Origin of the sequence: Actinophytocola sp., assembly GCF_036555685.1 — a bacterium.
GTDB lineage: Bacteria > Actinomycetota > Actinomycetes > Mycobacteriales > Pseudonocardiaceae > Actinophytocola.
Map to the genome: position 1 here is coordinate 1 of NZ_DATBKY010000230.1, position 57671 is coordinate 57671.

Consider the following 57671-nt stretch of genomic DNA (forward strand, 5'->3'; position numbering starts at 1 on the left):
GCCACCTCGGGCAGCAACGGCAGGTACAGGAAGTAGTCCGTCCGGTTGACGAGCACGATCTCGGCGCCGAGGTCGTGCGGGAGGGCCTTGCGCAGCGAGCGCGCGGCGTGGAAACCCGCGAAGCCGCCGCCGACGATCACGATCCGGGTCATGTCAGTACGGTGCCACGCCATCGGCCAGACCGCGAAGCGTCTTCTCCACATAGGACTGCGTGTACCGCCACAGGCCCGCACCCAGCGAGATCCGGGCCACGCCCATACCGGCGAGTGCCTCGAGGCCCGGGCCGGCCGGCAGGTACAGGGCGTTGACCGCGGCCGGCCGCAACGCGTCGACGAACGCGGCCAGCACGCCAGCGTCACGGACGAGGATCGGGTAGACACAGTCCGCGCCCGCCGCGAGGTACGCCTCGGCCCGCTCGACCCCCTCCTTGAGGACGGCGTGCTGGTCCTCGGCACGCAGGAACACGTCGACCCGCGCGTTGATCACCAGGTCGGGGTCCGCGGCCCGCAGCGCCGCGATCCGGTCCGCGTGCCGAGCCGGGTCGGCGAGCCCGCCGGTGGCGTGGTCGGTGTCCTCGAGGTTGCAGCCGACCGCGCCCGCGCCGGCCAGCCGCGCGGCCAGCTCGGCCGGGGCGAGCCCGTAGCCTGCCTCGGCGTCGACCGTCACCGGCACGTCGACCGCACGGGCGATGCGTGCCGCGGCCGCGAACATCTCGTCGGGCGGGGCGCCCTCGTGGTCGGGGTAGCCGAGCGACTCGGCGACCGCGGCCGACCCCGTCGCCACCACGGGAAAGCCGGCCGCGACGACCTGCCGCGCACCGGCCGCGTCCCAGATGTTGGGTAGCAGCAGCGGCGTGCCCGGCACGTGCAGCGCCCGCAGCGCGGCGGCGCTCACCGGTCGCGCCGTGGCAGGGGCGTGTGGCTGGGCACCGTCAGCCGGTGCCAGCCATTGATCGCCATGATCAGCCACAGGATCGCGCTGTACTGGTCCTCGGTGAACAGGGCGGTGGCGCGCTCGTAGAGCTCGTCGGGCACGTCGCGGGTCTCCGAGAGCCGGGTGATCGCCTCGGTCAGCTCGAGCGCGGCGCGCTCCTGCTCGGTGAACAGGTCCGCGTCGCGCCAGGCGTCGAGGACGAGCAGTCTTCGCGGGTCCTCGCCGAGCTTGAGCGCGACGGTGGAGTGCATGTCCAGGCAGTAGGCGCAGCCGTTGATCTGCGAGGCGCGGAACTTCACCAGCTCGACGAGCAGCCCGTCGACGCCCGCGTTCGCGGCGGCCTTCTCGACGAGCTCGTTGAACGAGCGGTAGGCCTCGTACGCGCCGGGAACCTTCTTGAGCACGGGAATTCGGTGTGTCACACCACCGACGCTAACCCTCACCTGTCCACGGGTATGGTCCAGTCTCGTGGCGGAATCGTGGTCCAGTTCGGTCGACGCGCACCTCGACTGGGACCCCGGTTCCGGGCGGACCGGTATCGCCGCGGCGGTGCGCGCGGCCATCCGCGACGGGCGCTGGCGGCCGGGCGCGGTGGTGCCCTCGACCCGGGCGCTGGCCCACGACCTGGGCGTGGCCAGGGGCACGGTCACCCGCGTGTACGCCGACCTCGCCGCCGAGGGGTACCTGCAGACCAGCCAGGGCGCGCCGACCCGCGTCGCGACCGCGGGCGCGTCGCCGCAGTCCGCGCCGCCCATGCCGGCGGCCGAGCCCGCGCACCGGTGGTCGTTCCTGCCCGGCCGGCCCGACCCGTCGATGTTCCCGCGCGACCAGTGGCTCGCCGCGACGCGCCGGGTCCTCGCGAACGCGCCCAACCAGGTCTTCGACTACAGCGAGGCACGCGGATCGAGCGTGCTGCGCGCGACCCTGTCGGCCTACCTCGGGCGCTCGCGCGGGGTGCTCGCCGACCCGGCGCGGCTGGTCGTCTTCTCCGGGTACGGCCACGCGATCCACGTGCTCGGCCGGGCGCTGCGCGGGCTCGGCATCGCCGAGACGGCCTTCGAGGACCCGTCGCTCGGGAAATACCGCGACATCTGCGCGGCGTCGGGTCAGCGGATCGTCGGCGTGCCGGTCGACGGCGCCGGGCTCGTCGTGTCCGAACTGGACAGTCCGGCGGCGGTGGTGACGCCCGCGCACCAGTTCCCGCTCGGCGTGACGATGGCGCCCGCGCGGCGGACCGCCCTGGTCGACTCGGGCGCGGTGGTCGTCGAGGACGACTACGACGGCGAGTTCCGCTTCGACCGCCAGCAGGTCGGCGCGCTGCAGGCGCTGGCGCCGGAACGGGTCGTGTACGCGGGCACGGCGAGCAAGAGCCTGGCGCCGTCGCTGCGGCTGGCGTGGCTGGTGCTGCCGCGGTTCCTGGTGGACCCGGTCGTGGCGGCGCTGCACGAGCTCGGCGCGCACCCGCCGCTGCTGCCGCAGCTGGCGCTCGCGGACCTGATCAGCTCGGGCGCGTACGACCGGCACGTGCGCCGGTGCCGGCTGGAGTACCGCGCGCGGCGCGACCGGCTCGTGGCCGCGCTGCCGGCGCACCTCACCCCGGAGGGCATCTCGGCCGGGCTGCATCTGGTGCTGCGGCTGCCGTCGGCGGCGGCGGCGGCGGTGCCGGCGGCTGCGCGGCGGCACTCGGTCGGCGTGGAGCTGCTCAGCCCGATGTGGTTGCGGCCGGTCGCGGAGCCGGGCGGGCTCGTCGTCGGCTACGGCGCCACGGCGCGCAACGCGTTCACCCCCGCGCTGGCCGCGCTGGTGGAGATGTTGACCGAGCTGTCCCCCTAACTGTTCGGCCCGTCGGCCCGAGCTACTTACGTGGGCGCGTTCGTGGCGCCCGGTGAGCAGACAGGAGCTGACGATGCGTTATCGCCCCATGAACGGTGAGCCGGACGACATGCGGCTCGGCCGGCTGGTCCCGGACGACTGGCGGCATGTGGAGCGGTATCCGATCACCGCGCTGGCCGAGTCGGAGCGGCCGTCGCGGACGCCGGTGGTGATCGGCGTGAACTGGTACCGCGAGATGGACGACCCGGAGCGGGATCCGAAGAGCGGGGAGTACTTCATCGTGCGGGGCGGGGCTCGTTCGCTGACGACGGTGCGGGGCGGGCACTGCGTGTGCCTGGAGCCGGGCGGGGAGCCGGACCGGGTGGCGTGGCAGGAGTTCTACGACCAGGGCAAGGAGGGCGCGTGCGTGGGCTTCGGGTGGTCCCGCTGCATGACGATCCTCAACGACGGGCAGCGCTACGCGGCGCGATGGCTGTGGGACCGCGCGAAGGACACCGACGAGTGGCCGGAGACGAACCCCGGCGACAACGACGGGACGTCCGTGCGCGCGGCGGGTGAGGTGCTGGTCAAGTCGGGACACGTGGACTGGCGCGACTCGTACGCGAACGACGACCACGTGGCGCGCGCGTCGTACAAGGCCGACGTCGCGGACGGGATCCGGGTGTTCCGCTGGGCGCGTTCGGTGGAGCAGGTGCACCACGCGCTGGGCAACCCGCGAGCGGACAAGCTGGGCGCGGTCCCGATCCTCAACTCGTGGGGTGAGGGCTACCCGCACCGCGTCTGGCTGCCCGACGACGTCCTGGAACGCCTGATCGAGGAGGACGGCGAGATCGCCATCCCCACGGATCGATAGGCCGGGCCACGGAGACCGCTCGCGTGCGCGCGCCCGCACGCGAGCGCCGACCGTCGCACACGCACCCGCGCGCACCCCGTGATCCGCTGCCCCCACCCGCTCCGGGGGCACCCCGATATCGCCAAGCCTATCGAGGGGCGGCCGTGGGTGGGTGCGATCTTCCGAGGCTGTGGACAACCTCCCCACCTGTGGACAACCCCGCCGGAGAGCGTCCGCGCCGGACGTCGGGCCCCACCGGCGGAGGTAGGGTGCTGGCTCATGTCATCTGGTGCGCCCGAACTCGTGGACGAGGCGCGTCGGCTCAAGCTGTTCGCCTATCTGGATGCCCGGGAGCACCGGCGGACCTACCTGGCGATCATGCGGCTCTTCGCGTCGACGCTGCTCGCCGACCTCTCCGCGGGTGAGGTGTCCGCGGCGATCGCCCGCGCCGAACGGCGAGGGGAGGTCGCCGAGGGCGAGTCGCGCGTCGAGACGGTCATCGCGCGGCTCAAGCAGCTCGTCGAGTGGGGGAACCTCGTCCCCGGGCGCCGCGAGGTCGTCGCCGCGAGCATCGCCGAGTTCCAGCACGGCAGCGTCCGCTACCAGGTCAGCAAGCTCGGCGTCCGCGTCCAGCGCGACGTCGACCAGCTCCTCCGCACCACCGAGGGCGCCCGCGAGGTCTCCCGCGAGCTCCTCCCCGCCATCGCCCACGGACTCGACGAGCTCCTCGACCGCCTCGCCCGCGCGAGCCTCGAGCACGAGCGCGACCCCCGCGGCAAGGCCGCCGCCAAGGCCACCGAACGCCTCGCCGAGCAGGTCACCACGCTCTTCCTCCAGCACGGCGAGCTCGCCGCGACCGTCCGCGACTTCTACGCCTATCTCGGCCAGGTCGTCACCCGCTACCACCTCATGGCCGACGAGATCTCCGGCTTCCGCAACCTGCTCGTCGAGTACATCCAGATGGTCGTCGAGGACGTGCTGCGCTACACGCCGAGCATCGCGGAAGTGCTTACCCGCAAGGAGTTCCGCAGCGCGGTCGGGCGCCTCCTCGAACTGCTGACGCCGGCCGGCACGCTGGGGTCGGACATCGAGCGCTCCCGCGGCCGCCGGGTCGAGGACTGGACCGAGCTGACCGACTGGTTCGTCGACCGCCCCGGCCGGCCCAGCCAGGTCACCGCCCTGCGCGAGGCCACCGCCCGCGCGATCGGCACCCTGCTCGCCACGGTCAAGCGCGCCACGTCCGGCGGCGGGCCCGAGCCCGGCCGCCGCGCCGAGCTGCTCAAGCTCGCCAAGTGGTTCGACGAGTCGACCCCCGACCAGGCGCACACGCTCGCCGCCGCGGCGTTCGGGCTGTACTCCGCCCGCAACCTGGCGCCCGCGCCGGAGTTCGACGGGGACGACGAGCGCACCCCGTGGGCCGATGGCCCCGTCCTCGACATCACGGTCAGCGTCCGCGGCCGGGGCGACCGCGGCGCGCGCGGCCGCACCTCGCGCATCCTCGACGACCCGCTCGGCCGCGAGCAGCTGCTCGCCGAGGCTCGTGACGCCGACGCACGGCACACCGACACGATCGCCGAGCTCGCCGGCGCGCAGGGCAGGCTCGACCGGGTCACCCTCTCCCCCGCCGCACTCGGCACGCTCTGCGGCCTGCTCACCGACGCCATGGCACAGCGCGAGCGCGCGACCGACTCCGGCGAGTCCGGCGACCCCGTCGGCGGGCTCACGCTCAGGATCCGCCCGGCGGAGGGCACGCAGACGATCCGTACCGAGCGCGGCGTGCTGGAGCTGAGGAACACGGCGATCGAGGTCACCGCGTGACAGTCGATGTCCTGGACCGGCTCGGCGAGATCGACCAGGCCGATGTCGTGCGCTGTGCCCGCGTCCTGCTGCGCCGCCCGCTGCTGCGTGCCGGCGGGCCCGACGGCGAGCTCCTGCCGACCGTCCACCGGCACCGCGCGACGCTCACCGAGCTGTTCGCCGGCGTGCTCGGCTACCGGCTCGTCGTGGAGCGCCGCTTCGCCCGCCTCTACAAGGCCGGCCCCGGCGACGACCCGACCCGCGGCGAGCCGGGGCTCACCCCGCGCGCGTACGCCTACCTGGCCCTGACCATGGCCGCGCTCACCACCGCCGGCCGCCAGACGCTGCTGTCCCGGCTCGTCACCGACATCCGCGCGGCGGCGACGCAGGCCGGCATCGAGGTCGGCGACGACCTCGGCGAGCTGCGCGCGATCGCGTCCGCGCTGCGCCACCTCGTCGCGCTCGGCGTGCTCACCGAGACCGAGGGCACGGTCACCGGCCTGTCCGAGACCAGCGACGAGGCGCTGCTGACCATCGACGCCACGCTGCTCGGCCAGCTCGTCACCGGTCCGCTCGGCTCGGCTGGCTCGGCGACCGAGCTCGTCGAGCTGGCCGCCCGGCCCGGCCCGCGCGGCGTCGAGCACATGCTGCGCCGCCGGCTCGTCGAGAACCCGGTCACGCACTACGCCGACCTCACCGGCGAGGAGCAGGCGTGGCTGCGCCGCCGCGCGCGGGCGCAGGCGCGGCTGCTCGAGCGCTGCTTCGGCCTGGCCACCGAGTCGCGGCTGGAGGGCATCGCGGTCACCGACCCGGAGGACTACCTCACCGACGTCGCCTTCCCCGGCCAGTCGACCGTCGCCCGGATCGCGCTCCTCGCCCTGCCCGGACTGCTGGCCGCGGCGCCGCGCGAGGACGGCTGGACGCCGACGACGACCGAGCGGGTCACCGATGCGTGCCGGGAGCTGGTCGACGCGTACCCGGCGGCGTGGTCGAAGCAGGTCGTGGCGAGCGTGCCGCGGCTCGTGGACGACGTGCTGCGGCTGCTCGTCTCGCTGGGCCTCGCCCGCAAGTACGAGGACGGCTGGCTCGTCAGCCCGGCCGCGCACCGCTGGCAGCCGGAGCCGGACGCCACGCCGCGCCAGCAGCAGGAGACCGAGGACGACGAACCGCGACCCGAACCGCGACCCGAACCGGGCTGGTCGCTGTTCGGGGACATGGGGATCGGCGAGGGGGACACACCATGAGGTGGCGGCTGCATCGCGGCGGCGTCGTCAACATCTGGCAGTACTCGGTAGAGGAGTTCGACCTCTCCGGCGGGCGCGCGATCTTCCAGGGCACCAACGGATCCGGCAAGTCGCGCACGCTCGAGCTGCTGGCGCCGCTGTGCCTCGACGGCGACCTGCACCAGATCGGCTCCAAGGGCTACGACACGGTCAGCATGCGCCGGCTCATGCTCGACGACTACGCCGGCGGCCCCAACCGCGTCGGGTACGCGTGGCTGGAGCTGCGCCGCGAGAACGGCGGGCGGGCGGAGTACCTGACCTCGGGCATCGGCATCAAGGCGTCCGCGACCTCCCAGCAGATCAACGACTCCTGGCGGTTCGTCACCGAGCGGCGCGTCGGGCACGACTTCGACCTCGTCGCCGACGGCACCCCGCTCGGCGCCACGCAGCTGCGCGACCTGCTCGGCGCGGACTGCCTGCACGACGAGGAACCGTTCCGCGCCACGATCTCCGAGCTGGTGTACGGCATCCCGGCCGCCCGCTACGCCGACCTGCTCCATCTACAGCGGACGCTGCGCAACCCGGACGTCGGGCTCAAGGTGCTGGAGGGTCAGCTCGAGCAGATCCTGTCCGACTCGCTGCCGCCGCTCGACCCGGCCGTGGTCGACCAGCTCGCCCAGTCGTTCGAGGACCTCGAGTCCATCCGGGACAACATCCGCGGGCTCGCCGCCGCGGACACCGCGCTCGGCCGGTTCCTCGGCGGCTACGCCGGCTACGCGTACGGCGCGCTGCGCACGGCCGGGCGCCGCAACGCCGACGCCGCCAGGGAGCTGGCGGCCGCGCGCGGCGAGATCACCAAGCTGACCGCCCGGCTGCGCGACGAGGAGGCCGCCGCGGAGAAGGCCGAGGCCGAGGTCACCACGCTCGAGGAACGGGCGCTGACGCTCGAGGGCCGCGTCGACGACCTCAAGTCGAGCCCGCTCTACGACAGCGTCCGCGACCTCGCCGACCGCAAGCGGGTCGTCTCGGCCGCGCGGCAGGCGGCGGTCAGCGCGCTGCGCCAGCTTCGCACCCAGCGCGAACACACCGGCCAGCTCGTCGACTCCGTGCTCGCCGAGCTGACGCGGTTCGCCGACGACGTGGCGCAGGCGAGGGAGCTCGCGACCACGATCGGCGAGCGGATGCGTGCCGCCGGGCTCGACCCGGCGCTGGCGCCCGCCGTCCCGCCGGTGCCCCGGCTCGAGGCGACCGAGGTGCACGAGACCGGCCGCACCACGCTCGACCCGGAGGCCGCCCCGGTCGAGCTGACCCGCCGGGTGCCGCCCGCGCTCGACCCGGACGCGCTGCACGAGGAGCTGCGCGCGGCCGCGGAGCAGGCGTCGCGCGGCGCGAGCGCGCTGCGCGAGCGGTGCGCGGTCACGCTGTCGCTCGCGGAGCGGGCGCGCGAGCTGGAGGCCGAGCAGCAGGAACTGACCCGCCGCCAGCAGGACGCGCGTGCCGCGCAGCTCGCCGCCACCGAGGCCGCGGGCCGGCGCAACGAGGCGCGCCAGCAGCTCGACGACGTCGCGCACGCCTGGCACGACCGCGTCACCAGGTGGGCGAGGGACATCGAGCCGGTCGACGACCTCGCGCCGCCCGCGCCGGCGGCGCTCGTGGCCGACCAGGACGCGGCCCGGCAGGCGACCGAGCGCGCGCACGCGTGGCTGCGCGGCCGGCTGCCCGCGCTGCACGCCGAGGTCGGCCGCACCAAGCACCTCGTCGACGACCTGGACCGCCGGCTCGCCGCGGCCACCGACGAGCTGACCGCGTTGCGGTCCGGCGTCGTCCCCCACCCCGACCGGCCCGCGTTCGCGACCGCCGAGCGGGATCCGGCCACCGGTGCGGCGTTCTACCGCCTCGTCGACTTCGCGTCCGATGTGGACGATGCGGCGCGGGCGGGCTGCGAGGCGGCGCTGGAGGCGTCCGGCCTGCTGACCGCGTGGGTCACCGCCGACGGCACGCTCGAGGGCGCGCCCGTCCCCGACCTCACCGCCGTGGCGAGCGAGAGCGGAGCCGTCGATACCGTCGACGCGCCGGAGCCCGGCGGCGAGACGCTCGCGTCGGTGCTCGTACCCGCCGTGCCCCCGGACTCCCCGGTGCCGCCGGAGGTCGTCGCGAAGCTGCTGGCGCGGGTCGCGCTGAACACCGGGCCCGGCCTCGCGATCGCGACCGACGGGCACTGGCGGGCCGGCGTGCTGGCCGGCGCGATGACCAAGCCGGCCGCGGAGTTCGTCGGCGCCGGTGCGCGGGAGTCCGCGCGGGAGCGGCGCATCGGTGAGCTCGTGGCGACCGTCGGCCGGCTCACCGGTGAGCGCGACGAGGCCGACGCCGCGCTCACCCAGGCCCGCGAGCAGGCCGCCGCGTGGGAGCGGCACATCGACGAGCACCCGGACGACCGCGCCCTGCTCGCCGCGCACGTCACGCTGCGCGGCACCGCCCAGACCGCCGCCGACGCCGCGAGCCGGGCCGTCGCGAGCCGCGAGGCGCACACGGCCGCCGCCGACCGGCACCGCTCGCGCCACGACGCGCTGACCGCCGACGCGCGCGCGGCCGGCCTGGACGCGTCCGCCGAGTCGCTGCAGCAGGCCCGTGCCGCGGCGCTCGACGCACGGGCCGCCGCCGACTCGCTCGTGACCGCGCTGACCCGCCGGTGCGCGGGTGCGGTCGACACGCTCGCGAAGGCCGTCGCCAACCACGAGCGGGCCGCCGGGGAGCTGGCCGAGGTGGCCGCCGGCGCCGAGCGGGCATGCCTGGACTTCGCGAACGAGTCCGCCGGGTACGCCGAGCGGGTGCGCTCGGTCGGCGGCGCGGCCGAGCAGCTGGAGCGCGACCTCGCGGCGGCCGAGGACGAGCGGGCCGGCGTGCGCCAGCGGCTGCCCGGCGCGCGGCAGCAGGCCACCGACGCGCGGGTCAGGGCCGGCAAGACGCAGACGCAGATCGACACCCGTGAGGCCCGGCTCGACGAGCTGGTCGAGAAGGAGACCTTTGCCCGGCAACGGTTCCGCGAGGCGCTCGCAGCCGACGGCGTGTGGTCGGCGGCGGTCGACGCGCCGCTGCCCGACGACCCCGACGAGGCGTACGCGGCCCTGACCGGGACATCGAACGGGGCACCCCGCGACGCGGTCGGCGAGGACGCGGTGCTCGCCAACCTGCAGTCGCTGCAGGCGGCCCTCGCGGGCAGCCACGACATCGTGGCGCAGCGGTCGGCGGACATCCTCACCGTGACGGTGACCGGCGCGCACGGCCCGCAGCCGGTGGCGGTCGCGGCGCGCGAGGTGGCCGAACGCCTTGCCACGCAACGGGAGCTGCTGAGCGAGGAGTACCAGTCGATCTTCGACGCGTTCATGCTGCGCGACCTGGCCGACAAGCTTGCCGCGCAGGTCGCGGTCGCCGACGACCTGTGCCGGCGGATGAACGACACGCTCGACGTGGCGCGGTCGAGCCAGGGCGTGCACGTGCGGCTGGAGTGGCAGCCGGCCCCGGACCTCGACGAGGACATGCGGGCGGCGCTCGCGCTGATCCGCACCCCGTTCGCCAAGCGGGGTGCGGGCCAGGACGAGAGGCTGCGCACCGCGCTGACCGACCGGATCACCGCGGAGCGGGACGGCAACTCCGGCGACTACGCGGAGGTGCTGGGCCGGGCGCTGGACTACCGGTCGTGGTACCGGTTCACGGTGCGGGTGCGCGACCAGGGCCCGGACGGCGCGCCGCGAACCCGCCGCATGCGCCAGCTCTCGTCGGGCGAGACGCGGTTGATCTCGTACGTGACGCTCTTCGCGGCGGCGTCGGCGTTCTACGACGCGGTCAGCACGGGTGCCGAGCACCCGCCGGCCCGGCTGGTGCTGCTCGACGAGGCGTTCGAGCGGCTGGACGAGCCCACGATCGCGCGCATGCTGGGGCTGCTGGTGGACCTGGACATGGACTGGATCATCACGTGGCCGAGCGGTTGGGGCCTGTCGGAGAAGATCCCGCGCATGCACATCTACGACGTGCTGCGGCCCAAGGGCGGCCGGGGCATCGCGTGCACGCACGCCATCTGGACGGGCAACGCCCTGACCGAGGACCGCTAGCCCACCCGCGAGTCCAACGCTCCGAACCCGCGAGTCCAACGCTCGGAACCCGCGAGTCCAACGCTCCAGGCCCGCGAGCCCAACGCTCCAAGCCCGCGAGTCCAACGTCCGCGCACCGACGCCGAACGTTGGACTCGCCCGCACCGAACGTCGGACTCGCGGGGTCAGGTGCCCGGGGCGTACTGGCGGGCGAGGACCGTGGCGGCCTCGGTCATGCGGCGGCGCAACGGTTCCGGGCCGACGACCTCCACGTCCGCGCCGAGGCGGAGCAGCTCGCGGCACGCCTGCTCGTCCGCCTCGACCGGGATCGTCGCCTCGGTCCAGCCGTCCGCGGCCACCGTGCCGGTCTCCGCCACGGCACGGACTACGGGCGCGTCGACGAGGTCGGGCAGGCGGGGCACGATCCCGGGCGCGATGCGGACGGTGGCCGTGCCGGTGTGCCGGCGGCGGTCGAAGTCGTCCACATAGGACTGCCAGTGCGCGGCCAGGTCGAAGTCCGGCGGGCGGGCGACCGCCGACTCCAGCACGGTCAGCGCCCGGATCTGCGACACGCGGTAGGTCCGCGGGCGCGGGCCGGCCACGAGGTACCAGCGGCCGGCCTTGAGCACCAGGCCGTACGGCTCCAGCACCCGGGTCACCTCCTGCGGCGCCGCCCACCGCCGGTACCGCACCCGGATCTTCCGCTCCCGCCACACGGCGTCCGCGGCGCCGGCGAGGTACGGGGTGTCGTCCGCGTCGGTGTACCAGCCGGCCGCGTCCAGGTGGAACCGCTCGCGCAGCACCGACGCGCGGTCGCGCAGCGCGGGCGGCAGGGACGCGGTCAGCTTCAGCCACGCGGCGGCCACCTCCGCGCCCAGCCCGAGGTCGCGTGCCGGACCGGGCAGCGAGGTGAGGAACAGCGACTGCGCCTCGGGGGCGGTGAGCCCGGTCAGCCGCGTGCGGTAGCCGTCGACCAGCCGGTAGCCACCGGCATGCCCGGCCGCGCCGTACAGTGGCACGCCGGCCACGTGCAGCGCCTCGACGTCGCGGTACACCGTGCGCACGGACACCCCGAGCTCGGCGGCCAGCTCCGCGGCGGTGCGCCGCCCGCGAGCCTGCAGCAGCAACAGCAGCGACACGATCCGGGCGGCACGCACGCCGCCCAACTTAACTGACACGCGCTGGCAGCGAAGGCTCGTAGCGTCCCGCCCATGGACAACGACTTCGACTTCCTCGTCGGTACCTGGACCGTGGCGAACCGCCGGCTCGCCGCCGGTGCGTGGGACGAGTTCCCCGGCGAGTCCACGTGCCTGCAGGTATGGGACGGGGCCGCGAACTTCGACCAGATCAGCTTTCCCACCAAGGGTTTCCGCGGCCTGACGCTGCGCCTGTACGACCCGGCCCGCGACGAGTGGTCCCTGTACTGGGCCAGCTCGCGCGACGGGCTGCTCGGACTGCCCCCGGTCGTCGGCCGGTTCGACACCGACGGCGTCGGCCGCTTCCACGCCGACGAGGTGCACGACGGCCGCGCGGTCCGCGTCCGCTACGTGTGGGACGGCATCACCGCCACCACGGCCCGCTGGGCGCAGGCCTTCTCCCACGACGCGGGCAGGACGTGGCAGACGAACTGGGTCATGGACTTCACGCGCACCGGTTAGCGCTCGGGCCCGAGCACCGGTTTGAGGTCGACGACCGGCGTGCCGTCCAGCGCCTCGAGGTTGCGCACCCGCACGCGCAGGCCGTCGATCTCCAGGACGTCCACCAGGTGCAGGCCGATCGGGTTCGGGCGGTCGGGCGAGCGGGTGGAGAACACGCCCGTCGGCGGGCGGCTGAGGTCGTCGCGGGGATGGGTGACGAGGACGTCGCGGTCGGCGCGGTCGAGCCAGGTGAACACGAGCATCGGCGTGCCGGGGACGAGGTCGCGCAGGCCGGCGGCGACGCCGGGCTCGAACACCAGCCACGCGTCGGGCGCGCCCTCGTCGCCCTGCCGCGGCGCGTCCGCCTTGTCCCGGAGCGGCGACTCGACCCGCCCGATCGCCCGCAGTGCCATCTCACTCACGACCGCGCACAGTAGCCCAGCCCGTAGCGGGCGCGACGCGTCCGGACGGTGTGGCGGCCTCTCCCGATCCTACGCAGCGTAACGACGGCGCGGGTGGTGACGACCCTGCTAGAAACCGGCGTGTCACGTGGCGGAGGTGGGGCATGCCAGAGATCTTCCAGATGGATCGCGTAGACCGCATCACCGACATCCTGTACGGCGTCGCCACCGGCCGGGCCACGATTACTTACCGTAAGCTCGCGTTCCGGGTCGGGGCCCGGCCGGACTTCCTCGGCCATGCGCTCGAGCACGTGTCCCGGCGGGCCGCCGAGCGTGGTGAACCGATGTGGAGCGCGCTCGTCGTGTCCGCCGACACCGGCGTGCCCGGGCCCGGCTTCTACGGGATGGCCCGCCGGCTCGATCCCAGGTACCGCGCGCTGACCGACACCCAGATCTGGGAGATCGAGCGCGATCGCTGCTACGAGGTGGCGGTCGCGGCTAGGCCCGCATGACCGTGGCGATCGGGATGCGCGCCGCGCGCACCGCCGGGATCAGCCCGCCCAGCACGCCCGCGAGGATGCCCGCGACCACCCCGGCCACGCCCGCCTGCCACGGGAACCCGACGTTCGCGAGGAACGGCTCCCGGCCGCCCAGCAGCCAGGACGCGCCCTTCAGCCCGACAACGCCCGTGCCGATCGCCAGCACCGCGGTCAGCAGCCCGGTCAGCAGCGTCTCCGCGAGCACGATTCCGGCGAGCAGCAGCCGCGGCGTGCCGACCGCCCGTCTCAGCGCGAACTCCTCGATGCGCTCGCCCACGGTCGCGAGGCCGACGTTGAGGATCCCGGCCACGCCGATCAGCAGCACGAGCGCCGCCATGCCGAGGAAGATCCACCGCAGCAGGGAGAGCTGGTCGGCCATCTGCTCGCGCGAGTCGATCGGCTGGACCTGGAACTCGTCCATGTTCGCGCCCGCGGCGGTGAGCCTGCTGCGCAGGATCTGCTCGAGGTCGGCCGCGCCCGGGGACATCATCAGCTGCACGCCACCGAATTCCGGGTCGGCCATCGCGCCGACCGGCATCCAGGTCAGCAGCTCGTCGCTGCGCACGTAGGCCGCGGGCGCCCAGCCGCCGTCCTCGACGACGCCGACGATCCGCGGCGTGGGGTCGGCGACCGCACCGGGCAGCCGCATCTGCGCGGGCACCCGAACCTGGCGGAACGCCTCCGCCGCCTTGGTGTTGAGCACGATCCGCGGCGCGAGCGAGGGCGCGGAGCCGAAGTCCAGCCACTGCCCGGACTCCAGCCGGAACGGCCGGAACTGCCTGATGTCACCGGAGAGTCCCTGCAGGGTCAGCTCGATCGCCTGCCCCCGCGGCTGCGGCGCGGCGTCCGGGTCGTCCGCCACGACCGAGCACGTGCCGCTGGGGTCGCAGTACCGCGCGACACCCGTGTCGTACCCGCCGCCCGCGTCGTCGATCGGACCGCCGCCCTCGTTGACCGGGCGCACGTCCGGCTCGCCGATGACGGCCTGCGCGTTGGTCATGGCGACCGCGTCCGGACGGCCGCGGACGGTGTCCATCGCCACCGGGCCCGACTCCGGGCTCGACGGCAGGAACACCTGCAGCGTGCCGTCCTTGCCGGTCGTCATCTCGATGTCCGACAGCATCGCGCGCTCCGCGATCACCGAGCCCGCCTGCACCGTGACCACGGCGAGGACACCGAGGAACAGGCTCAGCATCGACAGCAACGTGCGCAGCTTGCGCGCCCGGATGCCCTGCCCGCCGATGATCAGCGACGACCGCAACCGTCCCGACAGGCGCATCATGCGCGCACCTCCGCGGGCGAGAGCACGCCGTCCGCGAGGTGCAGCACGCGGCTCATCCGGGCCGCGTGGTCGCGGTCGTGGGTGACGAGGACGAGCCCGCAGCCGCGCTCGGTCGTGGCCCGCAGCGCGTCGACGACGAGGTTGCCGGTCTCGGTGTCCAGCGCGCCGGTCGGCTCGTCGGCGAGCAGGATCCGCGGCTCGCGCACGAGCGCCCGCGCGATCGCCACCCGCTGCTGCTCGCCGCCGGACAGCCGCGGCGGCTTGTGCTTGGCGAGGTGCGCGATGCCGAGCTGGTCGAGCGCCGCCATCGCCCTGGCCTTGCGCTTTCGCCGCGGCAGCCAGCCCTGGCCGTTGACGAGTGCCATCGACACGTTCTGCACGGCCGTGAGGTGCTTGAGCAGGAAGAAGCGCTGGAAGACGAACCCGAACCCGGCACTGCGCAGCGCCGCGGCCCTGCGTTCGGGCAGCCGCGTGATGTCCTTGTCCCCCAACAGGTACGTCCCGCCGTCGGCGCGGTCGAACAGCCCGATCAGGCTGAGCAGCGTGCTCTTGCCCGAGCCGGACCGGCCGAGCACCGCCACGCTCTCGCCGGCGTGCAGCGTGAGGTCCACGCCGGCCAGGATCGTGCGGTCCTGCTCCTGGCCCGTCAGCGTCTTGGTGATCCCGGTCAGCTGGATCAGCGGCGTCATTTCGGCCCCGAGGGGTCACCCTGCGGCGGCGGGCCGGGCGGCAGGTTCGGGCCGGGCACGGACAGCGTCTCGTCGCCCTCGAGGCCCGACTTGATCTGGACGACCTTGCCGTCACTCAGCCCCAGCACGACGTCGACCACGCGCCGGCGGCCGCCGGCCTCGACGACCTCGACCTTCCCGCTGCCCTGGCTGCCGGCCACCGCCTCGACGGGCACGACGAGCGCGTTCCGCGCCCGCGCGGTGATCACCTCGAGCGTGGCGGTGGCGCCGTTGATCAGCTTGACCCGCGGCGGCGCGGTGCAGACCAGGCGCAGCCCGGTGGCCTCGGAGCCCTCGGGTGCGGCGGCCTCGTCGGCCGGCTGCTCGGCCGGGGCCGGCTCCGGCTGGGCGGGCCCACCGGACGCGGGCGCCGGGGCCTTCGGCTCCGGCGGTGACGGCGGCTCGGGCACGGTGCCCGCCGGCAGCGCGGCGATCGTGCCCAGCGCCTTGCACCGGAACGGGCCGGGCCCGTTCTCGATCTGGGCCTGGATCGAGGCCAGGTTCTCGGAGATCCGGTAGGCCTGCTTGCCGTCGATCTCGGCGACGATGCCGTAGCCGGCCAGCCTGGCCGACGCGACCGGCATGCCCGCGGTGACCGCGGCCTTGTCGTCGGTCAGCCGGCCGGCGAACTCGGCGCCCGCGGGCACCTCGAGCCAGTGTGGCTCGCCGTCCCGCCACACCGCACCCACCCGGGTCGGCGTGACCGGCGTGTGGGCCGGTGGCTTGACCGTGACGTAGTGGATCTCCCCGGCCACCGGCGCCACTATCCCGAACACGGGGTTCATCGTGACCTGACCGGTCAGGCTCACCGAGTCGGTGAGGTTCTGCCGGGACGGCGTGGCCGTGGTCATCGCGGTGCCGCGTGGCGCCAGTTCCGGGGGTGGCTCCTCCGACGCCGCCGAGCCGCACGAGCTCGCCGCGACGCCGACCACGACCACCCCGACGATCGTGGTCAGGACACGTTTCAACACCCCTGAGCCTCCATCTGGTCGATCCCCCACCACATGGACCTAGACGCCGGGAAGCGCCGCGAAGTTGCCCAGGCCGGTGCACAAATCGATCAAGAAGGGAGGTCGTCTGTCCAGCGGGCCGGCGTTCCGGGGAGGCGGGACTGCCTAGAAACCGAGCGGGTCACGCACGAGCGCGGCGACGAGCACGCCGGTCGCGAGCAGTGACATCCACACCCGGACCACGTACAGGCGCACCACGGAGTGTGGCTGCACCGGGATCGCGTCCTCGGCGACGGAGAAACGCTCCAGGAGATATTGCCGGTCCATCTGCCGCAGCATGACCGGATATGCGCCCACCCAGACCAGGAAGATCACGAATCCGGCGATCAGCACGCCCTCGTGGAAAACACCGCGAGCCTGGCCGAGAAATATACTGAATACCACCGACGAGCCGATGGCCGCACCGAACAGGAAAGTCGGAATTCCCTCCAGGCCGCGCTCGCGCACCAGGACCACGAGAAGCAGCGGGATGCCGACCACGAACGTCCCGAAAACCGGGTCGGCGATCAGGAGAACCGCTGCGAGCACGACGGTCGAGACCCAGAACAGCCCGTAGACCAGCAATCTCGGCCACGCGGCGTCGAGGACGACGGGAAAGAGCGCCGACCGAATTCGGCGAACCAGCACGGTCATCGTGATGCCACCCCCAGTGGGCGGAGATTCCGCCGGGCGGGAATTCCCGTGGCCGGCACGCGGGAAAGCGCGTCACGGAGCGTACTCAGTTCCGGCTACGCTGCGCTAGGTTGAATCGTTGACTGATCTGGTGCACGGAATTCGTCGGTAATTGACGAACACGATATGCATCGCGTGACTCGCTCGGCCGGATCACCCAGGGTGACCTGCTAGCGTCCAACCGCTGGATACGCAAGACGGCGCGGCCAACTTCCCACGGGATGTTCCGGCATGTGGACCGTGTTGGCGACAGCACGTTCCGGTCCGGAGGATGCAATGGGATCCGACCGACGAAATGGATGACGAGATGCGACAGCTGGTCTTACTGGCTCTGGTGGGCCTGGGAGCCCAACTCGTCGACGGCAGCCTGGGCATGGCCTACGGGGTGACATCGACGACGCTGCTGCTGGCGATCGGCACCAACCCCGCGGCGGCGTCCGCGACGGTGCACCTCGCGGAGATCGGCACGACGCTGGCCTCCGGGCTCTCCCACTGGCGGTTCGGCAACGTCGACTGGAAGGTCGTCGCCAAGATCGGTATCCCGGGAGCGGTCGGCGCCTTCGCCGGGGCCACGTTCCTCTCCAGCCTGTCCACCGAGGCGGCCGAGCCGATCATGTCGCTGCTGCTGCTCACGCTCGGCGTCTACATCCTCGTCCGCTTCACCACGTTCGGCCTGCCCCGGCACAACCTGGGCAAGCCGCTGCGCAAGCGCTTCCTCGGCCCGCTCGGTCTCGTCGCCGGCTTCGTCGACGCGACCGGTGGCGGCGGCTGGGGTCCGGTCGGCACGCCGGCCATCCTCGCGAGCGGCCGCCTCGAGCCGCGCAAGACCATCGGCTCGATCGACACGAGCGAGTTCCTCGTGGCCATCGCCGCGAGCCTGGGCTTCCTGGTCGGCATCGGCTCCCAGGGCATCGACTTCTCGTGGGTGCTCGCCCTGCTGGTCGGCGGCGTGATCGCCGCCCCGGTCGCGGCCTGGCTGGTCCGGCACATCCCGCCGCGGGTGCTCGGCTCGGCGGTCGGCGGCATCATCATCGTGACCAACATCCGCACGCTGCTGAAGAGCGACTGGATCGACGCGAGCGACGCCGTGCGCTGGCCGGTCTACGCGGTCATCTACGTGGTGTGGGCGGCCGCGCTGGTCTACTCGATCCGCCAGTACCGCGCCAACCGCGAGGAGGAGCAGCGGATCGTCGCCGAGGCCGAGTCGAACAACAGCGACAAGACCGGCGAGAGCGACAAGACCGGCGAGAGCGAGAACGCCACCGCCTGACCGGCAGGCACGAGACCGCAAACCGCGGCCGCCCGGAATCCCGCCGGGCGGCCGCGGCTTTGTGGGAGGCACATCAGGGGCTCGTCATGCGCCGCCCCAGGGACCGCGCCACCCGAACGTCGGCCGCCGACACCGCCGCTGCGGCAGCCCGGGGTGACCGTTCCCGCCCGTATGATCACACCCGGCGACGCGCTTGCGTCTTACCGCCCCCTTACGAACTCCTGTCCATCACTCTTCGTGTGTGATCGCTCGCCCACCGGCGCGTGGGCAAGCCCACCCCGCGCGGCGGCGGCGATGTCGGTCACGACCCGGTAAACTCGCAGGTCGGCCGAACGCGCGGGGGCGCTCGGCGCCGCTGCGAACCGTGACCGGCGCAGCCCCCACGACCTGGAGGACGAGTTGCGCCTGCGCTCCCCCGGTGACGCTCGATGACGGCCGTACTCGACCGGACCGCGATCGCCCGCTTCGCCACCGGCCCTGCCCCGGCCCCGCGAACCCTCGTCGACGTGCTCGCCGAGACCGCCCGCCGCCACCCGGCCGCGCCCGCGCTCGACGACGGCGAGATCACGCTGACCTACGCCGAGCTGCTCGAGCACGTCGACGAGCTGCGCCAGAAGCTCGCCGCGAACGGCGTCGGCGCCGGTGACCGCATCGGCGTGCGGGTCCCGTCCGGCACCGCCGACCTGTACGTGTCGATCCTCGCCGTGCTCGCGGCCGGCGCCGCCTACGTGCCGGTCGACGCCGACGACCCCGACGAGCGGGCCGAGCTGGTGTTCGGCGAGGCCGGCGTCTGCGCGGTGCTCGGCGCGGGCCGCGAGGTGACCATGCGCGGCGTGACCGGCGGGCACACCGGCGGGCCCGAGCTCGACGACGACGCCTGGATCATCTTCACCTCCGGCTCCACCGGCGCGCCCAAGGGCGTGGCGGTCACGCACCGCGCGGCGGCCGCGTTCGTCGACGCCGAGGCGCGGCTGTTCCTGACCGACGAGCCGATCGGGCCGGACGACCGCGTGCTGGCCGGCCTGTCTGTCGCGTTCGACGCCTCCTGCGAGGAGATGTGGCTCGCGTGGCGGCACGGCGCGTGCCTGGTGCCCGCCCCGCGCTGGCTCGTGCGCACGGGGATGGACCTCGGGCCGTGGCTGGTCGAGCAGGAGATCACGATCGTCTCCACCGTGCCGACGCTCGTCGCGCTGTGGCCGGGCGAGGCACTCGACGACGTCCGGCTGCTGATCCTCGGCGGCGAGGCGTGCCCACCCGAGCTGGCCGAGCGGCTCGCGCAGGACGGCCGCGAGGTGTGGAACACCTACGGACCCACCGAGGCGACGGTCGTGGCGTGCGCGTCGCGGCTGACCGGCGCGGGCCCGGTGCGGATCGGGCTGCCGCTCGACGGCTGGGAGCTCGCGGTCGTGGACGCGGCGGGCGAGCCGGTGGCCATGGGCGAGTCCGGCGAGCTGGTCATCGGCGGCGTGGGCCTCGCCCGCTACCTCGACCCCGCCAAGGACGCGGAGAAGTACGCGCCGGCGCTGGACTGGCCGCGTGCCTACCGCAGCGGCGACCTCGTCCGCGCCGAGCCGGACGGGCTCGTGTTCCTCGGCCGGGCAGACGAGCAGGTCAAGCTCGGCGGCCGGCGCGTCGAGCTCGGCGAGGTCGACGCGGCCCTGCTCGCGCTGCCCGGGGTGGCCGGCGCGGCCGCCGCCGTGCGCACGACCGCCGCCGGCACGCAGCTGCTGGTCGGCTACCTCGTCGGGGAGGTCGACCTCGCGGCCGCGCGCGAGCGGCTCGCCGCGACGCTGCCGGCGGCGCTGGTTCCCCGGCTCGCCGTCGTCGACACGCTGCCCACGCGCACGTCCGGCAAGGTCGACCGCGCCGCTCTCCCGTGGCCGCTGCCGTCCGTCGTCGAATCCGACCGCGTCGAGCTGCACGGCACCCAGAAGTGGCTCGGCGAGGCGTGGACCGAGGTGCTCGGCGGCGCACCGGCCGGACCGGCCGCCGACTTCTTCGCCAGCGGCGGCGGCAGCCTCGCCGCGGCCCGCCTGGTGTCCCTGGTCCGCCGCGAGCACCCGACGGTCTCGGTCGGCGACGTCTACCACCACCCCACGCTGGCCGCGTTCGCCGCGCGGCTCGACGCGCTGGCCGACGCGCACCGCCCGGCCCGCGTCGTCGCGCCGGTCCCGCGGCGCACCGGCCTGCTGCAGGCCGTGCTGCTGCTCCCCCTGTTCACGATCGTCGGCCTGCGCTGGACGGTCGCGCTCGCGGCGGTCAACAACCTGCTCCAGTTCGCCTGGGCGCCCACGGTGTCCTGGTGGGTCGTCGGCGCCGGCTGGCTGCTGCTCTACAGCCCGCCCGGCCGCGTCGCGCTCGCCGCGGGCGGGGCCCGGCTGCTGCTGCGCGGGGTGCGGCCGGGCGAGCACCCGCGCGGCGGCTCCGTCCACGTGCGTCTGTGGCTGGCCGAGCAGCTGGCCGAGCGGGTCGGCGCCACCGAGCTGACCGGCTCGTGGGTCGTGCACTACGCGCGGGCGCTCGGCGCGCGCATCGGCCCGGGCGTGGACCTGCACTCGCTGCCGCCGGTCACCGGCATGCTCAGGCTCGGCAAGGGCGCGGCCGTCGAGCCCGAGGTCGACCTGTCCGGCTGGTGGGTCGACGGCGACGTCGTGCACCTCGGCAAGATCCGCGTCGGCGCCGGCGCCGTGGTCGGCGCGCGCAGCACGCTGTTCCCCGGCGCGCGGATCGGCAAGCGCGCGGAGATCGCCCCCGGCTCGGGCGTGCGCGGCTCGGTGCCCACCGGCCAGCGCTGGTCCGGCGTGCCGGCGACCAAGCAGGGCAAGGCGGCCCGCCGCTGGCCGCACCAGCGCCCGCCGCGGCCACGCCGCTGGTCGCTCGCCTACGACGTGACCTCGGTGCTGCTGGGCCTGCTGCCGGCGGTCTCCGCGCTGCCCGCGCTGTACCTGGCCGGCCTGTTCGTCGCCGGCTCGCCCACCCTCGGCGCGGCGCTCGGCAGCGCGCTGCTCGCCGTCCCGGTCGCGACGCTCGCCTGGCTCGCCACCCACGCGCTGCTCGTCCTCGCCTGCGTGCGGCTGCTCGGCATCGGCCTGCGCGAGGGGCACCACCCCGTGCGCGGGCGGGTCGCCTGGCAGGCGTGGGCGGCCCTGCGGCTGATGGACTCGGCCCGCGCCCACCTGTTCCCGCTGTACGCGAGCCTCGCGACGCCGGTGTGGCTGCGTGCGCTCGGCATGAAGGTCGGCCGCGGCGTGGAGGCGTCGACCGTCGTGGCGCTGCCGGCGATGACCACGGTCGGGGACGGCGCGTTCCTGGCCGACGACACGATGGTCGCCTCCTACGAGCTCGGCGGCGGCTGGCTGCGGCTCGCGCAGGCGCGCGTCGGCAAGCGCGCGTTCCTCGGCAACTCCGGCATGACGGCCGCCGGCCGCGCGGTGCCCAAGCGCGGGCTCGTCGGCGTGCTGTCCGCGGCACCGAAGCGGGCCAAGCGCGGCAGCTCGTACCTGGGCATGCCGCCGATGAAGCTGCCGCGCGCGGTCGAGGACGGCGACCAGAGCCGGACGTTCGCCCCGCCGCGGCGGCTCGTCGTGGCCCGCGCGCTGGTGGAGCTGTGCCGGGTGGTGCCGGTGATGATCTCCGTGGCGCTGGCCGTGCTCGTGCTCGCCGGGCTGGAGGCCCTCGCCGGGCACGGCTTCTGGCTCGCCGCGCTCGCGGGCGGCGTGCTCCTGCTCGACGCCGGCGTGGCCGCGTGCGCGCTGGCGGCGGCGGTCAAGTGGGCGCTGGTCGGGCGGTTCGGCAGCCACGAGCACCCGCTGTGGAGCTCGTTCGTGTGGCGCAACGAGCTCGCGGACACGTTCGTCGAGGTCCTCGCGGTGCCGTGGCTGGTCGGCGGGATCGGCGGCACGCCCGCGATGTCGGTGTGGCTGCGCGCGGTCGGCGCGAAGGTCGGCCGGGGCGTGTGGTGCGAGTCGTACTGGTTGCCGGAGGCGGATCTGGTCCGGTTGGGTGACGGGGCAACCGTCAACCGGGGGTGCGTCGTGCAGACGCACCTGTTCCATGATCGGATCTTGCGTATGGACCAGGTGACCTTGGCGGCCGGCGCGACGCTCGGTCCACACGGGATCGTGCTGCCCGGCACGACGATCGGCGCGCACACCACGGTCGGGCCGGCGTCGCTCGTCATGCGCGGCGAGCACGTGCCGGCGGGGACCCGCTGGCTCGGCAACCCGGTCGCGGCCTGGCAGTAACCCGGCGGTATCACGATGCCGATCCGGGAAGCCGACCTGCTGGGGCACGGCGACCCCGGCTACCGCGTGCGGCACTACGACCTCGAGCTGGCGTACAAGCCGTCCACCGGGCGGCTGTCCGGGACCGCGCACCTGTCCGCGGTGGCCGCCGACACCGTGCGGGCGTTCGCGCTCGACCTCGGCGCGTTCACCGTGGACCGGCTGACGGTCGACGGCAAGCCGGCGCGGTGGACCCACCGGGGCGGCAAGGTGCGGGTGCGGCTCGGCCGGGTGCTCCCGCGCGGGTCGCTGTTCGACGTGGAGCTGCGCTACGCCGGGCGGCCGGTGCCGGTGCGCACGCGGCACTGGGGCGAGCTGGGCTGGGACGAGCTGACCGACGGCGCGATCGTGGCGAGCCAGCCGGTCGGCGCGCCGTCGTGGTTCCCGTGCAACGACCGTGTCGCGGACAAGGCGACGTTCCGCATCGGGGTGACCGCGCCGAGCGAGTACACGGTCGTCGCCGCCGGGGTGCTCAGCTCGCGGACGTCCGCCGGGCGGAACAAGCGCTGGGAGTTCGTCCAGCACGCGCCGACCGCGACGTACCTCGTCACCGTCCAAATCGGGCGGTACGAGTGGGTGCAGCTCGCGGAGGGCCAGCACGCGGCCGTGCCACGCGCGCGGTTGCGGGCGTTCCGGCACGACTTCGCGCGGCAGCCGGAGATGATGGCGCTGTTCACCGACCTGTTCGGCCCGTACCCGTTCGAGGACTACGGCGTGGTGGTCACCGACGACGACCTCGAGGTCCCGGTCGAGGCGCAGGGCCTGTCGATCTTCGGCGCGAACCACGTCGACGGCCGGCGCTCCTTCGAGCGGCTGGTGGCCCACGAGCTCGCGCACCAGTGGTTCGGCAACAGCGTGGGCCTGGCGGACTGGCGCGACATCTGGCTGAACGAGGGCTTCGCGGCGTACTCGGAGTGGCTGTGGTCGGAGCGCTCGGGCGGCCAGCCGGCCGCGGCGATCGCGACCGTGTCCCGGTCGAACCTGGCCGGGCAGGCGCAGGACCTGGCGATCGGCGACCCACCGGCGCGCGACATGTTCGACGACCGCGTGTACCAGCGGGGCGCGCTGACCCTGCACGCCGTGCGCCAAGCGGTCGGCGACCGCGCGTTCTTCGCAACCCTCCGCGAGTGGACGTCGACCTACCGCCACGCCACGGCCACGACGGACGACTTCGTCGCGATGGCCGGCCGGCACACCGAGATCGACCTGGCACCGCTGTTCCGTGCCTGGCTGTACACCCCGTCCCTGCCGCCGGCGAGCTGACTACGTGGCGGCCCCGGCGACGGACCCGGCGACGGCGCGGCGGGCGGTGGCCGCGTCCGGCGCGTCGAGGGCCAGGCGTGCCAGGTACTCGCAGTCCGCGAACGAGCGGGCCGCCAGCGAGGCACGCACGGCCGGCAGCACCGAACCGGACATCGACAGCGACGTCACGCCGAGCCCCGTGTAGACCAGCGCCAGCAGCGGGTCCCCGGCCGACTCGCCGCACACGCCGACCGGCTTGCCCGCCGCTGCGCCCGCCCGTGCGGTCCGCGCCACCAGCTCCAGCACCGCCGGCTGCCACGGGTCCAGCAGGCCCGCCAGCTCGCCGTTCGTCCGGTCCGCGGCCATCGTGTACTGGCTCAGGTCGTTGGTCCCGATGCTCACGAAGTCGACGGCCTCGAGCAGCGCCCGCGCCCGCAGCGCCGCCCCCGGCACCTCGATCATCACGCCCGCGACCGGCAGGCCGGCCGACCGGACGGCGGCGGCGAACTCGGCCGCCTCGGCCGCGGTCGCCACCATCGGCGCCATCACCTGCACGTCCGCGCCGGTCTCGGCCGCCGCGCGGGCGACGGCCGCCAGCTGGTCGGCGAGCACCGCCGGGTGGTCGCGGGCGACGCGCAGGCCGCGCACGCCCAGCGCCGGGTTGTCCTCGGTGGCCAGCCCCAGGAACGGCAGCGGCTTGTCGGCGCCGGCGTCCAGGGTGCGCAGCACGATCTTGCCGGGTACGGCCGCGAACACCTCGGCGTACGCCCGGGCCTGCTCGTCGACGGTGGGGGCCGTCGTACGGTCCAGGAACAGGAACTCCGTGCGGAAGAGCCCCACGCCCTCCGCGTCCGCCACGACATCCGCGACGCCGCCGACGTTGAGCAGCAGCGGCACCGGACGCCCGTCCGCGGTGCGGCCGGGGCCGGTGAGCGAGGAGAGCCGGGCCCGGTCGCGCGCCGCCGCCTCGCGGACCTCCGGCACGGCCGCCGCGGCCACCACCGACACGACGCCGGTCGTGCCGTCGACCGAGACCGGCGTGGCGTCGGGCAGGTCGAGGATGCCCGCACACCCCACGACCGCGGGCAGCCCGCGTGCCTTGGCCAGGATCGCCGTGTGACTGGTCGGCCCGCCCCGGCGGGTCACGATCGCCAGCACCCGCGGGCCGAGCAGCGCCGTGTCCGCCGGCGACAGGTCCTCGGCGATCAGCACGTACGGCTCCCCCGGCGCCGGCAGGCCAGGCATCGGCAGCCCCAGCAGCCGCGCCACCGCCCGGTCGCGCACGTCCGCCAGATCCGCGGCGCGCTCGGCGATGTAGCCGCCGATCGCCGCGAACGCCTCCTGCTGCTCGGCCACCGCGTCGGTGACCGCCCACGCCGCCGGCCGGCCCGCGTCGACGCGGCGCGCCACCGCATCGGCGAGCGTCGGGTCCACCGCCATCATCGCCTCGGTGTCCAGCACCTCCGACGCCGTCCCCGCCACCTGCCGCGACAACCGGGTCAGCTCGTCGGCCACGAACCGCAACGCCGCCGCCGCGGCCGACACCTCCCCGGCCGGGTCGGCGACCGGTGGCACGTCGGCGGGCAGCGTCGGCGGCGGGGACATCCGGTACACCGGCCCCGCGGTCCGGCCCGGGCTCACGCCAAGGCCCGTGAGGCCATCGGCGTGGCTCGTGTGCGGCTCGGACGTCACTCGACCATGATGGCCCCGTGTACCCGAGATCAGCGACCCTGCGCCACGGCCGCGACCGCCGCGTCGACCGAGTCGCAGCCCCGCGGCTCCGCGGTCCGTTCGGCCGACGACGTCCAGTTCAGCGGCAGGTCGCCGGTGGCGCCGCGTGATTCGCCGGTCCTGACCGGCGTGCATGCTTCTCGGGGGATCGGGTAATCCTCGTTCCACGCGGAGCGATGGTTGAAGATCGGCATGTGAAGATCGGCACGGGGCGAGGGACGGAGATCATGACGGATGAACCGGCGGAGGTTCTCGTCATCACCGGCGAGTTCACCGAGCTCGCGCGGGTTCGCCGGTGGGCCAGACAGATGCTGGCCGACCTGGACGAGGACACCTTGATCGACGCCCTCGCGGTCGTCGACGAGCTCACGTCGAACGCCCTGCGGCACGCCGAGGCACCGTTCCGGATCAGCCTGCGCCGCGCGCCCGGCACGCTGCGCGTCGAGGTCGCCGACGGCTCCACCGAGCACGCCGCCCCGCGCACCCCCGGCCAGGACGGTGGCCGCGGGCTGCTGCTCGTCAACGCCTACACGCGCGGCTGGGGCCAGGAGGTCCACCCCGACGGCAAGATCGTGTGGGCCGAGCTGGACCTCGCCGGCGCGTCCCCCGAGGCCGGCCAGACGGCGGCCAACGCCTCCACCTCCGGCTAGCAGTTCCCGAACGGCTCGACCGCGGCGAGGAGTGCCCGCGTGCGCGTGAGGTCGGCGAGTGTCTCGGCTCGGCGCCGGCGGTAGCCACCGCGGCCGTGCGGCAGGACGCTTCGCGGCGTCGCCGAGCTCGACGGCGGGGTCCACAATGGAGCGTTCGGGTCCGGGCGGGGTTGAACGACCCATCCGAGCCGCCGCCGGCCCGGATGAGGAAGCGGTTGCGCGCCCGCTCGGCGTCCGGCTCGACGACCGCGGCCCGCCCGGCGGTGACGTCGCGTACTCGGATAAGACGAAGATGCCTGTGTCAGGTGACACAAAGTCGATACGCTCGGAAGTCCGACAATCATGGGGTCGGCAGGTTCGGCGAGCCGGCTCCGGTACGACTGGGGAGGGACGGGCTCGTGTCGCAACCGTCGCCGACAGAGCACCGGACCATTGTCGTCGTCGACGTAGCCGACTTCACGAATCCGGACCGGAATGTCCACGACATGTTCGCGATGCACGAGGGCCTGTACGACATCCTCAAGACCGCGTTCGCCGATTCCGGTGTCGATTTCGACTCCTGCACGCACGAGGACCGCGGTGACGGCGCGCTGGTCCTCGTCCCCGCGCACGTGTCGAAAAGCCAGCTGGCCGACCGGCTTCCGGACCGGCTGGTGGCCGCACTTCGCCGCTACAACCACACCCGGAACGAGACAGCGCAGTTCAAGCTGCGGGTCGGAGTACACGCGGGTGATATTCGCCGGGACGACAACGGATGGATCGGCAACGCCGTGAACCTGGCATTCCGTATTTTGGAGGCCGGCGAGGCGAAATCCGCGCTCGCCGAGTCCGACGGGCTGGTCGCGCTCATCGTGTCGGACCATTTCTTCAGCGAGGTGATCCAGCAGGACCCGGGCACGGCACCCGACCAGTACCGCCGGATCCCGGTCCAGGTCAAGAAGTTCACCGCCCAGGCGTGGCTCCGGCTGCCGGGCAGCAATTCCGCGCCGGCGCCGGGCGGCACGCAACCGGACGACGTCATTCCCGCGATAGACGCGGAACTCACCGACGAGAACGTTCTGGGCGTGGTCCCGACGGCGGAACTCCAGAACCTGCGTACCTGGCTGGCTCGCATCGAGGTTCCGCACCTCGCTACTCTCGTCAGCCGTGCCGCCGGCTCAGCGATTCCGGTTCCGCGCCGCAGCTCGGCGTGGGACGTGTTCGTCTATCTCGCCGACTTCAATGCGGGGCCGGACGGCGTCCCACCTGCGTTGTCCTTCCTGCAACTGCTCGCGGCGGAAGTGGATGACGCGGTCGGCGGCAACGTGATGGCGTGGGTGGACCAGCAGGCGCACCGCCTCCGGCTCGGGCCCGCTCTGGCGGACCGCCGGTCCAGCCGGGTACCGATTCCCGCGGAGCCGCAGCTGCGCCTGCTGATCGCGCTGGAACCCGACTCGATCGACCCGGCACGCCGTTGCGTGCTCTCGTTCTGGCGGCAGGACGATCCGCGGGAGTGGCCGCCCACCCGCGGCGGTGTCCTCGAGGTGAGCGTCGACGAGCTGGAATATCGCGTGGACGACGTGATCCTCGACGCCGAGCGGGTGTGGTCCGGCCAGGGGGTCTCCGCCGCGGTCGAATTCCTCCTCCCCCGCAGCCTCCTGCACCTGCCCATCCGCCGGTGGCGCAAGGAACACGATTCCGGCGAACCGCGGCCCCTCGCGTTCGACTATGAGCTGACTTTTCGTTCGCTGGAAAGAATGCGTGCGACCCACTGGCACCGCGCCTGGCACTTGCGTGCGGACTCTATGCTGAAAGACCCGTCGGTGAACCGAATTCACCCGTTCGGGCCTATGCAGCTCGAGGAGCGCCCTATCGATGCCGTGCTCAGCGACCCCCATTGGGTCGGCCTGGTGATGGCCGAACCACCGCCGGCACAACAAGAACCGGACGACGGACCGGACGAGCTGACGGCTGCGTTCCGGGCCGGGCTGCCGCTGATCTTCTGGCATCCCGCGGCGGGCGCCGAGGATTTGCGCGAACTCGTTCGCTGGCTTCTCGAGGGCGAAAACGGATTTCTGGACCTACCCGCACGTCACAAATCAGCTTGCGTGGCGTCCGCTTTACCGTTCAATGACAGTCTGGCTCGCGATTTGGTGGTAATGTGGGACGATCCCAAACGTCTAATCGTTCTCGACCAACCGTCAATCCCGACTCAACGGTAGGGGGACGCGGATGAGCGTGAACGAACATGGCGCACAGGCGACGCCGGAACAGCGGTTCGTCGCGCCCGACTGGTGGATCTACCGGGGCACCGGCCGCCCGTTGCACGACATCGACCTCACCCGGATCCTGCCGGCGCCACCGCCGTGGCGCGACTTCCACGGCGGCCCACTGCCCGAGCACGACGTGCCACCCGACGACGACGGCGAGTCGAGCCGCCGGCTCGGCTCGGAGTTCCACCTCGCGGACCGCGACGTGGATCCGCACGAGCTGAACATGGTCAACGCGGCGCTGTACCTGCGCCGGCCGCTGCTGGTGACCGGCAACCCCGGCACCGGGAAGTCGAGCCTGGCCTACCGCATCGCGCGGGAGCTGGGTCTCGGCCGCGTGCTGCGCTGGCCGATCACGAGCCACACCTCGCTGGCGTCGGGCCTGTACGGCTACGACGCGATCGGCCGCGCTCAGGCGGCGGCGACCGGCGGCGGCCGGGAGGAACCGCCGATCGGCGACTTCGTCCGCCTCGGTCCACTTGGGACGGCGTTCCTGCCCGGCCGGCTGCCGCGGGTCCTGCTGGTGGACGAGCTCGACAAGAGCGAGGCCGACCTGCCGAACGACCTGCTCAGCATCTTCGAGGACGGCGAGTTCGTCATCCAGGAGCTCGCGCGCGTCCGCAACCGGACGCCGAACGTCACGGTGCACACCGCCGACCCGAACCGGACCGCCGAGGTCGTCGACGGCCGCGTCGGCTGCCATGCGTTCCCGGTCGTCGTCATGACCAGCAACGGCGAGCGCGAGTTCCCGCCGGCGTTCCTGCGCCGCTGCCTGCAGCTCGAGATGCAGGATCCGAACGTCGAGCAGCTGGCCGCGATGGTGGCCAACCACCTGCTGGATCCCGGCGGCGAGCACCGCGACCGGCTGGTGGCGGAGTTCGCCGCCAAGGCGCGGGAAGAAGGTGGCCTGCCCGCCGATCGCCTGCTCGACGCCGTGTACCTGGCCACGTCCGGCGCATACCAGCCGGACGACGTGGCGTGGGGCCGGCTCATGGACGCCCTGTGGCGCCGGCTCTCGGCGGTTCAGTGACGTGGCCAGGCCCGCCGGTGCCCCAGACCCGCGTCCCACCGCACCGGCGGGACCGGCGAACACCGCGTCGACGGCCGGCCGCCTGGACCTGACCGACCTGACCGCGACGGACATCGCGGACATCCTCTGGCTGGCATCGGCCATCCGGCCCCCCGACACCGGGCGGCCGCCACCTGAACCCGGCCCGCCGCCGGACCTGCCGCCGGTGCCCGAGTTCGACCCCACCGACATTCCCGCGCGCGACGAGCCCGCACGGAACTCACCGCCCCCCGACGACATCCCGGCGTCCAGCCCGCCCGCGGCGCCCGACGAGCCCGCGGAGCCCGTCCCGATCGCCGGCCTTCGCCTGCTGCCGGGTGCCGGAAAGCGCGCGTCGGCGGTGCGTCCGCGGGATTCGCTGGCGTATTTCCGGGCGCTTCGGCCCTTGAAGCGAAAAGTACGTGCGCAGCGCGACGACGCGATTGCTCTCGACGAAGTGGCCACCGCCGAGCAGGCGGCGGAAACCGGGCGCTGGTGGCCGATCGTCAATCCGGTGAAGGAACGCTGGCTGGATCTGACCATCGTCATCGACAACAGCCCGTCGATGCAGTTGTGGCAGTCCCGGATCACGACATTCATCGGTTTTCTCGAACGTGTCGGCGCGTTCCGAACAATTCAGCTCCGGCTCCTGGAGACCGCGAAACTGGACGGCGGCGCGCAGACCCTCGTCCTGCGCGGCGGCACCGAGGACGCCCCGGTGCGCGACCCCGCGGAGATTCTCGACCCGTCGGGCCGGCGGGCCGTTCTCTATCTCACGGACGGCGTCGGCGACTCATGGCGGCCGGACGTGCTTTTCCCCGTACTCGCGCGGTGGGGCCGCACCAGTGCGTTGTCCATCGTGCACCTGCTCCCCCAATGGCTGTGGCGCCGCGGCCGGTTGCCCTTGCACAAGGCGCACATCACCACCCCGGCGGGCCTGCGCCCGAACTCCCGTTGGCGCGTCGACCTTCCGGACGCCTGGCTCGAACCCGACCCGTCGTCGCTAACGCCGCCCGGCACCGTCGCCGTCCCGGTACTCGAGCTTCAGCCGCGCTGGCTTCGGTGGTGGGCGGGCCTCCTCACGGGCGAGCACGGCGCGGCGGACGGCACGGTGTTACTCGCCGCCGAACATCCCGAACCGCAATCCCCCGACGCCATGTCGGCGAATGAGCGGGTCCGGCATTTCCGCAGCCTGGCCTCACCACCGGCACAACGCCTGGCATCGCTTTTGGCCGCGCTGCCGGTACGCCTTGACGTGGCCGAGGTGATCCGCCAGCATTTCGTTCCCGAAGCGGGGCCGGAGCACCTGTCCGAGCTTCTGATCGACTTGCTGTACGCTCCCGGGCTGGCGGAAGAGGGGTCCTCTTGGGACACCAAGGCGTTCCTCTTCCCCGAGGCAGTCCGTGAATTGCTGCTCAATGGCGCCCGGCGGTCGGAGACCGCCGGGGTCGTGCGAGTCGCTGCCGAGCGTTTTGGCTCTCGGATACCGGTGCTCGGCCAAATCCGGGACGCCATTGCCGACCCCGACAACACGCCGGACCCCGTGCTCACTCACGAGAACTCGGCGGACGTCGCCCTGGAGAGTGCCGTGCTGCGGGCACTCTCCGGTCCTTACCTGTCCAGAGCGGACCGGCTCCGAAACGCCGTTCTGCATGAGGCCGCGCCTGCTTCTGAATCCATCAAGAAACGAAGTGCCGTGGCCGACGCCCCGACCAGTGGGAGCGAGAACATGACCAACGCGGCCGAGCGCCAGAACGAGTCCTCAGGCACCGCGACGACGGTCCACTCCGCGCCGGAGGACCATCCCGCTCGGCACGGCGAGTCGGCTCTGGATACCGCCACCACGCCCATGGCCCATCCGTCCTCGACGCACACCCGCTTCCGCGATCGCCAGCGTGACGAGCCACCCCCGGTCTGGGGCAACGTTCCACCACGCAACCCGAACTTCACCGGCCGCGACGAACTGCTCGAGCAGCTGAGCAAACGCCTGACCGCCGGCGGCACCACCGCCGTCCTCCCCTCCGCACTGCACGGCATGGGCGGCATCGGCAAGACCCAGATGGCGGTCGAGTACATCTACCGCCACCTGCAGGACTACGACCTCATCTGGTGGATCGACGCCGCCCGCACCACCCAGATCCGCGCCGGCTTCAGCGAGCTCGCCCGCCAACTCGGCCTTCCCGTCGGATCCGAGGCGCTCACCGCGGTGTCCGCCGTCCGCGAAGCCCTACGCACCGGACGCCCGATCCGCCGCTGGCTACTCGTGTTCGACGCGGCCGACAGCCCGGAGGCCGTGCGCCCGTTCTTCCCCACGAACGGTCCCGGCGAAATATTGATCACCTCGCGAAACCCGGACTGGGCGGGTGTGGCTCGACCGTTGGAGCTCGCGGTGTTCAAGCGCGACGAAAGCATCGAACTGCTCGGCAAGCGCGGACCCGAAATCGATCGTACCGAGGCGAACCAGCTGGCCGAGAGGCTCGGCGACCTCCCGTTGGCGATCGAGCAGGCGGCGGCCTGGCGGGCCGTCACCGGAATGCCGGTGCCGGAGTATCTCCGCTTGTTCGACGAGTCGGTTGCCGAGATCCTCGACACCTCCACACCGTCGGACTACGAACTCTCGGTGGCAGCCGCGTGGAACGTCTCGTTCGACGAGTTGCGGAAACGAAACCCGGCCGCGCACCAGATTTTGCATATCTGCGCGTTCTTCTCACCGGAGCCGATTTCACGGGACCTGTTCAACGGCGCGGGGCGGGTATCGATATCGCCCGAACTCGACGACGCGTTGCGCGACTCGATCAAGGTGGCCCGGGCGATACGTGACATCAACCGGTACGGGCTCGCCAAGATCGACCACGGCCAGAACACGATTCAGCTCCACCGGCTGGTTCAACTCGTTCTCCGCAACCGGGTGATGGCGCCTCAGGTGCAGGCGCAGATGCGGCACGGCGCGCACCAGCTACTGGCCAGCCTCGACCCGAACGATCCCGAGTCGAGCCGGCACTGGCCGCGGTATCGCGAGTTGCTTCCGCACGCCTATGCGTCGGACATCGTCGACTGCGACGACAGCTGGGTACGCCAGCTGGTCATCAACATCATGCGCTACCTGTTCCAGTCCGGCGACCACGACGAGGCCTGCCAGCTGGCGCAGCGCGCCCGGCAGGGCTTCACGGACAAGCTCGGCCCCACGAACCCACAGACCCTCGAGGTGTCGTCCCGCCTCGGCCTCTACCTCTGGGCGCTCGGCAGGTACAAGGAAGCGGCGGAGCTCAATCAGCGCACCTTGGCACTTCACCGGGAGGTTTCCTCCGAGGAGACCGAGGAGACCCTCGCCCTGCAGACGAACATCGTGATCGATCTTCGGGCCCAGGGTGACTTCGCCGTCGCCACCGAGCGAAGCGAAGAGATCTACCTCAAGTCGAAGCGCCTGTTCGGCGAGGACGACCCGGAGACCCTGCAGGCCGCGTTCCAGCACGGCCTCAGCCTGCGGCTGCTCGGGCGTTACCGGGAAGCGGCCGCGCTGGACGCGGAAACCCTGCGCCGCAGGACCGAGGTTCTCGGGCCCGATCACCTGAAGACGTTCAGCACGAACGCGTCGCTGATTCTGGACCTGCGTGAGGCCGGCGAGTACGTGCGCGCTCGCGTCGAGCAGGAGCGGGTCGCCGCGGCGTTCAAGGCACGGTTCGGCGATGACCGGCCGGACTCCGCGTTCGTGACGTTCCATCTCGCTGTCGCGCAACGCAAGCACGGCGACCACAACAGCGCGCTTGCGCTCTCGACCGCCGCATTCGATCAGCTTCGATTCATGCGAGGTGACGACCACCCGGCGACGATGGCGTGCGCTCTGGGCCATTCGATCGACCTGCGGCACGCGGGCGATCTGCCGGGCGCGAGGAAACTCGGCGAAGAGACCTTCGAGCGTTACCGCCGAATCCTGGGCGAAAACCATCCGCACACGCTTGGCGCGAGTGTGGACCTGGCCGTCACGTTGCGGCTGCTGGGCGAGCTCGACGAGGCTCGAACGCTCGACGAACGCGCGCTCGAGCAACTCCGTGCCGGCATCGGCCCGGATCATCCCTATGCCATTGTCACCAGCATCAATCTCGCCAGCGACCTGGCCACCCTGGGACACGCCGACCGGGCCTTCGAGCTCGGCAAGGACGCGCTCGAGCGCGGCACCCAGGTGCTGGGCGAGAACCACCCGACGGTGCTGGCAGCGGCGCTCAACGTCGGCCTCGACCTACGCGCCATGGGCCGGCCGGAGGAAGCGGAACCCTATGTGGGTCCGACGGTCGACAGGTACCGGAAAGTGCTCGGCGAGGCCCATCCCGGCACGAAGGCCGCCGTCAACGCCGTGCGAGCGGACTGCGACATCGACCCGATGATGATGTGACTAGCCGGACACCAGCTGACCGATCCACGCCGCCAGGCGCTCAACCTCTGGCGCGCCGGACGGTGTGACCCGCAGTTCCCGGTGCACGGCACGCACCAGCTCAGGGCGGTGTACCAGGGCACGGGCCGCCGGGCTCGCGCCGCGCGCGCGGAGCGACAGGCCGAGCCCGACAAGCGGCCCCGGCTGGTCGGGACTGCGGGCGAGCTGGTTTCGGTAGCCGCGTGCCGCGTCGTCGTAGCGGCCGAGCGCGTACTCGTGGTCGGCCTCCGACGCGCCGGGGACGGCCGGCCACGTCTCGGACAGATTCGCCTCGGGATCCGTGAGCCGGAGCCGGACCAGATCGATTCGCGCGGGCGACCAGGTGCCGTCCGGGACCGGGGTCGGCGGAAGCTCCGCCACCTCCGACATGACGGGTGGCCGGGTGTCCGAGGCCAGCCACGAGTTCCGCAACTTCGCGACGACAGCCGGGTCGGGCCGCAGGTGCCGGACCCGCCACCCCGCGTAATGATCGAGTGCGGCCGCCTCTGCCCGCTGGGTCGCGGGGACGGGTAACGGCTCGTCCCGCCAATCACCGAGTCGCGCCGCGATGCCCGCGACGAACCGACGACCCGCCGTCGTGAGACTTGGATCGTCCCGCAGGGAACGCACGGTCCGCCACGTCTGGCTTCGCCAGTACGCGAACTCGAACGCGGCACGGCGAGCCGTGCACGCGTTGGCGGACCGGGCCATGGCCCGCCAGAACGACGTGACACCGAAGAACGCGTAAGCACCTTGCAACGCACCGCTCAACGGGCGTGGGTCGTCCCGCCAGGCGACGTAGAACCGTTCTCGCGGGTCGTCATCGTGCAGGCGAGTCAGGTGCAGGATGCCACCCAGGACGACGTGCAGGTATTCGTGGATCAACGTGCTCGCCAGCGACGCGCCGTCCGACGGCAGGCTCACGAGGGCACTGCCGAATGCCTCGCCCGTCGACGCGCTCGGGTTCCGGAACATCACCGGTGGCCTCGGCACGAGTGTGTCGAGCCCGGAGGGCATCATGTCGGCGAAGTCCGGGACGTGCTCGACGATGTGGCACCACGACTCCTCGAGCAGCGTTCGCCACCGGGCGAGCTCCGCAGCGGTCAGGCGCTGCGGTGGCACCGGTTCGTACAGTCCCCGGTAGGGATCCACGTCTTCCAGGCGGATCGAGAAGATGTGCCGGCCGATCCGCATCCGGCTTCGCCGCACCGCCCACCAGCCCGGCGCATCCGATCCGGGTTCGTCGGGCAGCCGGACCTCACCCTGTTCATTGCCTACGACGTAGGCACCGGCGACCCCGCGGACCTCGGCCACCGCGCACGACGTCGGGGACGGAAGCCTTGCCAGACCGAGCGAAGGCAACACCACCCGCCCTTCCCACGCGGGTACGGGGATACTGAAGTCGATGCCGGCACGGACCCCGGCCGCGGCCGCGAATGCGTGCATGTGCCCCAAGTGCATCCACAGAGGACAGACGCCGTCGATGCCGTTGCGCAACAGTCGCGTCGTGTAGCCAACCCAACTGCCGACATACGGATGATCGAGCAGCCTGTCGAGAATGCCGGGTGCGACGGCCTCGACCCTGGCGAGCAACTCCCAGACGGCGTCCGGTGCGGGCAAGGGGCCGAACAACTCCGGCGACTTCGCCGAGCCCTGCATCAGGGCGTGCAAGAGGAGCTTTCGCCTACTCCGTTCCGCCAGGCGCAGCCGGCCTACCATCCTCGCATCGATCTCGAGCCGAGCAAATGCGTCCAGGTCCCGCCACGGCAGGTGGTGAAATACGATGCCGTCCCCGCTTGGGCCGCGCATCAATCGATCCGCTCGCCGTCCCCCTGACCTGAGCTCGGGTATCGGGCGTGGACATGCCTGGTTCGTTCCACGACATGGCGTAGGGATTTGCGCAGGAGCTCGGTCTCCAGACCGCGCAGCATGGTGAACGGGACGGCTTCCAGGTCGATCAGCTCGGATCGGATGTCCGGTTCGGCGCTCGACGAATTCATGGATTCCCCTCCACCCGCAACTCGGCCAGTGCGAGTAATACATCATCTCGCAATCGCCGATCTTCGGGTAGGGCTGATAGTTCCCACTTCCCAGTGCGGTTGCACGTGCAGGTGGGCAAGAATTGTCCGGGCCATTTCGTCGCAGCCGAAACGGCGCGGCTGGCAAACGGAGGGCAAAGTGCCGGCTAATTCCGGAACGTGCGGCGGTACGCGGCGGGGCTCACGCCGCGGCGGGCGGTGAAGTGGTGGCGCAGCGTGTCACCCGCGCCGAAGCCCGCCTGGCCGGCCACGTGATCGACCGGGAGGTCCGTCGTCTCGAGCAGCTCCTCCGCGCGGCACAGGCGTTGGTCCAGCAGCCAGCGGTGCGGCGTCGTGCCGGTGGCCGCGCGGAACCGGCGGGCGAACGTGCGCTCGGACATCACCGCGCGGGCCGCGAGCGCCGGCACCGGCAGCGGGTCGGCCAGGTGCTCTCGCATCCAGTCCAGCAGGTCCGCCAGCACGTAGTCGGACCCCGCGGCCGGCACGGGCAGGTCGACGAACTGCGCCTGGCCGCCGTCGCGGTGGGCCGGCATCACCATGCGGCGCGCCAGCTCGTTCGCGGTGCGCGGGCCGTGGATCTCGCGAACGAGGTGCAGGCACGCGTCCAGGCCGGCCGCGGCGCCCGCGCTCGTGAGGATGGGACCGTCGGACACGTAGAGCACGTCGCGGTCCACGTGGACGGACGGGTACCGGCGCGCCAGGCGGTCGGCGAACTGCCAGTGCGTCGCCGCGCGGCGGCCGTCCAGCAGGCCCGCCGCGGCGAGCGCGAACGCACCCGAGCACACCGACAGCACCCGCGCGCCACGGTCGACGGCCGCGCGCAACGCGTCGAGGATCGCGGGCTCGATCGGGGCGTCGAGGGCCGGCCACGCCGGCACGGTCACGAGGTCGGCCGCCACGAGGTGGTCCAGGTCGTGGGTGACGCGTACCGGGAAGCCCGACGTCGTCGGCACCTCGCCGACCCGCGCGCCGGCCACGGCGAAGTCGTACACCGGCAGGCCGTCGTCGGCGCGGTCGAGACCGAAAACCTGGCAGACGATGCCCAGCTCGAACGCGGCGACCCGCTCGCCGGCCAACGCGACAACGGATCTCACGAAGACGAGTATGGCAGAAAGTTCCGACGTATTGGCATTGCTGCCACTATCGGCACGGCCGCGGGAGCCGCAGGCTTGGGGCATGAACGAGTTCCCGCTCCCCACCGGAGACGCGAAGGTGGTCGCCGCGGCGCCCGGCCGCGGCCCGCAGCAATGGGCCGGCGCGCCGGGCGCCGCCCTCGACGCGGACGGCACGATCGTGCTGACCTACCGCGTGCGCGGCGACCACGACGTGAACGTGATCGCGCGGTCGGCCGACGGGGTCGGGCTGACGACGGTCGGCACGATCGAGCCCGCGGCTCTGGGCGCGCGGATGGTCGAGCGCGCGGCGATCGTGCGCGCGCGTGCCGGCCTGTGGCGGATGTATGTCAGCTGCGCGACGCCGAACTCGAAGCACTGGTGGGTCGGCGTCCTGGAAGCGGCCGAGCCGGAGGGCCTCGCCGGGGCACCGGTCCGCCCGCTGTTCACCGGCGACGGGACGTTCGGCGTGAAGGACCCGGTGGTGCGCTTCGACGGGTCGCGCTGGCGAGCGTGGCTGTGCTGCCACCCGCTGGACGTGCCCGGTGCCGAGGACCGCATGACCACCGCGTACGCCACGAGCGCCGACGGTCTGGAGTGGACATGGCACGGCACGGTCCTCGCCGGCCGCGCCGGCGAGTGGGACGCCCGCGGGGCGCGGCTGACCAGCGTGCTGCCCGACGGCCGCGCGAGCTACGACGGCCGCGCGAGCGCGGCGGAGAACTGGTTCGAGCGCACCGGCGTCGCGGTCCCGTCCGGCGACCGGCTGGCCGCGGACCCGGCCGCCCCGGTGATCGACGTCCGCTACCTCGACGTCCTCGCGCTGCCCGGCGGCGGCACCCGCCTCTACTACGAGGCCCGCCTCCCCGACGAGAGCCACGAGCTGCGTACCGAGCTCAGGTGATCGAATCCGGGTCGGCGCGGTCCGGCGGGGGCGCACGGTCTGACCCCCATAGCCCACATCGCGACACGAATCCAGTTGCCCAAGGGCTTGTCTGCTGCGGATTCAGTAGCGAGGATGGCACAGAGCCAGCGTGATCCTCGTCAGGGAGTTCGGAGATGACCGAGAAGACAATGCTGCGGAACTTCGTCGCCGGTGCGTACGTGGAGCCGCTCAGCGGCGAGTACGCGGACCTGATCGACCCCAGCACGGGCGAGGTGTTCGCGGCGGCACCGGTGTCCGGCGCGGAGGACGTCGACCGCGCGGTGAAGGCCGCCGCGGGCGCCTTCGAGTCCTGGCGTGACGTCGTCCCGCGCGAGCGGCAGCTCGCCATGCTCAAGTTCGCCGACGCGATCGAGGCCCGCATCGACGACCTGCTCGACGCGGAGGTCCAGAACACCGGCAAGCCACGCCAGCTCACGGCCGAGGAGGAGATGCCTCCGGCCGTCGACCACTTCCGGTTCTTCGCCGGCGCCTCCCGGCTGCTCGAGGGCCGCTCCGCGGGCGAGTACATGGCGGGCCACACGAGCTACGTGCGCCGCGAGCCGATCGGCGTCTGCGCGCAGGTCACGCCGTGGAACTACCCGCTGATGATGGCCGTGTGGAAGATCGCGCCGGCGCTCGCGGCGGGCAACACGATCGTGCTGAAGCCGTCGGACACCACGCCCGCCTCGACGCTGCTGATGGCCGAGATCGCGGCCGAGTTCTTCCCGGCCGGCGTGCTCAACGTGATCTGCGGCGACCGTGACACCGGCCGCGAGCTCGTCTCCCACAAGACGCCCCAGATGGTGTCGATCACCGGTTCCGTGCGCGGCGGGCGCGAGGTCGCCCAGGCCGCCGCTGTCGACCTCAAGCGGGTCCACCTCGAGCTCGGCGGCAAGGCACCGGTGATCGTCTTCGACGACGCCGACGTGGCCGCGGCCGCCGAGGCCATCGCGGTCGCCGGGTACTTCAACGCCGGCCAGGACTGCACGGCCGCCACCCGAGTGCTCGCCGCCCCGGGGCTGCACGACGACTTCGTCGCCGCGCTCACCGAGCAGGCCAAGAACACCCGCACCGGCCCGCCGACGGACACCGAGGTGCTGTACGGCCCGTTGAACAACGCCAACCAGCTCACCCGGGTCGCCGGGTTCGTGGACCGGCTGCCCGACCACGCGAGCCTCCAGACGGGCGGCTCGCAGGTCGGCGACCGCGGCTACTTCTACTCCCCCACCGTGATCTCCGGCATGCGCCAGACCGACGAGGCCATCCAGAACGAGATCTTCGGCCCGGTCATCACCGTGCAGCAGTTCACCGACGAGGACGAGGCGGTCCGCTGGGCCAACGACGTCGAGTACGGCCTGTCCGCGTCGGTGTGGACCCGCGACCACGGCCGCGCCATGCGGATGACCCGCCGCCTCGACTTCGGTTGCGTGTGGGTCAACACGCACATCCCGCTGGTGTCGGAGATGCCGCACGGCGGTTTCAAGCACTCCGGCTACGGCAAGGACCTGTCGATGTACGGCCTGGAGGACTACACGCGCGTCAAGCACGTGATGCACAACCTGGATTAGCACGCCTCCCCGGAACACGCACCGGCCGACACTAGATCGACAGCTCGGCCAGGCGGTCGGGGTCCATCAGGATGTCGATCGCCGCTATGCGGCCGTCCGTCACCGTGAAGGCGAACAGCACCCGCGGGCGGCCGTCGCGCAGGACGAGCATGCCCGCGGCGCCGTTGACCACCACCGGCCGCGGCACCCCGGCGCCCCGGCCCGTACGGCGGAACAGCAGCGCCTGGCCCGCCACGGTCGCGGCACCGTGCACCACGCGGGACGCGCCCTCGGGCAGCTCGCCGCCCTCCGCGCGCAGGATCACGTCCGGGTCGAGGACGGCGACCAGCGCGTCGAAGTCGCCCTCGCGGGCCGCGGCGAAGAAGGCGTCGACCACCGCGCGCTGGCGGGTCAGGTCGGCGTCCGGGGTGGTCGGGGAGCCCTGGACGCGGCGGCGCGCGCGGCTCGCGAGCTGGCGGGTGGCGACCGACGAGCGGCCGACGAGCGGGGCGATCTCGTCGAACGGCAGCGCGAACATGTCGTGCAGCACGAACGCGAGCCGCTCGGCCGGGTCGAGCGTGTCGAGGACGACGAGCAGCGCGAGCCCGACCGAGTCGGCCAGCACGGCGTGGTCCTCGGGGCCACTCGCGACGATCGGGTCCGGCAGGTGCGGCCCGGCCGGCTCCTCGGGGCGCGCCTTGCGCGAGCGCAGCATGTCCAGGCACACCCGCCCCACGACCGTGGTCAGCCAGCCGCCGAGGTTCGCGATGTCGGACGCGTCCGCGCGGCTCAGCCGGAACCAGGACTCCTGCACGGCGTCGTCCGCCTCGGCGAGCGAGCCGAGCATCCGGTAGGCCACCGCACGCAGGCGCGCTCGATGCTCCTCGAAACGCGACGCCAGCCAGTCCTGCTCGTCCATCCGGTCCTCCCCTGTCCCTCGTCGGTCATAGCACTGACGCTTCGCCCGGGCCGTTTGTGACCGGCGTGGTCACATCCGCGCCGCGCGATTCGTCAGGGCATCGGCGGCTCGACACGAACCGCCGACCCGAAGGAGGAGACATGCAGGCACGGATGCAGAGCCCGACGACGCTGCTGCCGGACGCGCTGAAGCACGGCCAGGGCCTCGCCCAGGTGGCGTTCCAGAGCGGGGTCGACCAGGAGACGATGTCGCTGGTGCACCTGCGCGCGAGCCAGATCAACGGCTGCAGCTGGTGCGTCGACGCGGACCGCCCCGACGCGAGCACGGACGAGACGACCATGCAGCGCAAGTGGTCGGTGTCCGCGTGGCGCGAGGCGCCGTACTACACCGACGCGCAGCGCATCGCGCTCGAGCTCGCCGAGGCGATGACCCGCCAGGCCGACAAGGGCGACGTCGTGTCCGACGAGCTGTGGACCGAGCTGACCAAGTACTACGACGAGAAGCAGCTCGCCGGGCTGGTCTTCTGGATCGCGACGGTCAACTTCTACAACCGGATCAACGCGGCCGTCCGCACGGTCGCCGGCACGAAGTGGAACTAGTGTCCCGCGCCGGACTCCCGGACACCCCAGGGGGAGCCGTAGTCCTTTAGCAGGTCGAGGAAGGGGACGGGGTCGAAGGCCTCCGGGCCGAGGACCCCGCTCCCCTGCCACACGCCCGACGCGAGCAACTCCAGCGCCACCACGGGGTTCAGCGCCGTCTGCCACGAGACCGCCTGGTGGCCGTACTCGCGCATCGACCACTCGTTGTCGACCACGTGGTACAGGTACACCTCGCGCGGCTCGCCGTCCGGGCCGAGCCCGCGCACCCAGGTGCCGGCGCACGTCTTGCCCGTCATCCGCGGGCCGAGACCGGCCGGGTCCGGCAGGCACGCGGCCACCACGTCCCGCGGCGACACCGACACGCCGCCGGCCGTGACCGGGGTCGTGCGGTCCAGGCCGAGTTTGTGGAGGGTCCGCAGCACCTGGATGAACTCGTTGCCCAGCCCGTACTTGAACGTCACCCGGCCCGCGGCCACCCAGCGCGGGATGAGCAGGACCTCCTCGTGCTCCACGTTCACGCACTCGACCGGGCCGATGCCGTCGGGGAAGTCGAACACCTCCGGCTCGGAGAACGGCTCGGTCGTGTACCAGCCGCGGTCCCGCTCGTAGATCACCGGCGGGTTGAGGCACTCCTCGATCGTCGTCCAGATCGAGAACGTCGGGGCGAAGTCGTAGCCGTCCACCACCAGGTTCGCCCCGTCCCGCACGCCGATCTCCTCGATCGAGGAGAACAGGTGGTCCGCGGCGTACCGGGCGAACACGTCCGACATGCCGGGCTCCACGCCGATGCCCACCAGCGCCAGCCGGCCCGCCGACTCCCACGACGGCGCGGCCGCGAACTGCAGGTCGCCGAGCTTCACGCCGGTCCGCCGGTAGGGCTCCGACTCGTGCGGTGTGGACAGTGACATCGCCATGTCCAGGTAGTCCGCCCCGGCCGCGAGCGCGCCGGAGAAGACCGGCATCGTGAACCGCGGGTCGACCGCGTTCAGCACGTGCGTGATCTCGTGGCGCCGGCACAGCTCGGTGACCGCCGCGGCCGACGAGGCGTCCACCCGGGTGGCGACGAACCGGTCGTCCGGCACCGACGACACCGCCTTGTTCGCCCGGTCGAGCGTGTAGTCGGCCACGACGAACGACGAGAAGAACGACCGCCGCGCCGCGATCGCGACCGCCGCCGAGCCCACGCTGCCCGCGCCGATCATGAGGATCTTCATCACGCCACTCCGAGTGCCTTCGCCTGCCGCCGCCCGCGGATCTGCACCGCCAGCACGATCACGAACGCCAGCAGGAACACCGCGGTGCCGATCACGTTGACCTGCCGCGGGATCCCGCGCTGCGCCGCGCCCCAGACGTACATGGGGAAGGTCACCGAGGTGCCCGAGTTGAAGTTCGTGATGATGAAGTCGTCGAAGGAGAGCGAGAGCGAGAGCATGGCCGCCGCGGCGATGCCGGGCAGCACCAGCGGCAGCGTCACCTTCCGGAACGTCGACCACTCGTCCGCGTAGAGGTCCATGGCCGCCTCCTGCAGCCGCGGGTCCAGCCCGGCGAGCCGCGCCTTCACGGTGACCACCACGAAGGACAGGCAGAACAGGATGTGCGCCACGACCACGGTCCAGAAGCCCAGCGGGACCTGGAGCGTGACGAACAGCGCCAGCAGCGACGAGCCCATCACGACCTCGGGCGTGGCCATGGGCAGGAAGATCAGCACGTTGGTCGAGCCGCGGCCGCGGAAGCGGTGGCGTGCCAGGGCGAACGCCATCAGCGTGCCCAGGACCGTCGCGACCAACGTGGCGACGAGCGCGATGCCGATACTCAACCGCAGCGCGTCGGCGATGCCGGCCGCGCCGAAGGGGTGCAGCCAGTAGTCCAGCGTCCACTGGTCGGACAGGTCGTACGACAGCCGGCTCGTCGCCCGGTTCACCGACAGCAGGAACACCACGACGATGGGCAGGAAGAGGTAGGCGAGCACGAGGAGGCCGATCACCATCACCCAGTGGTCGGCGACCCAGCGCCAGACCCGGTACACCTCAGACCACCTCCTCGGTCCCGGCCGCACGCACGTAGGAGAACACCATGACCAGGATCGTGGCCATGAGCAGGAACGACAGCGCCGCCGCCTGCGGGTAGTCCAGCCGCACCAGGAAGGCCGAGTCGATGACGTTGCCGATCATGTACTGGTTCGGGGTGCCCAGCAGCTCGGCGTTGATGTAGTCACCGGCCGCCGGGATGAATGTGAGCAGCGTGCCGGCGATGACGCCCGGCATCGACAGCGGCAGGGTCACCTTCCGGAACGTCGCGGTCGGCTTCGCGTACAGGTCCCGGGACGCCTCGAGCAACCGGCCGTCCAGCCGGTCGAGGCTCGCGAACAGCGGCAGCACCATGAACGGCAGGAAGTTGTAGACGAGTCCACACACGACGGCCGCGGGCGTGGCGAGCAGCCGGAAGTCGTTGCCGATCAACGGCAGGCTGCGGAGGAACTCCACCAGCGGACCGTTGTCCGACAGGATCGACTTCCAGGCGAGCGTGCGCACCAGGAACGTGGTGAAGAACGGCGCGATCACGCAGACCAGCATCAGGTTGCGCCACCGGCCCGCCTTCTGCGCGATCGCGTACGCCAGCGGGTAGCCGAGGATCAGGCAGATGATCGTCGCGATGCCCGCGTACACGGCTGAGCGCACCAGGTGCGGCCAGTACTCCGTGACCGCGTCGACGTAGTTGTAGAACGCGAACGCCTGCTGGTAGCCGGTCTCCAGGCTCCCGCCGCGGTCGTAGAGGCTCGTCGCGAGCAGCTGGACGGACGGCAGGACGAAGAAGACGACGAGCCAGATCCCGCCCGGCAGCAACAGCAGGTACGGCGTCCACCGCCGCCGGCGCCTGCCGGCGACCGGTTCGGCGACCGGCTCGACGTCGGGCGGGGTGCCGGGTGCGGCGCCGCCGGCCGCCGCGCCGACCAGAGCGGTCACGGCGCCACGCCCAGCGGGTCGGCGGAGTACTGGGTGGCCTCGTCGCCCTGGCCCGTCGGGCGGTCGAGCACGAACGAGTGCGGCGGGTACCAGTGCGCGACGACCTCGGTGCCGGGCGACAGCGGCTCGCCGGCCGACTGGTTCGCGGAGAACACCGACATCTCCTGGCCCCACGGGGTCTTCAGCAGGTACTCGGTGCTCACGCCGGCGTAGCAGGTGTCGGTCAGCACGCCGCGCACCGAGTTGTGGTTGGCCGGCGGGTCCTGGCCCGGCTCGGCGAGGCGTACCTTCTCCGGCCGCACGCCGAGCCACACGCGGCCCTCGGTCGCGTGCGCCCGCGCGGTCGGCGCCGCGAACCGCTCGCCGTGCGCGGTCAGCACCAGGTCCGCGCCCGAGGTGCCGGCCACCTCGGCGGCGAACAGGTTGGACTGGCCGAGGAAGTTGGACACGAACGGCGAGGACGGGAACTCGTAGATGTCCGTCGGCGCGCCGAGTTGCTCGATGCGACCCGCGTTCATCACCGCGACCGTGTCGGCCATCCACATGGCCTCCTCCTGGTCGTGGGTGACGTGCAGGAACGTGATGCCGACCTCGGTCTGGATGCGCTTGAGCTCGATCTGCATCTGGCGGCGCAGCTTGAGGTCCAGCGCGCCGAGCGGCTCGTCGAGCAGCAGCACCTGCGGCTCGTTGACGAGTGCCCGGGCAAGCGCGACGCGCTGCTGCTGGCCGCCGGACAGCTGTGCGGGCTTGCGGTTCTCGTACCCGCCGAGCTGCACCAGCTCGAGCATCTCGTGCACCTTGCCGCGCACGTCCTTCAGGCCGCGCTGGCGCAGGCCGAACGCGATGTTGTCCTTGACGTCCAGGTGCGGGAAGAGCGCGTAGCTCTGGAACACCGTGTTGACCGGCCGGCGGTAGGGCCGCAGCTGGGTGATGACCTCGTCCCCGAGCCGGATCTCGCCCGACGTCGGCTCCTCCAGCCCGGCGACCGTGCGCAACGTCGTGGTCTTGCCGCATCCGGAGGCGCCGAGCAGCGCGAAGAACGCTCCCTCCGGGACGGTCAGGCTCAGGTCGTCCACCGCGGTGAACTGCCCGAACCGCTTGGTGACGTGCTCGAGGACGAGGTCCGTACTCATGGTTCGCTCCGCTCGGAAATCACGGTTCGCTCCGCTCCGATGGCACTACGCTCCGATCACCTGCTGGAACTTCTGCTCATAGGTGCGCTCCTGGCTCTCGTCCAGAGCCATGAACACCTTCGCCTTTCCGAGCGTGGCGTCGTCCGGGAAGATCAGGGGGTTGGCGGCGAGCTCGGGATCGATCTTCTCCATCGCGTCCTTGGCGCCGTCCACCGGACAGATGTAGTTGACGTACGCGGCGAGCTCCGCGGCGACCTCGGGCTCGTAGTAGTAGTTCATCAGCTTCTCGGCGTTGGCCCGGTGCGTGGCCATGTTCGGCACCTGCATGTTGTCCGACCACAGCATGATGCCCGAGTCCGGCGCCACGAACTTGATCTTCTCGTCCTCGAAGGCGAGCTGGATGACGTCGCCCGACCACGCGATGCACGCCGCGATGTCGCCCTTGGCGAGGTCCTGGGCGTAGTCGTTGCCGGTGAACCGCCGGATCTGCCCGGACTCGGTCGCGGCGCGGAGCTTTCCGAGCGCCTCGTCGAACTGGTCGTCGGTGAAGTCGGACGGGTCGTGGCCCAGGGACTCCAGCAGCAGGCCCATCGTGTCGCGCATCTCCGAGAGCGCCGTGACCTTGCCCTTGAGGTCCGGCCGGGTCAGCAGCTCGTCGACGGTGCGGACCTCCTTGGCGACCTTCGCGTTGTAGGCCAGGCCGGACAGACCCGACTGCCACGGGACCGCGTACTCGTTGTTCTTGTCCCAGGAGCGGCCCTGCAGCGTCGGGAGCAGGTTCGCCTCGACGTTGGGGATCTTGTCCTTCTCGAGCTTCTGGACCCACCCGAGCCGGACCATCCGCGAGGCCATCCAGTCGGTGAGGACCATGATGTCGCGGTCGATCGACTGGCACGCGGACAGCTGGTTGCGCACCTTGCCGAAGAACTCGTTGTTGTCGTTGATGTCCTCCTGGTAGGTCACCTGGATGCCGGTGTTGGACATGAAGGCGTCCAGGGTCGGCCGCTTCTTCTCGTCCTTCTCGTCGACATCGATGTAGAGCGGCCAGTTGGAGAACACCAGCTTCTTCTCGGTGCTGGACTTGTCGTCGCTGACGCAGCTCTCCTGGGTCTGCTTGGTACCGGAGGTACCGCAGGCCGACAGCGACGCGCCGGTAGCGGCGAAGGCACCCGCGGCGAGCAGTCCTCTCAGCACCGTCCGTCGGGAGGTGCCGGACCGCCCCGCGGTCATCGCACGTAGTACTGCAGCCGCCTCAGGAGACGGCGGGGTCGTGGCCCTGGTTCGCATGGCGACTGATACTGACACGCCGTGAGTCCTGTCACAAGGGATTCCGTTGTCACGGTCGCGATACGCAACGAAATACGCCAGACTTACCCCCGCAACAAGGGAGGATCGGATGGCGGAATCCGTAGCCGAGGGTCGCCGGCTCGCCGTGCGCGACGGAGCCCAGCACGCCCTGCTCGACGACGTGGCCATGGGCATCATCGAGCAGCTCCAGGAGGACGGTCGCCGGCCTTACGCCACGATCGGCCGTGCCGTGGGGCTGTCCGAGGCGGCCGTGCGTCAGCGGGTGCAGCGGCTGCTCGACGCCGGGGTAATGCAGATCGTCGCGGTCACCGACCCACTCCAGCTCGGCTTCGCCCGCCAGGCCATGGTCGGCCTGCGCACGTCGGCCGACCTCGAGGAGACCGCCGACCTGCTCGCCGCGATCGCGGCCGTGGACTACGTGGTGATCACCGCCGGCTCGTTCGACCTGCTCGTCGAGGTGGTCGCGCAGAACGACGACCACCTGCTGGAGATCCTCAAGGAGATCCGGGCCGTGCCGGGCGTGAGCACCACCGAGGCGTTCGTCTACCTCCAGCTGCGCAAGCAGACCTACTCGTGGGGCACGCCCTGACACGACGAACGCTACGAAATCCGTGGCGAAGAGCCCGTTGCGCTGCGTGAAACACTTGCCAGGCCGCAATCCGTGTGCGATAACCGTTGTATGTCCGACAACCTCTGGATGCATTTCACCAGGATGTCGGCCTACGCCCACGAGCCGGTCCCGACGATCGCCCGTGGCGATGGGCCATACATCTACGACACCAACGGAAAGCGGTACCTGGACGGGCTTTCCGGGCTGTTCGTGGTCCAGGTCGGGCACGGCCGCGAGGAGCTGGCGGACGCCGCCGCGAAGCAGGCGCGTGAGCTCGCGTTCTTCCCGATCTGGTCCTACGCGCATCCGAAGGCGATCGAGCTGTCCGAGCGGCTGGCCTCGCTCGCCCCGGGCGACATCAACCAGGTCTTCTTCACCACCGGCGGCTCCGAGGCCGTGGAGAGCGCGTGGAAGCTCGCCCGCGCGTACTTCAAGCTGGCCGGCAAGCCGGCCAAGCACAAGGTCGTCTCCCGGTCGATCGCCTACCACGGCACGTCGATGGGCGCGCTGTCGATCACCGGCCTGCCCGGGCTGAAGCAGGACTTCGAGCCGCTCGTGCCGTCGACGATCCGGGTGCCGAACACGAACATGTACCGCGCGCCGGCCGGCACCGCGGGCCCGGACGGCACCGACGCGGAGGCGTTCGGTCGCTGGGCCGCGGACCGGATCGAGGAGGCCATCGAGTTCGAGGGCCCGGACACGGTCGCCGCGGTGTACCTCGAACCGGTGCAGAACTCCGGCGGCTGCTTCCCGCCGCCGCCCGGCTACTTCCAGCGGGTGCGCGAGATCTGCGACCGGCACGACGTGCTGCTCGTGTCCGACGAGGTGATCTGCGCGTTCGGCCGGCTCGGCGAGTACTTCGGCGCCACCCGCTACGGGTACCAGCCGGACATCATCACCTGCGCGAAGGGCCTGACCAGCGGTTACGTCCCGCTCGGCGCGATGCTCGTGAGCGACCGGCTGGCCGAGCCGTTCCGCGAGGGCGCGAACTGGTTCGCCCACGGCGTGACGTTCGGCGGGCACCCGGTGGCCTCGGCCGTCGCGCTCGCGAACCTCGACCTGTTCGTCCGCGAGGACCTCAACACGCACGTGCGGCGCAACTCCGCGTTGTTCCGGTCCTATCTGGAGCGCCTGTACGACCTGCCGATCGTCGGCGACGTGCGGGGTGACGGGTACTTCTTCGGCATCGAGCTGGTGAAGGACAAGGCGACGCGGGAGACGTTCGACGAGGCGGAGTCCGAGGCGCTGTTGCGCGGGTTCCTGTCCAAGGCGCTGTTCGACAACGGCCTGTACTGCCGCGCGGACGATCGCGGCGACCCGGTCGTGCAGCTGGCGCCGCCGCTGATCTGCGAGGAGGCGCAGTTCGCGGAGATGGAGCAGATCCTGCGGTCGGTGCTGACCGAGGCGTGGAGCCGGCTCTGAGCGAGCTCGCGAGCGAGGCATCGGCACGGGGCGACCGCGAGCGGCGGGACCGAGCCGGCGAGGGACCGTCGTGAGTTTCTGGCTGTCCACACTCGACCTGGCGCCGCGGACGGCGCTGCCCGGGGACCGGGACGTCGACGTGGCGATCGTCGGCGCGGGGTTCACCGGGCTGTGGACCGCGTACTACCTGGCCTCGGCCGACCCGTCGCTGCGGATCGCCGTGCTGGAGGCCGAGGTCGCCGGGTTCGGGGCGAGCGGGCGCAACGGCGGCTGGTGCTCGGCGCTGTACCCGGAGTCCTGGTCCTCGGTGGCGCGGCGGCACGGGCACGCGGCCGCGGTGGCGCTCGCCCGGGCCATGGAGTCCACTGTGGACGAGGTGGGCCGGGTGGCCGCCGCGGAGGGCGTCGACTGCCACTTCGCCAAGGGCGGCACGGTGACGCTCGCGCGGACGGCCCCGCAGGAGGCGCGCGGGCGGGCACACGTCGAGGCGGAGTCGGCGTTCGGCGTGGACGTGTCGTGGCTGCCCGCCGCCGAGGCGACCGCCTTGTGCGGGGCGACGTCGGTGCGGGGCGGGGTGTACACGCCCCACTGCGCGGCGATCCATCCGGGCCGGCTCGTGCGCGGGCTGGCGGAGGCGGTCGAGCGGCTCGGGGTCGTGGTGTACGAGGGGACCCGGGCGCGCTCGCTGCGGTCGGGCGCGGTGGCGACCGACCGCGGGACCGTGCGCGCGCCGGTGGTGGTCCGGGCGACCGAGGGCTACACGGCGGGGCTCGAGGGCATGCGGCGGACGCTGGTGCCGCTGTACTCCCTGATGGTGGCGACCGAGCCGCTGCCGTCGTCCTTCTGGTCCACCGCGGGCCTCGCGCGGCGGGAGACGTTCGCCGACTTCCGGCGGATGATCATCTACGGCCAGCGCACCGCGGACGACCGGCTGGCGTTCGGCGGGCGCGGTGCGCCGTATCACTTCGGCTCGCGCGTGGCGCCGGCGTTCGACCAGGACGCCCGCGTGCACGCCATGCTGGCGGAGACGCTCGTGGAGCTCTTCCCGTCGCTGGGCCCGGAGCCGCCGATCGAGTACCGGTGGGGCGGCCCGCTGGGCGTTCCCCGCGACTGGACGGCGTCGGTGGGCTTCGACCGGACGTCGGGCCTCGGGTGGGCGGGCGGCTACGTGGGCGACGGCGTGTCGACGACGAACCTCGCCGGCCGCACGCTGGCGGACCTGATCACGGGCGCCGGCTCGGAGCTCACGTCGCTGCCGTGGGTCGGCCACCGGTCGCGCGGCTGGGAGCCGGAACCGTTGCGGTGGCTGGGCATCAACACCACGCTGCGGGTGATGGACCTGGCCGACGCCCGCGAGGACCGCACGGGCCGCGACTTCCGCCCGGCCGCGCTGCTGGGCCGCTTCCTCGGCGAGTAGGTCACGCCACCCGCGGCGAGCTCACCCGGGCACGCTTGAGCTCGTAGAACCCTTCGGTGCCCGCGACCAGGAGCACGCCGTCCCACAGGCGGCCCGCCGCCTCGCCGCGCGGGGTCGGGGTCACGACCGGGCCGAAGAAGGCGTTCACCGAGCCGTCGGGCATGGTCACGTGGATCGCGGGGGTGCCGAGATCCTCGCCGACCGGGCCGAGGCCCGCCTGGTTGCCCGCCAGAAGGGCGGCGTCCAGGTCCGTCGACTCGGCGGCGCCGGCCAGCTCGACCGGCAGGCCCGCTGCTATCAGCGCGTCGGCGTACAGCGAGTCCTCGAGCGGGCGGTGTGCCAGGTGGATCCGGTCGCCGAGCGCCGTGTAGATCGCCCGAACCTCGGCCGGGCCGAAATTCTGCTCGACCGCCTTCGCGACCCGCGCCGGCCCCCACCCGGCGTCCAGCCACTCGCGGTACCAGGCCGCCACCTCGCGCCCCTCGTTCAGCACCGACAGGCTCAGCACATGGAACCGCACCGCCACGTCCCGCACCCGCTCCACCTCGAGCAGCCACCGCGACGCGATCCACGCCCACGGGCACTTCGGGTCGAACCACATGTCCACGCAGGTCGTCATGAGCCGAAACTAGGCCGCGGATTGGCCGAACCCCAGATCCAATTCCGCACGCGAGGCTATGGGCCAATCCGTACGTGACCGCGTGCTGCGCCGAGCGCGGCAAGCTCGCCGGCTCGCATCGCGCGCGGCCGGAATCCTTGGAAAGCTGACGGCATGCTGCAGGTGTGCCTCAACGGCGCACGGACGCGCGCGGAGTTCGCGGGGCTGCCCGTGTCGCCGGCCGAGCTCGCGGCGGAGGCCGTGGCCGCGGTGGCGGCGGGCGCGAGCGACATCCACCTGCACCCCAAGGAATCCGGCGGCGCGGACTCGCTCGAGCCGGCCGTCGTGGCGGCCGCGGTCTCGGCGGTGCGCGACGCCGTGCCCGGCGTACCCGTCGGCGTCACCACCGGTGCGTGGGCGGAGCCGGACCCGGCCCGGCGGGTTGCGCTCGTGCACGCGTGGACCGTGCTGCCCGACCACGCGTCGGTGAACTGGCATGAGGACGGCGCGCAGGACGTGGCCGCGGCGTTGCTCGGGCGGGGCGTCGGCGTGGAGGCCGGCATCTTCTCCGGCGCCTCCGGCGCGGACGGCGCGGACGGCGCCGCGAAGTTCCGGGCGTCCGCGCTGTCGTCTCGCGTGCTGCGCGTACTGGCGGAGATCACGGACACCGACCCCGCGACCGCGAGCGGGACGGCCCGCGCACTGCTGGACGCGCTCGGGCCGGGGCCGATCCTGCTGCACGGGGAGGACGGCGGCGCGTGGCCGGTGCTGACGCTCGCCGCCACGCTGGGCCTGGACACGCGCGTCGGCCTGGAGGACGTGCTGGTGCTGCCCGACGGCCGGGTGCCCGCGGGCAACGCGGACCTGGTGCGGGCCGCCCGGCGGCTCACGAGCTGAGGAGCGCACATGTGCCGACGACCGGCCACCCGGCTGGCGTTGCTGCTGTGCGGGATCGTCCTGATGGCCGCCGCGACGCCCGCGTTCGCGCACGCCGCGCCGACCACCACGACCGAGCCGTCGCCGGCCACGCCGACCGCACCGGCCGCGGGCGACGGCGGCACGCTGCTGTGGGTGTGGCTCGCGGCCGGGACGGTGTTGCTGGCCGCGCTCGTCTTCGTGACGCTCCGCGTCCGCCGGCCGCGCCGCTGACCAGTGCTGTTGCATGTGAACGTTCCAGGAGGCAATATCTGCCGGGTTGTCTTGCCACCCGGGGAAGGTGCCTGTGCAAGATCAGACCGCGCAGGTCGACGATCTACGACTCGTCGCGCTGCCCAGCGCCGTGAACTGCGCCGAGCTCTTCGTGCGGTTCACGCTGACCGAATGGCACGTGCCGCAGATCATCGACGATGCCCGCGAGACGGCGAAACGGATGGTCCTGGCGGTGATCGCCACGGTCGACGAGGACGCCGACCCGACGATGATCACCGTACGGCTGCGGCTACGCGGCGCCACGGCGGTCGTGGAGGTTCAGGACGACCGGCCGGCACCGAGGCTCGTCGTGCCGCGCAGCCTCGCGAACAAGCGCGCGGGCGTCGAGACACTGCCGGGGAGCAGGCAGCTGATCTGGTGCGAGATCCCGCTCCCGGGCGGCATGGACGCGACGGTCGTGCCGCTCCCCCGGCGCGGCACCACGCGCGCCGCGCCACCCCGCAAGAGCGAGATCGACGAGGCGGTCGACCTCAACAACGACGTCATGCAGCGCATCCTGGACGGCCTGCGCCGCGACGACCCGACCATCTGACGGACTAGACGACCGCGGCCACGAACGTCGCCGACCCCGCGCCCACCAGGGCTACCGCCCAGATGCGGTCCAGGTTGACCCACGCGCTGCGCAGGATGCGCAGGCCCAGGAACTGGTAGACGCACACCGCGACCGCCAGCGCCACCACGATCATCGCCAGCGTGTGGATTCCCGCTGCCGCAAGGCCTTCGACCACCGCGGAGCCGCCGCCGGACATCCCCGCCATCCCCGGCATCGCGTGGTCCATCGTGGACCCCGCGGCCGGTGCCAGCACGGGCACCAGCATCAGGCCGGCGCCGTGGACCGACGCCATCAGGAACGACCACGTCGCCAGCTGGAACCACGACAGCCGCATGCCGACCCAGCGGAAGTGGCTCCGCCGCGCCAGCAGGTACACGCCGACGCCGACCAGCGCCAGACCGCCCACAATGGACACGAGCTGGCTCGTGGCCGCCGACACGCCGAGCGTGACCGCGACCGCCACCACCGCCATCGACACCAGGTGACCGGCCGCGATCGGGCCCGTCGCGCGGATCACCGCCGCCCGGCTCCGTTCCTGCAGCCCGATCGCCACCGCGAACAGCCAGCCCATCCCGGGGTTCAGCCCGTGGAACGCGCCCAGCCCGACGAGCGCGGCGATCTCCCCGCCGGTCACGGGTAGCAGTACGAGTCCGACGACGCGTCCCCGCCCTGCAACCGCACCTGGTGCACCCGCAGGCCGCGGAAGTCGTCGCCGTGCGGGAAGAACCGCTCGTCCGGCGCCAGGCCGTCCGCACCGGCGTCCAGCTTCGCGACCCACGCGCCCACGCCGTCGGGGTAGAACTGGTCGTCCCACGCGCCGTACAGCGAGTTCGACACGTACACCCGGCGGCCGTCGCGGCTGATCTCCACCATCTGCGGGCCGCCGGCGAGCGGCTCGTCCGGCGCCGCCGGGTGCGCGGCGCGCCGCACGATCCCGCCGAGGTGCACCGAGCCGGTCTGCCGCGGGTGGAACGGGTCGCTGACGTCGTACTGCAGCAGCTCGCCGGTCCCCCACGCGGACACGTACAGGAACCGGTCGTCCACCGACAGGTCGAGGTCGGTGACGAGCGGCGGCACCGCGCCGAACGGCTGCAGCGCGGGTGGCAGGTCCGCGGCGTCGGCGGGCTCGGCCGGGATGTCGATCACCTTCTGGATCGCGAACTCGCCGTTGCCCTCCCGATGCCACAGCCAGACCGAGGCGGACAGGTCCTCGACGCTCACCACGACGCCGACGAAGCCGTACTGCTTCGTCGGGTCGTGCGCGGGCCGCAGCTCCAGCGGCATCTGGTACTGGTCACCCAGGTCGAGCGTCTGGATGTTGCGGCGCTTGCGCAGGTCCCAGAAGTGCAGCCGGTGCCCGTACTGGCGGCCGAGCAGCAGCTCGGGGTTGATGCCGTCCTCGATCATCGACGGCGTGCCCCACTCGCTGGTGACCGCGACGTCGTGGGCGATGTGCCACCACAGGTCGTAGGCGAGGTACTGGTCGCCGCGGTCGACCTCCCAGCGGCCGAGGACCTCGAAGGACGTGTGGTCGAGCAGCGCGACGCCGCCCGGGCCCTCGGTCTCGTACCCGCCCAGCGCGCTCACGTAGATGCCCTCGGGTCCGCAGTGGATCGTGTGCGGCCGGGAGTAGCCCGCCCGCTTGCCCAGCTCCTCGGCCTCGAGCACCTTGACGATCCGCGGCGAGCGCGGGTCGTCCTTGGTATCGACGATGTGGATGCGCGAGGACCGCAGGCCGGGGACGACGAGGTAGCGGCGCTCGGTGTGCGGGTGTGGCGCGTACGGGCAGAGCGCCGAGCTGCACGCGTTCCAGCCGAAGTGGTGCAGCTCGTCGCCGACGTTCGGCAGCTCGGTCCAGCCGACGACCTGCCCGTAGCTCGCGGACGCGTCGTCCACGTCCAGAACGGCGATGGCGTCCGGTTTGTCGGCGGGCCGGGCGAAGGCGGCGATGTACGCGAGTGTCTCCGGCGGCGCGGCGGCGGCGTCCCGGGGGCGAGGCGTAGAACGTGGGATCCGGTTTCCAGAACGACATCACGGCTCCTCTGGTCGGCCTGTGCGCATCGCAGCACCGTGATGGAGCCCTGGTCAACGAACGCGGTTCGGCGTCCACCCAGTGGGACCGCCCATCTTGCCGACTCGATCAAGCCGGCGCTCAGGCCGGGCTGCGGCGGAGTCGCACCCGGTAGGAGTAGTGGTCGGGCAGGAAGTAGCTCGTCGCCAGCTCCACCAGGGTGCCGGTCGTCGAGGTGTAGCTGCGGTCCACGCGCAGGAGCGGGTCGCCGCGCTGGCAGTCGAGGTAGACGGTCAGCATGTCCGTCGCGGCCACGGCGGTGATGCTCTGCTCCGCCTCCGCGACCGGGCTGGGCGTGTACGCGTCGATCAGGCCGATGACCGTGACCTCGCTCAGCGCACCCGCCGCGGACAGCTCGGGCCGCCCCGCGAGCAGCGAGCCGACCGAGGGCGGCAGGTACACCGTGGTCAGGCAGAAGGCCACGTCGTGGTGCCGGCGGCGGAAGAGCACGCGGTAGACGACATCGCTGTCGAGCCGCAGCCGGCTCGCCGCGTCGATGTCGACCTGGCGGCGTAGCGGGCTCAGGACCTCGAGCTTCGTGTCGAGCGACAGGCCCATCAGGTCCTCGACCGAGCCGAACTGGCGCAGGTAGGGCCCCTGCCGCGGCGCCGCGAACGTGCCCCGGCCGGGTACCCGCCGCACCATGCCCTCCGCCACCAGGTCGTGGAAGGCCCGGCGCACCGTCTGCCGGGACACCCGGTACTCCGTCGCGAGCTCGGCCTCGGTCGGCAGCCGCGCGCCGTCGGCGTAGCGGCCCTGCAGGATCGCGCCGCGCAGCGTACGGGCCAGCATCGCGTACGCCGCCTCGGTGCGGGCCACCATCACAGGCCCCGGGCGACCAGCTGCGCGGCGATCACGTTGCGCTGGATCTCGTTCGTGCCCTCGCCGACGATCATCAGCGGCGCGTCGCGGAAGTAGCGCTCCACGTCGAACTCGGTCGAGTACCCGTAGCCGCCGTGGATGCGAACCGCGTTCAGCGCGATCTCCATCGCCGCCTCGGACGCGAACAGCTTCGCCATGCCCGCCTCCATGTCGCACCGCTCCCCCGCGTCGTGGCGCTCCGCGGCGAGCAGCACGAGCTGGCGCGCCGCCGTGTACTTCGTCGCCATGTCCGCGAGGTAGTTGCCGACGGACTGGTGCTGCCAGATCGGCTTGCCGAACGTCTCGCGCTCCTGCGCGTAGCGCAGCGCGTCGTCCAGCGCCGCCCGGGCGACACCGAGGGCGCGGGAGGCGACCTGGATGCGGCCGATCTCCAGGCCCTTCATCATCTGCGCGAACCCGCGCCCCTCCGCGCCACCGAGCAGCGCGGACGACGGTGCCCGGTAGTCCGAGAAGGACAGCTCGCAGCTCTCCACGCCCTTGTAGCCGAGCTTGGGCAGGTCCCGCGAGACGGTCAGGCCGTCGCCGTGCTCGACGAGCAGGATGCTGATGCCGCGGTGCCGGGGCGTCGCGCCCGGATCGGTCTTGCACAGCAACGCGATCAACTGCGAGCGCCGCGAGTTCGTGATCCACGTCTTCGTGCCGTCGACGACGTAGCCGTCCCCGTCCCGCCGCGCGGTCGTGGTCAGCGCCTGCAGGTCCGACCCGCCGCCGGGCTCGGTGAGGGCCATCGTCGCGCGCACCTCGCCGGTCGCCATCCGCGGCAGGTAGCGCTCCTTCTGCTCCTCGGTGCCGAACGTCGCGATGAGCTTCGCGACGACCGTGTGCCCGCCCATCGCGCCCGCGAGGCTCATCCAGCCGCGCGCGAGCTGCTCGGTCACCGCGACGTAGCACGGCGTCGACACCGCGACCTCGCCGTACGGCTCGGGGATCGCGAGGCCGTAGATGCCCAGCTGCTTCATCTGCTCGATGAGCTCGCCGGGATAGGCGTTCGCGTGCTCGAGCTCGCGCACGACCGGCCGGACGTCACGGTCGACGAAGTCCCGCACGGTGTCGACGATGCTCTGCTCTTCCTGGCTCAGCATGAGTCCTCTTCAGACGGTGTGGGTGGCGCGCAGGCCGGTGATGTCCGCGTCGGTCCGGCCGAGCGCGCGCAGGATGGCGTCGGTGTGCTCGCCGACCGCGGGCACCGGGCCGAGCCGGACCTCGCTGCCGGCGAACGTGGCGGGCGGCAGCAGCGCCTGGATGTCGCCGCCGGGACTGCCGACCGTCACCCAGCGGCCGCGGGCGGCCAGGACGGGGTGGTCGAGCAGGTCGGGCACGGTGTTCATCCGGCCGTTCGCGACACCCGCGGCGCGCAGCAGGTCGAGTGCCTCTGGCGTGGTGAGCGTGGCGAACCGGTCGGCGAACAGCTTGTTGAGCTCGTCGCGGTTGGCGACGCGGGCGGGGTTGGTGGCGAACCGCGAGTCGGCGGCGACGGACTCGTCGCCGAGGACCAGCCGGCACATCGCCACCCATTCCCGCTGGTTCTGCACGGCGAGCACCACGGTGCCGGCGTCCCCGGTGGTGTACGGGCCGTACGGGGCGATCGTCGCGTGCTGCGCGCCGGCCCGCGCCGGCTGCTCGCCGCCGTAGCGCGTGTAGTACGCGGGCTGGCCCATCCACTCGGCCAGCGCCTCGAACAGCGACACCTCGAAGGCCGTGCCGGTACCCGTGTTCGCGCGCTGCAACAGTCCGGTGAGGACACCCGAGTACGCGTACATGCCGGCCGCGATGTCGGCGACCGAGATGCCGACCTTGGCCGTCGTCTCCGGCGTGCCGGTCAGCGACACGAGCCCGGTCTCGCACTGCACGAGCAGGTCGTAGGCCTTGCGGTCGGCCCACGGACCGGTGGTGCCGTAGCCGGACACCGTGCAGTGCACGAGCCGCGGGTACCGCTCGCACAGCGGGCCGGCGTCCACGCCGAGCCGGACGGCCGCGCCCGGGCCGAGGTTGTGCACGAACACGTCGGCGTCCACGAGCAGCTCGTGCAGGATCTCCCGCCCGGCCGGCTTCTTCACGTCGAGCGTGAGCGACTCCTTGGCACGGTTGAGCCAGACGAAGTAGCTGGACTGGCCCAGCACGGACGCGTCGTAGTGGCGGGCGAAGTCGCCGCCGCCCGGGCGCTCGACCTTGATCACCCGGGCGCCGAGGTCGGCGAGCTGGCGGGTCGCGTAGGGCGCGGCGACCGCCTGCTCGAGGCTGACGACCGTGACCCCGTCGAGCGGACTCATGCGAGCTCCTTCGTCAGCGGTTCAGCGGCCTCGGTCCGGTCCACGTCGCCCGCGCCACAAGCGGTCGGCTTCTCACGGGGCTCGCCCGCGCCCGGCGGGTCGGCACGACTCGCGCCCGTCCGTCACCTGAAATGTACGGCCAATATCGCTCGGCGTTGTCCATGGTGTCAAGGCGGTCGTAAGGTGAGCCGCGTGATATGGCCGGATAAATCGGAAGGCCCGTACTTCGACGAACTGG

The 57671-nt window shown here is 72.4% G+C and carries 50 protein-coding genes (1 of these 50 running past the window's edge); 24 read left to right on the forward strand and 26 right to left on the reverse strand.

The window, feature by feature from the left end; genetic code table 11:
• The 3 genes from VH969_RS21745 to VH969_RS21755 all read right to left on the reverse strand — a co-directional run.
• Positions 1 to 173, reverse strand: a 173-nt coding sequence (locus VH969_RS21745) for an FAD-dependent oxidoreductase (RefSeq protein ID WP_414638599.1), incomplete at its 3' end; no start/stop codon positions are given.
• Positions 154 to 894, reverse strand: coding sequence for an isocitrate lyase/PEP mutase family protein (locus VH969_RS21750; RefSeq protein ID WP_331977081.1), 741 nt, complete (start codon positions 892 to 894; stop codon positions 154 to 156). The genes VH969_RS21745 and VH969_RS21750, both read right to left, overlap by 20 nt.
• Positions 891 to 1355, reverse strand: coding sequence for a carboxymuconolactone decarboxylase family protein (locus tag VH969_RS21755; RefSeq protein ID WP_331977083.1), 465 nt, complete (start codon positions 1353 to 1355; stop codon positions 891 to 893). Before VH969_RS21755 ends, VH969_RS21750 begins: the two co-directional genes overlap by 4 nt.
• A 46-nt stretch (positions 1356 to 1401) precedes the next feature.
• Between VH969_RS21755 and pdxR the strand changes: the two genes are divergently transcribed.
• The 5 genes from pdxR (at position 1402) to VH969_RS21780 (ending at position 10727) form a co-directional block, all read left to right on the forward strand.
• Positions 1402 to 2766, forward strand: coding sequence for a MocR-like pyridoxine biosynthesis transcription factor PdxR (pdxR, locus tag VH969_RS21760; RefSeq protein ID WP_331977086.1), 1365 nt, complete (start codon positions 1402 to 1404; stop codon positions 2764 to 2766).
• A 73-nt stretch (positions 2767 to 2839) separates the two neighbouring features.
• Positions 2840 to 3619, forward strand: a complete 780-nt coding sequence (locus VH969_RS21765; RefSeq protein ID WP_331977088.1) for a hypothetical protein — start codon at positions 2840 to 2842, stop codon at positions 3617 to 3619.
• A 258-nt stretch (positions 3620 to 3877) separates the two neighbouring features.
• Positions 3878 to 5416, forward strand: coding sequence for a TIGR02677 family protein (locus VH969_RS21770; protein WP_331977090.1), 1539 nt, complete (start codon positions 3878 to 3880; stop codon positions 5414 to 5416).
• Entirely contained in the window at positions 5413 to 6639 is a 1227-nt protein-coding gene (locus VH969_RS21775; RefSeq protein WP_331977092.1) for a TIGR02678 family protein, read from the forward strand. Before VH969_RS21770 ends, VH969_RS21775 begins: the two co-directional genes overlap by 4 nt.
• Positions 6636 to 10727 (forward strand): TIGR02680 family protein, encoded by a 4092-nt coding sequence (locus VH969_RS21780; protein WP_331977094.1) that lies wholly within the window; start codon positions 6636 to 6638, stop codon positions 10725 to 10727. Before VH969_RS21775 ends, VH969_RS21780 begins: the two co-directional genes overlap by 4 nt.
• 164 nt (positions 10728 to 10891) lie before the next feature.
• Here VH969_RS21780 and VH969_RS21785 read toward each other — a convergent pair whose 3' ends face one another.
• Positions 10892 to 11863, reverse strand: a complete 972-nt coding sequence (locus tag VH969_RS21785) for a helix-turn-helix transcriptional regulator (protein WP_331977096.1) — start codon at positions 11861 to 11863, stop codon at positions 10892 to 10894.
• A gap of 54 nt (positions 11864 to 11917) precedes the next feature.
• Here VH969_RS21785 and VH969_RS21790 point away from each other — a divergent pair, with 54 nt between their 5' ends.
• Complete coding sequence (locus VH969_RS21790) at positions 11918 to 12364, forward strand: hypothetical protein (protein ID WP_331977098.1); 447 nt, start codon at positions 11918 to 11920, stop codon at positions 12362 to 12364.
• Here VH969_RS21790 and tsaA read toward each other — a convergent pair.
• Positions 12361 to 12756: a tRNA (N6-threonylcarbamoyladenosine(37)-N6)-methyltransferase TrmO gene (gene tsaA, locus VH969_RS21795; protein ID WP_331977185.1), complete on the reverse strand. Its 396-nt coding sequence runs from the start codon at positions 12754 to 12756 to the stop codon at positions 12361 to 12363. The two genes, VH969_RS21790 and tsaA, sit on opposite strands and share 4 nt — an antisense overlap.
• Positions 12757 to 12908: 152 nt before the next feature.
• Between tsaA and VH969_RS21800 the strand changes: the two genes are divergently transcribed.
• Complete coding sequence (locus VH969_RS21800; protein WP_331977100.1) at positions 12909 to 13256, forward strand: hypothetical protein; 348 nt, start codon at positions 12909 to 12911, stop codon at positions 13254 to 13256.
• Here the strand turns inward: VH969_RS21800 and VH969_RS21805 are convergent.
• The 4 genes from VH969_RS21805 to VH969_RS21820 form a co-directional block, all read right to left on the reverse strand.
• Complete coding sequence (locus VH969_RS21805; RefSeq protein WP_331977102.1) at positions 13243 to 14565, reverse strand: ABC transporter permease; 1323 nt, start codon at positions 14563 to 14565, stop codon at positions 13243 to 13245. The genes VH969_RS21800 and VH969_RS21805 overlap by 14 nt on opposite strands.
• Positions 14562 to 15254 (reverse strand): ABC transporter ATP-binding protein, encoded by a 693-nt coding sequence (locus VH969_RS21810; protein ID WP_331977104.1) that lies wholly within the window; start codon positions 15252 to 15254, stop codon positions 14562 to 14564. Before VH969_RS21810 ends, VH969_RS21805 begins: the two co-directional genes overlap by 4 nt.
• Entirely contained in the window at positions 15251 to 16264 is a 1014-nt protein-coding gene (locus VH969_RS21815) for an efflux RND transporter periplasmic adaptor subunit (protein WP_331977106.1), read from the reverse strand. The genes VH969_RS21810 and VH969_RS21815 overlap by 4 nt, the downstream gene beginning before the upstream one ends.
• 144 nt (positions 16265 to 16408) lie before the next feature.
• The gene (locus tag VH969_RS21820; RefSeq protein WP_331977108.1) at positions 16409 to 16936 is read right to left on the reverse strand and encodes a hypothetical protein; all 528 of its coding nucleotides are present in this window, start codon (positions 16934 to 16936) and stop codon (positions 16409 to 16411) included.
• Between the two features lie 346 nt (positions 16937 to 17282).
• Between VH969_RS21820 and VH969_RS21825 the strand changes: the two genes are divergently transcribed.
• From VH969_RS21825 to VH969_RS21835, 3 genes are all read left to right on the forward strand, one after another.
• Positions 17283 to 18245 carry a sulfite exporter TauE/SafE family protein gene (locus VH969_RS21825; protein ID WP_331977110.1) on the forward strand — a complete coding sequence of 321 codons (963 nt, stop codon included), beginning with the start codon at positions 17283 to 17285 and terminating at the stop codon, positions 18243 to 18245.
• 428 nt (positions 18246 to 18673) lie between these two features.
• Positions 18674 to 22489, forward strand: a complete 3816-nt coding sequence (locus VH969_RS21830) for a Pls/PosA family non-ribosomal peptide synthetase (protein WP_331977112.1) — start codon at positions 18674 to 18676, stop codon at positions 22487 to 22489.
• 15 nt (positions 22490 to 22504) lie between these two features.
• The gene (locus tag VH969_RS21835) at positions 22505 to 23791 is read left to right on the forward strand and encodes a M1 family metallopeptidase (RefSeq protein WP_331977114.1); all 1287 of its coding nucleotides are present in this window, start codon (positions 22505 to 22507) and stop codon (positions 23789 to 23791) included.
• On the opposite strand, the gene VH969_RS21840 is transcribed toward VH969_RS21835, so the two are convergent.
• Together VH969_RS21840 and VH969_RS21845 are read right to left on the reverse strand one after the other, a co-directional pair.
• Positions 23792 to 25462, reverse strand: coding sequence for a phosphoenolpyruvate--protein phosphotransferase (locus tag VH969_RS21840; RefSeq protein WP_331977116.1), 1671 nt, complete (start codon positions 25460 to 25462; stop codon positions 23792 to 23794).
• Positions 25463 to 25491: 29 nt separating this feature from the next.
• On the reverse strand, positions 25492 to 25695 hold the full coding sequence (locus VH969_RS21845) for a hypothetical protein (protein ID WP_331977118.1): 204 nt from the start codon (positions 25693 to 25695) through the stop codon (positions 25492 to 25494).
• Between the two features lie 33 nt (positions 25696 to 25728).
• On the opposite strand from VH969_RS21845, the gene VH969_RS21850 reads away from it, so the two are divergent.
• From VH969_RS21850 to fxsT, 4 genes are all read left to right on the forward strand, one after another.
• A complete protein-coding gene (locus tag VH969_RS21850) occupies positions 25729 to 26151 on the forward strand; it encodes an ATP-binding protein (RefSeq protein ID WP_331977120.1) in 423 nt (140 codons plus the stop codon).
• Positions 26152 to 26549: 398 nt separating this feature from the next.
• The gene (locus VH969_RS21855) at positions 26550 to 28352 is read left to right on the forward strand and encodes a VMAP-C domain-containing protein (RefSeq protein WP_331977122.1); all 1803 of its coding nucleotides are present in this window, start codon (positions 26550 to 26552) and stop codon (positions 28350 to 28352) included.
• Positions 28353 to 28362: 10 nt separating this feature from the next.
• A complete protein-coding gene (locus tag VH969_RS21860; protein WP_331977124.1) occupies positions 28363 to 29430 on the forward strand; it encodes an AAA family ATPase in 1068 nt (355 codons plus the stop codon).
• A gap of 1 nt (position 29431) precedes the next feature.
• Entirely contained in the window at positions 29432 to 33838 is a 4407-nt protein-coding gene (gene fxsT, locus VH969_RS21865) for an FxSxx-COOH system tetratricopeptide repeat protein (protein WP_331977126.1), read from the forward strand.
• Here the strand turns inward: fxsT and VH969_RS21870 are convergent, their stop codons facing one another.
• The 3 genes from VH969_RS21870 to VH969_RS21880 form a co-directional block, all read right to left on the reverse strand.
• A complete protein-coding gene (locus tag VH969_RS21870) occupies positions 33839 to 35665 on the reverse strand; it encodes an aKG-HExxH-type peptide beta-hydroxylase (protein ID WP_331977128.1) in 1827 nt (608 codons plus the stop codon).
• Positions 35665 to 35856: a hypothetical protein gene (locus tag VH969_RS21875; protein ID WP_331977130.1), complete on the reverse strand. Its 192-nt coding sequence runs from the start codon at positions 35854 to 35856 to the stop codon at positions 35665 to 35667. Before VH969_RS21875 ends, VH969_RS21870 begins: the two co-directional genes overlap by 1 nt.
• A gap of 185 nt (positions 35857 to 36041) precedes the next feature.
• A complete protein-coding gene (locus VH969_RS21880) occupies positions 36042 to 36989 on the reverse strand; it encodes a helix-turn-helix domain-containing protein (RefSeq protein WP_331977132.1) in 948 nt (315 codons plus the stop codon).
• Positions 36990 to 37071: 82 nt separating this feature from the next.
• On the opposite strand from VH969_RS21880, the gene VH969_RS21885 reads away from it, so the two are divergent.
• Both VH969_RS21885 and VH969_RS21890 read left to right on the forward strand, forming a co-directional pair.
• The gene (locus VH969_RS21885; protein ID WP_331977134.1) at positions 37072 to 37911 is read left to right on the forward strand and encodes a hypothetical protein; all 840 of its coding nucleotides are present in this window, start codon (positions 37072 to 37074) and stop codon (positions 37909 to 37911) included.
• A gap of 155 nt (positions 37912 to 38066) precedes the next feature.
• A complete protein-coding gene (locus tag VH969_RS21890) occupies positions 38067 to 39500 on the forward strand; it encodes a gamma-aminobutyraldehyde dehydrogenase (RefSeq protein ID WP_414638597.1) in 1434 nt (477 codons plus the stop codon).
• A gap of 31 nt (positions 39501 to 39531) precedes the next feature.
• Here VH969_RS21890 and sigJ read toward each other — a convergent pair whose 3' ends face one another.
• Positions 39532 to 40398, reverse strand: a complete 867-nt coding sequence (sigJ, locus tag VH969_RS21895; RefSeq protein WP_331977136.1) for an RNA polymerase sigma factor SigJ — start codon at positions 40396 to 40398, stop codon at positions 39532 to 39534.
• A gap of 140 nt (positions 40399 to 40538) precedes the next feature.
• Here sigJ and VH969_RS21900 point away from each other — a divergent pair, with 140 nt between their 5' ends.
• On the forward strand, positions 40539 to 40997 hold the full coding sequence (locus VH969_RS21900; protein ID WP_331977138.1) for a carboxymuconolactone decarboxylase family protein: 459 nt from the start codon (positions 40539 to 40541) through the stop codon (positions 40995 to 40997).
• Here the strand turns inward: VH969_RS21900 and VH969_RS21905 are convergent.
• From VH969_RS21905 to VH969_RS21925, 5 genes are read right to left on the reverse strand one after another with little or no spacing between them, the layout of a single operon-like run.
• The gene (locus VH969_RS21905; RefSeq protein ID WP_331977140.1) at positions 40994 to 42211 is read right to left on the reverse strand and encodes a saccharopine dehydrogenase family protein; all 1218 of its coding nucleotides are present in this window, start codon (positions 42209 to 42211) and stop codon (positions 40994 to 40996) included. The two genes, VH969_RS21900 and VH969_RS21905, sit on opposite strands and share 4 nt — an antisense overlap.
• Positions 42211 to 43023, reverse strand: coding sequence for an ABC transporter permease (locus tag VH969_RS21910; RefSeq protein WP_331977142.1), 813 nt, complete (start codon positions 43021 to 43023; stop codon positions 42211 to 42213). The genes VH969_RS21905 and VH969_RS21910 overlap by 1 nt, the downstream gene beginning before the upstream one ends.
• Position 43024: 1 nt before the next feature.
• Positions 43025 to 43960 carry an ABC transporter permease gene (locus tag VH969_RS21915; protein WP_331977144.1) on the reverse strand — a complete coding sequence of 312 codons (936 nt, stop codon included), beginning with the start codon at positions 43958 to 43960 and terminating at the stop codon, positions 43025 to 43027.
• The gene (locus tag VH969_RS21920) at positions 43957 to 45093 is read right to left on the reverse strand and encodes an ABC transporter ATP-binding protein (RefSeq protein ID WP_331977146.1); all 1137 of its coding nucleotides are present in this window, start codon (positions 45091 to 45093) and stop codon (positions 43957 to 43959) included. Before VH969_RS21920 ends, VH969_RS21915 begins: the two co-directional genes overlap by 4 nt.
• Before the next feature lie 45 nt (positions 45094 to 45138).
• Positions 45139 to 46323, reverse strand: coding sequence for a polyamine ABC transporter substrate-binding protein (locus tag VH969_RS21925; protein WP_331977148.1), 1185 nt, complete (start codon positions 46321 to 46323; stop codon positions 45139 to 45141).
• Between the two features lie 166 nt (positions 46324 to 46489).
• Between VH969_RS21925 and VH969_RS21930 the strand changes: the two genes are divergently transcribed.
• From VH969_RS21930 to VH969_RS21940, 3 genes are all read left to right on the forward strand, one after another.
• Entirely contained in the window at positions 46490 to 46990 is a 501-nt protein-coding gene (locus VH969_RS21930; RefSeq protein ID WP_331977150.1) for an Lrp/AsnC family transcriptional regulator, read from the forward strand.
• 90 nt (positions 46991 to 47080) lie between these two features.
• The gene (locus VH969_RS21935) at positions 47081 to 48433 is read left to right on the forward strand and encodes an aspartate aminotransferase family protein (protein ID WP_331977152.1); all 1353 of its coding nucleotides are present in this window, start codon (positions 47081 to 47083) and stop codon (positions 48431 to 48433) included.
• A 70-nt stretch (positions 48434 to 48503) separates the two neighbouring features.
• Positions 48504 to 49850: an NAD(P)/FAD-dependent oxidoreductase gene (locus VH969_RS21940; RefSeq protein WP_331977154.1), complete on the forward strand. Its 1347-nt coding sequence runs from the start codon at positions 48504 to 48506 to the stop codon at positions 49848 to 49850.
• Between the two features lies 1 nt (position 49851).
• On the opposite strand, the gene VH969_RS21945 is transcribed toward VH969_RS21940, so the two are convergent.
• On the reverse strand, positions 49852 to 50469 hold the full coding sequence (locus tag VH969_RS21945) for a mycothiol-dependent nitroreductase Rv2466c family protein (protein WP_331977156.1): 618 nt from the start codon (positions 50467 to 50469) through the stop codon (positions 49852 to 49854).
• 153 nt (positions 50470 to 50622) lie between these two features.
• Here VH969_RS21945 and VH969_RS21950 point away from each other — a divergent pair, with 153 nt between their 5' ends.
• The 3 genes from VH969_RS21950 (at position 50623) to VH969_RS21960 (ending at position 52189) form a co-directional block, all read left to right on the forward strand.
• Positions 50623 to 51345, forward strand: coding sequence for a 3-keto-5-aminohexanoate cleavage protein (locus tag VH969_RS21950; RefSeq protein ID WP_331977158.1), 723 nt, complete (start codon positions 50623 to 50625; stop codon positions 51343 to 51345).
• 9 nt (positions 51346 to 51354) lie between these two features.
• Complete coding sequence (locus VH969_RS21955) at positions 51355 to 51597, forward strand: hypothetical protein (RefSeq protein ID WP_331977160.1); 243 nt, start codon at positions 51355 to 51357, stop codon at positions 51595 to 51597.
• A gap of 73 nt (positions 51598 to 51670) precedes the next feature.
• Positions 51671 to 52189, forward strand: a complete 519-nt coding sequence (locus VH969_RS21960) for an ATP-binding protein (RefSeq protein ID WP_331977162.1) — start codon at positions 51671 to 51673, stop codon at positions 52187 to 52189.
• Positions 52190 to 52193: 4 nt separating this feature from the next.
• Here VH969_RS21960 and VH969_RS21965 read toward each other — a convergent pair whose 3' ends face one another.
• From VH969_RS21965 to VH969_RS21985, 5 genes are all read right to left on the reverse strand, one after another.
• The gene (locus tag VH969_RS21965; RefSeq protein WP_331977164.1) at positions 52194 to 52844 is read right to left on the reverse strand and encodes a hypothetical protein; all 651 of its coding nucleotides are present in this window, start codon (positions 52842 to 52844) and stop codon (positions 52194 to 52196) included.
• Positions 52841 to 54223 (reverse strand): selenium-binding protein SBP56-related protein, encoded by a 1383-nt coding sequence (locus VH969_RS21970; protein WP_331977189.1) that lies wholly within the window; start codon positions 54221 to 54223, stop codon positions 52841 to 52843. The genes VH969_RS21965 and VH969_RS21970 overlap by 4 nt, the downstream gene beginning before the upstream one ends.
• A gap of 139 nt (positions 54224 to 54362) precedes the next feature.
• Entirely contained in the window at positions 54363 to 55103 is a 741-nt protein-coding gene (locus tag VH969_RS21975; protein ID WP_331977166.1) for a GntR family transcriptional regulator, read from the reverse strand.
• The gene (locus VH969_RS21980) at positions 55103 to 56245 is read right to left on the reverse strand and encodes an acyl-CoA dehydrogenase family protein (RefSeq protein ID WP_331977168.1); all 1143 of its coding nucleotides are present in this window, start codon (positions 56243 to 56245) and stop codon (positions 55103 to 55105) included. Before VH969_RS21980 ends, VH969_RS21975 begins: the two co-directional genes overlap by 1 nt.
• A gap of 9 nt (positions 56246 to 56254) precedes the next feature.
• Positions 56255 to 57433 (reverse strand): CaiB/BaiF CoA transferase family protein, encoded by a 1179-nt coding sequence (locus tag VH969_RS21985; RefSeq protein ID WP_331977170.1) that lies wholly within the window; start codon positions 57431 to 57433, stop codon positions 56255 to 56257.
• Between the two features lie 183 nt (positions 57434 to 57616).
• Here VH969_RS21985 and VH969_RS21990 point away from each other — a divergent pair, with 183 nt between their 5' ends.
• A protein-coding gene (locus tag VH969_RS21990; protein ID WP_331977172.1) for a MaoC family dehydratase crosses the window boundary here: on the forward strand, positions 57617 to 57671 show its beginning. It continues 926 nt past the right edge of the window; only the first 55 of its 981 coding nucleotides appear in the window; the start codon lies at positions 57617 to 57619; its stop codon lies off the right edge, out of view.

Coding starts and splice junctions, on each gene's coding strand:
- VH969_RS21765 (WP_331977088.1), top strand. CDS start 2,840: ATGCGTTATCGCCCCATGAACGGTGAGCCGGACGACATGCGGCTCGGC.
- VH969_RS21770 (WP_331977090.1), top strand. CDS start 3,878: ATGTCATCTGGTGCGCCCGAACTCGTGGACGAGGCGCGTCGGCTCAAG.
- VH969_RS21780 (WP_331977094.1), top strand. CDS start 6,636: ATGAGGTGGCGGCTGCATCGCGGCGGCGTCGTCAACATCTGGCAGTAC.
- VH969_RS21790 (WP_331977098.1), top strand. CDS start 11,918: ATGGACAACGACTTCGACTTCCTCGTCGGTACCTGGACCGTGGCGAAC.
- tsaA (WP_331977185.1), bottom strand. CDS start 12,756: ATGGCACTGCGGGCGATCGGGCGGGTCGAGTCGCCGCTCCGGGACAAG.
- VH969_RS21800 (WP_331977100.1), top strand. CDS start 12,909: ATGCCAGAGATCTTCCAGATGGATCGCGTAGACCGCATCACCGACATC.
- VH969_RS21805 (WP_331977102.1), bottom strand. CDS start 14,565: ATGATGCGCCTGTCGGGACGGTTGCGGTCGTCGCTGATCATCGGCGGG.
- VH969_RS21810 (WP_331977104.1), bottom strand. CDS start 15,254: ATGACGCCGCTGATCCAGCTGACCGGGATCACCAAGACGCTGACGGGC.
- VH969_RS21820 (WP_331977108.1), bottom strand. CDS start 16,936: ATGACCGTGCTGGTTCGCCGAATTCGGTCGGCGCTCTTTCCCGTCGTC.
- VH969_RS21825 (WP_331977110.1), top strand. CDS start 17,283: ATGCGACAGCTGGTCTTACTGGCTCTGGTGGGCCTGGGAGCCCAACTC.
- VH969_RS21830 (WP_331977112.1), top strand. CDS start 18,674: ATGACGGCCGTACTCGACCGGACCGCGATCGCCCGCTTCGCCACCGGC.
- VH969_RS21835 (WP_331977114.1), top strand. CDS start 22,505: ATGCCGATCCGGGAAGCCGACCTGCTGGGGCACGGCGACCCCGGCTAC.
- VH969_RS21845 (WP_331977118.1), bottom strand. CDS start 25,695: ATGCCGATCTTCAACCATCGCTCCGCGTGGAACGAGGATTACCCGATC.
- VH969_RS21850 (WP_331977120.1), top strand. CDS start 25,729: ATGACGGATGAACCGGCGGAGGTTCTCGTCATCACCGGCGAGTTCACC.
- VH969_RS21860 (WP_331977124.1), top strand. CDS start 28,363: ATGAGCGTGAACGAACATGGCGCACAGGCGACGCCGGAACAGCGGTTC.
- VH969_RS21870 (WP_331977128.1), bottom strand. CDS start 35,665: ATGCGCGGCCCAAGCGGGGACGGCATCGTATTTCACCACCTGCCGTGG.
- VH969_RS21875 (WP_331977130.1), bottom strand. CDS start 35,856: ATGAATTCGTCGAGCGCCGAACCGGACATCCGATCCGAGCTGATCGAC.
- VH969_RS21885 (WP_331977134.1), top strand. CDS start 37,072: ATGAACGAGTTCCCGCTCCCCACCGGAGACGCGAAGGTGGTCGCCGCG.
- VH969_RS21890 (WP_414638597.1), top strand. CDS start 38,067: ATGACCGAGAAGACAATGCTGCGGAACTTCGTCGCCGGTGCGTACGTG.
- sigJ (WP_331977136.1), bottom strand. CDS start 40,398: ATGGACGAGCAGGACTGGCTGGCGTCGCGTTTCGAGGAGCATCGAGCG.
- VH969_RS21900 (WP_331977138.1), top strand. CDS start 40,539: ATGCAGGCACGGATGCAGAGCCCGACGACGCTGCTGCCGGACGCGCTG.
- VH969_RS21905 (WP_331977140.1), bottom strand. CDS start 42,211: ATGAAGATCCTCATGATCGGCGCGGGCAGCGTGGGCTCGGCGGCGGTC.
- VH969_RS21920 (WP_331977146.1), bottom strand. CDS start 45,093: ATGAGTACGGACCTCGTCCTCGAGCACGTCACCAAGCGGTTCGGGCAG.
- VH969_RS21925 (WP_331977148.1), bottom strand. CDS start 46,323: ATGACCGCGGGGCGGTCCGGCACCTCCCGACGGACGGTGCTGAGAGGA.
- VH969_RS21930 (WP_331977150.1), top strand. CDS start 46,490: ATGGCGGAATCCGTAGCCGAGGGTCGCCGGCTCGCCGTGCGCGACGGA.
- VH969_RS21935 (WP_331977152.1), top strand. CDS start 47,081: ATGTCCGACAACCTCTGGATGCATTTCACCAGGATGTCGGCCTACGCC.
- VH969_RS21945 (WP_331977156.1), bottom strand. CDS start 50,469: ATGACGACCTGCGTGGACATGTGGTTCGACCCGAAGTGCCCGTGGGCG.
- VH969_RS21950 (WP_331977158.1), top strand. CDS start 50,623: ATGCTGCAGGTGTGCCTCAACGGCGCACGGACGCGCGCGGAGTTCGCG.
- VH969_RS21955 (WP_331977160.1), top strand. CDS start 51,355: ATGTGCCGACGACCGGCCACCCGGCTGGCGTTGCTGCTGTGCGGGATC.
- VH969_RS21975 (WP_331977166.1), bottom strand. CDS start 55,103: ATGGTGGCCCGCACCGAGGCGGCGTACGCGATGCTGGCCCGTACGCTG.
- VH969_RS21980 (WP_331977168.1), bottom strand. CDS start 56,245: ATGCTGAGCCAGGAAGAGCAGAGCATCGTCGACACCGTGCGGGACTTC.
- VH969_RS21985 (WP_331977170.1), bottom strand. CDS start 57,433: ATGAGTCCGCTCGACGGGGTCACGGTCGTCAGCCTCGAGCAGGCGGTC.